The organism is Streptomyces sp. NPDC003042 (assembly GCF_053591315.1).
On the sequence record NZ_JBSFTP010000009.1, the window covers coordinates 1 to 56,219 of the forward strand.

The 56,219-nt window shown below is 70.7% G+C and carries 49 protein-coding genes and 2 pseudogenes (1 of these 51 running past the window's edge); 23 read left to right on the forward strand and 28 right to left on the reverse strand.

All coding sequences use genetic code 11. The features are described 5' to 3' along the window. Together ACWDYJ_RS07395 and ACWDYJ_RS07400 are read left to right on the forward strand one after the other, a co-directional pair. Window positions 1–1,527 (forward strand): annotated as a pseudogene (locus tag ACWDYJ_RS07395) (hypothetical protein); the annotation flags it as partial. A 14-nt stretch (window positions 1,528–1,541) separates the two neighbouring features. Then, window positions 1,542–2,186, forward strand: coding sequence for a hypothetical protein (locus ACWDYJ_RS07400; protein ID WP_451564639.1), 645 nt, complete (start codon window positions 1,542–1,544; stop codon window positions 2,184–2,186). Between the two features lie 802 nt (window positions 2,187–2,988). Here the strand turns inward: ACWDYJ_RS07400 and ACWDYJ_RS07405 are convergent. Together ACWDYJ_RS07405 and ACWDYJ_RS07410 are read right to left on the reverse strand one after the other, a co-directional pair. Then, on the reverse strand, window positions 2,989–3,192 hold the full coding sequence (locus ACWDYJ_RS07405; protein WP_451564517.1) for a DUF397 domain-containing protein: 204 nt from the start codon (window positions 3,190–3,192) through the stop codon (window positions 2,989–2,991). Beyond that, window positions 3,189–4,031: a helix-turn-helix domain-containing protein gene (locus ACWDYJ_RS07410; RefSeq protein WP_451564518.1), complete on the reverse strand. Its 843-nt coding sequence runs from the start codon at window positions 4,029–4,031 to the stop codon at window positions 3,189–3,191. The genes ACWDYJ_RS07405 and ACWDYJ_RS07410 overlap by 4 nt, the downstream gene beginning before the upstream one ends. 387 nt (window positions 4,032–4,418) lie before the next feature. Between ACWDYJ_RS07410 and ACWDYJ_RS07415 the strand changes: the two genes are divergently transcribed. Further along, on the forward strand, window positions 4,419–4,760 hold the full coding sequence (locus ACWDYJ_RS07415) for an ATP-binding protein (RefSeq protein ID WP_451564640.1): 342 nt from the start codon (window positions 4,419–4,421) through the stop codon (window positions 4,758–4,760). Further along, a complete protein-coding gene (locus ACWDYJ_RS07420; protein ID WP_451564519.1) occupies window positions 4,757–4,957 on the forward strand; it encodes a DUF7848 domain-containing protein in 201 nt (66 codons plus the stop codon). The genes ACWDYJ_RS07415 and ACWDYJ_RS07420 overlap by 4 nt, the downstream gene beginning before the upstream one ends. A gap of 101 nt (window positions 4,958–5,058) precedes the next feature. Here ACWDYJ_RS07420 and ACWDYJ_RS07425 read toward each other — a convergent pair whose 3' ends face one another. The 10 genes from ACWDYJ_RS07425 to ACWDYJ_RS07470 all read right to left on the reverse strand — a co-directional run bounded on the left by ACWDYJ_RS07425 (window position 5,059) and on the right by ACWDYJ_RS07470 (window position 18,337). After that, window positions 5,059–6,855, reverse strand: a complete 1,797-nt coding sequence (locus ACWDYJ_RS07425; protein WP_451564520.1) for an IucA/IucC family protein — start codon at window positions 6,853–6,855, stop codon at window positions 5,059–5,061. Then, window positions 6,852–7,442 (reverse strand): GNAT family N-acetyltransferase, encoded by a 591-nt coding sequence (locus tag ACWDYJ_RS07430; RefSeq protein ID WP_451564521.1) that lies wholly within the window; start codon window positions 7,440–7,442, stop codon window positions 6,852–6,854. The genes ACWDYJ_RS07425 and ACWDYJ_RS07430 overlap by 4 nt, the downstream gene beginning before the upstream one ends. After that, a complete protein-coding gene (locus ACWDYJ_RS07435; protein ID WP_451564522.1) occupies window positions 7,439–8,767 on the reverse strand; it encodes a lysine N(6)-hydroxylase/L-ornithine N(5)-oxygenase family protein in 1,329 nt (442 codons plus the stop codon). The genes ACWDYJ_RS07430 and ACWDYJ_RS07435 overlap by 4 nt, the downstream gene beginning before the upstream one ends. Continuing rightward, window positions 8,724–10,214 (reverse strand): pyridoxal phosphate-dependent decarboxylase family protein, encoded by a 1,491-nt coding sequence (locus tag ACWDYJ_RS07440; RefSeq protein WP_451564523.1) that lies wholly within the window; start codon window positions 10,212–10,214, stop codon window positions 8,724–8,726. Before ACWDYJ_RS07440 ends, ACWDYJ_RS07435 begins: the two co-directional genes overlap by 44 nt. A gap of 158 nt (window positions 10,215–10,372) precedes the next feature. Beyond that, window positions 10,373–11,275: a siderophore-interacting protein gene (locus ACWDYJ_RS07445; RefSeq protein WP_451564524.1), complete on the reverse strand. Its 903-nt coding sequence runs from the start codon at window positions 11,273–11,275 to the stop codon at window positions 10,373–10,375. Window positions 11,276–11,321: 46 nt separating this feature from the next. Continuing rightward, complete coding sequence (locus ACWDYJ_RS07450) at window positions 11,322–12,356, reverse strand: ABC transporter substrate-binding protein (protein WP_451564525.1); 1,035 nt, start codon at window positions 12,354–12,356, stop codon at window positions 11,322–11,324. Between the two features lie 159 nt (window positions 12,357–12,515). Next, the gene (locus tag ACWDYJ_RS07455) at window positions 12,516–13,676 is read right to left on the reverse strand and encodes an acyl-CoA dehydrogenase family protein (RefSeq protein ID WP_451564526.1); all 1,161 of its coding nucleotides are present in this window, start codon (window positions 13,674–13,676) and stop codon (window positions 12,516–12,518) included. A 7-nt stretch (window positions 13,677–13,683) separates the two neighbouring features. Next, on the reverse strand, window positions 13,684–14,619 hold the full coding sequence (locus tag ACWDYJ_RS07460; protein WP_451564527.1) for a hydroxymethylglutaryl-CoA lyase: 936 nt from the start codon (window positions 14,617–14,619) through the stop codon (window positions 13,684–13,686). Then, window positions 14,616–16,703 (reverse strand): ATP-binding protein, encoded by a 2,088-nt coding sequence (locus tag ACWDYJ_RS07465; RefSeq protein WP_451564528.1) that lies wholly within the window; start codon window positions 16,701–16,703, stop codon window positions 14,616–14,618. The genes ACWDYJ_RS07460 and ACWDYJ_RS07465 overlap by 4 nt, the downstream gene beginning before the upstream one ends. A 17-nt stretch (window positions 16,704–16,720) precedes the next feature. Then, a complete protein-coding gene (locus ACWDYJ_RS07470; RefSeq protein WP_451564529.1) occupies window positions 16,721–18,337 on the reverse strand; it encodes a carboxyl transferase domain-containing protein in 1,617 nt (538 codons plus the stop codon). Between the two features lie 101 nt (window positions 18,338–18,438). Here ACWDYJ_RS07470 and ACWDYJ_RS07475 point away from each other — a divergent pair, with 101 nt between their 5' ends. Together ACWDYJ_RS07475 and ACWDYJ_RS07480 are read left to right on the forward strand one after the other, a co-directional pair. After that, the gene (locus ACWDYJ_RS07475; protein WP_451564530.1) at window positions 18,439–19,017 is read left to right on the forward strand and encodes an SACE_7040 family transcriptional regulator; all 579 of its coding nucleotides are present in this window, start codon (window positions 18,439–18,441) and stop codon (window positions 19,015–19,017) included. 56 nt (window positions 19,018–19,073) lie between these two features. Beyond that, window positions 19,074–19,898 carry a phosphatase gene (locus ACWDYJ_RS07480; RefSeq protein WP_451564531.1) on the forward strand — a complete coding sequence of 275 codons (825 nt, stop codon included), beginning with the start codon at window positions 19,074–19,076 and terminating at the stop codon, window positions 19,896–19,898. 130 nt (window positions 19,899–20,028) lie between these two features. Here the strand turns inward: ACWDYJ_RS07480 and tesB are convergent, their stop codons facing one another. The 3 genes from tesB to ACWDYJ_RS07495 are packed head-to-tail and all read right to left on the reverse strand — an operon-like array spanning window position 20,029 to window position 23,582. Further along, window positions 20,029–20,907, reverse strand: coding sequence for an acyl-CoA thioesterase II (gene tesB / locus ACWDYJ_RS07485; protein WP_451564532.1), 879 nt, complete (start codon window positions 20,905–20,907; stop codon window positions 20,029–20,031). A 26-nt stretch (window positions 20,908–20,933) separates the two neighbouring features. After that, entirely contained in the window at window positions 20,934–22,091 is a 1,158-nt protein-coding gene (locus ACWDYJ_RS07490; protein ID WP_451564533.1) for an acyl-CoA dehydrogenase family protein, read from the reverse strand. A gap of 57 nt (window positions 22,092–22,148) precedes the next feature. Beyond that, complete coding sequence (locus tag ACWDYJ_RS07495) at window positions 22,149–23,582, reverse strand: PucR family transcriptional regulator (RefSeq protein WP_451564641.1); 1,434 nt, start codon at window positions 23,580–23,582, stop codon at window positions 22,149–22,151. A 116-nt stretch (window positions 23,583–23,698) separates the two neighbouring features. Here ACWDYJ_RS07495 and speB point away from each other — a divergent pair, with 116 nt between their 5' ends. The 5 genes from speB (at window position 23,699) to ACWDYJ_RS07520 (ending at window position 29,649) form a co-directional block, all read left to right on the forward strand. Next, a complete protein-coding gene (speB, locus tag ACWDYJ_RS07500) occupies window positions 23,699–24,673 on the forward strand; it encodes an agmatinase (protein ID WP_451564534.1) in 975 nt (324 codons plus the stop codon). 4 nt (window positions 24,674–24,677) lie between these two features. Continuing rightward, entirely contained in the window at window positions 24,678–26,345 is a 1,668-nt protein-coding gene (locus ACWDYJ_RS07505; RefSeq protein WP_451564535.1) for a thiamine pyrophosphate-binding protein, read from the forward strand. Between the two features lie 64 nt (window positions 26,346–26,409). After that, window positions 26,410–26,832, forward strand: a complete 423-nt coding sequence (locus ACWDYJ_RS07510) for a hypothetical protein (protein WP_451564536.1) — start codon at window positions 26,410–26,412, stop codon at window positions 26,830–26,832. Between the two features lie 35 nt (window positions 26,833–26,867). Beyond that, entirely contained in the window at window positions 26,868–29,000 is a 2,133-nt protein-coding gene (locus ACWDYJ_RS07515; protein WP_451564537.1) for a hypothetical protein, read from the forward strand. Continuing rightward, on the forward strand, window positions 28,981–29,649 hold the full coding sequence (locus ACWDYJ_RS07520; protein WP_451564538.1) for a hypothetical protein: 669 nt from the start codon (window positions 28,981–28,983) through the stop codon (window positions 29,647–29,649). The genes ACWDYJ_RS07515 and ACWDYJ_RS07520 overlap by 20 nt, the downstream gene beginning before the upstream one ends. Here the strand turns inward: ACWDYJ_RS07520 and ACWDYJ_RS07525 are convergent. Continuing rightward, entirely contained in the window at window positions 29,639–29,977 is a 339-nt protein-coding gene (locus ACWDYJ_RS07525; RefSeq protein ID WP_451564642.1) for an ATP-binding protein, read from the reverse strand. The two genes, ACWDYJ_RS07520 and ACWDYJ_RS07525, sit on opposite strands and share 11 nt — an antisense overlap. Window positions 29,978–30,204: 227 nt before the next feature. Here ACWDYJ_RS07525 and ACWDYJ_RS07530 point away from each other — a divergent pair, with 227 nt between their 5' ends. Next, a complete protein-coding gene (locus ACWDYJ_RS07530) occupies window positions 30,205–30,969 on the forward strand; it encodes a GntR family transcriptional regulator (protein ID WP_451564539.1) in 765 nt (254 codons plus the stop codon). 10 nt (window positions 30,970–30,979) lie between these two features. Here ACWDYJ_RS07530 and ACWDYJ_RS07535 read toward each other — a convergent pair whose 3' ends face one another. Together ACWDYJ_RS07535 and ACWDYJ_RS07540 are read right to left on the reverse strand one after the other, a co-directional pair. Then, a complete protein-coding gene (locus ACWDYJ_RS07535) occupies window positions 30,980–31,324 on the reverse strand; it encodes a helix-turn-helix domain-containing protein (RefSeq protein WP_451564540.1) in 345 nt (114 codons plus the stop codon). Continuing rightward, on the reverse strand, window positions 31,324–31,707 hold the full coding sequence (locus tag ACWDYJ_RS07540; RefSeq protein WP_451564541.1) for a type II toxin-antitoxin system RelE/ParE family toxin: 384 nt from the start codon (window positions 31,705–31,707) through the stop codon (window positions 31,324–31,326). The genes ACWDYJ_RS07535 and ACWDYJ_RS07540 overlap by 1 nt, the downstream gene beginning before the upstream one ends. A gap of 111 nt (window positions 31,708–31,818) precedes the next feature. Between ACWDYJ_RS07540 and ACWDYJ_RS07545 the strand changes: the two genes are divergently transcribed. From ACWDYJ_RS07545 to ACWDYJ_RS07560, 4 genes are all read left to right on the forward strand, one after another. Further along, window positions 31,819–32,004 carry a UTRA domain-containing protein gene (locus ACWDYJ_RS07545; protein WP_451564542.1) on the forward strand — a complete coding sequence of 62 codons (186 nt, stop codon included), beginning with the start codon at window positions 31,819–31,821 and terminating at the stop codon, window positions 32,002–32,004. 62 nt (window positions 32,005–32,066) lie between these two features. Continuing rightward, window positions 32,067–32,276 carry a type II toxin-antitoxin system VapB family antitoxin gene (locus ACWDYJ_RS07550; RefSeq protein WP_451564543.1) on the forward strand — a complete coding sequence of 70 codons (210 nt, stop codon included), beginning with the start codon at window positions 32,067–32,069 and terminating at the stop codon, window positions 32,274–32,276. Beyond that, a complete protein-coding gene (locus tag ACWDYJ_RS07555) occupies window positions 32,273–32,695 on the forward strand; it encodes a PIN domain-containing protein (protein WP_451564544.1) in 423 nt (140 codons plus the stop codon). The genes ACWDYJ_RS07550 and ACWDYJ_RS07555 overlap by 4 nt, the downstream gene beginning before the upstream one ends. A gap of 86 nt (window positions 32,696–32,781) precedes the next feature. After that, entirely contained in the window at window positions 32,782–36,642 is a 3,861-nt protein-coding gene (locus ACWDYJ_RS07560; protein ID WP_451564545.1) for an ABC transporter ATP-binding protein, read from the forward strand. A gap of 27 nt (window positions 36,643–36,669) precedes the next feature. Here ACWDYJ_RS07560 and ACWDYJ_RS07565 read toward each other — a convergent pair whose 3' ends face one another. Continuing rightward, window positions 36,670–37,224 (reverse strand): EF-hand domain-containing protein, encoded by a 555-nt coding sequence (locus ACWDYJ_RS07565; RefSeq protein WP_451564546.1) that lies wholly within the window; start codon window positions 37,222–37,224, stop codon window positions 36,670–36,672. Between the two features lie 99 nt (window positions 37,225–37,323). Between ACWDYJ_RS07565 and ACWDYJ_RS07570 the strand changes: the two genes are divergently transcribed. The 3 genes from ACWDYJ_RS07570 (at window position 37,324) to ACWDYJ_RS07580 (ending at window position 40,920) form a co-directional block, all read left to right on the forward strand. Then, complete coding sequence (locus ACWDYJ_RS07570) at window positions 37,324–38,916, forward strand: aldehyde dehydrogenase family protein (protein ID WP_451564547.1); 1,593 nt, start codon at window positions 37,324–37,326, stop codon at window positions 38,914–38,916. Window positions 38,917–39,039: 123 nt separating this feature from the next. Next, window positions 39,040–39,402 carry a hypothetical protein gene (locus ACWDYJ_RS07575; RefSeq protein WP_451564548.1) on the forward strand — a complete coding sequence of 121 codons (363 nt, stop codon included), beginning with the start codon at window positions 39,040–39,042 and terminating at the stop codon, window positions 39,400–39,402. Between the two features lie 84 nt (window positions 39,403–39,486). Further along, on the forward strand, window positions 39,487–40,920 hold the full coding sequence (locus ACWDYJ_RS07580) for a S28 family serine protease (protein WP_451564549.1): 1,434 nt from the start codon (window positions 39,487–39,489) through the stop codon (window positions 40,918–40,920). A gap of 24 nt (window positions 40,921–40,944) precedes the next feature. Here the strand turns inward: ACWDYJ_RS07580 and ACWDYJ_RS07585 are convergent, their stop codons facing one another. Together ACWDYJ_RS07585 and ACWDYJ_RS07590 are read right to left on the reverse strand one after the other, a co-directional pair. After that, the gene (locus ACWDYJ_RS07585) at window positions 40,945–42,747 is read right to left on the reverse strand and encodes a glycoside hydrolase family 3 protein (protein WP_451564643.1); all 1,803 of its coding nucleotides are present in this window, start codon (window positions 42,745–42,747) and stop codon (window positions 40,945–40,947) included. A 372-nt stretch (window positions 42,748–43,119) separates the two neighbouring features. After that, on the reverse strand, window positions 43,120–44,028 hold the full coding sequence (locus ACWDYJ_RS07590) for a LysR family transcriptional regulator (protein ID WP_451564550.1): 909 nt from the start codon (window positions 44,026–44,028) through the stop codon (window positions 43,120–43,122). Between the two features lie 105 nt (window positions 44,029–44,133). Between ACWDYJ_RS07590 and ACWDYJ_RS07595 the strand changes: the two genes are divergently transcribed. After that, a complete protein-coding gene (locus ACWDYJ_RS07595) occupies window positions 44,134–45,060 on the forward strand; it encodes an EamA family transporter (protein WP_451564551.1) in 927 nt (308 codons plus the stop codon). Here ACWDYJ_RS07595 and ACWDYJ_RS07600 read toward each other — a convergent pair. After that, window positions 45,011–45,508: pseudogene (locus ACWDYJ_RS07600) on the reverse strand (GNAT family N-acetyltransferase); the annotation flags it as partial. The gene ACWDYJ_RS07595 and the pseudogene ACWDYJ_RS07600 sit on opposite strands and share 50 nt — an antisense overlap. A 293-nt stretch (window positions 45,509–45,801) precedes the next feature. Further along, the gene (locus ACWDYJ_RS07605; RefSeq protein ID WP_451564552.1) at window positions 45,802–46,110 is read right to left on the reverse strand and encodes a hypothetical protein; all 309 of its coding nucleotides are present in this window, start codon (window positions 46,108–46,110) and stop codon (window positions 45,802–45,804) included. Window positions 46,111–46,393: 283 nt separating this feature from the next. Between ACWDYJ_RS07605 and recD2 the strand changes: the two genes are divergently transcribed. Both recD2 and ACWDYJ_RS07615 read left to right on the forward strand, forming a co-directional pair. Further along, entirely contained in the window at window positions 46,394–48,637 is a 2,244-nt protein-coding gene (gene recD2, locus ACWDYJ_RS07610) for an SF1B family DNA helicase RecD2 (RefSeq protein ID WP_451564553.1), read from the forward strand. A 182-nt stretch (window positions 48,638–48,819) separates the two neighbouring features. Next, complete coding sequence (locus tag ACWDYJ_RS07615; protein WP_451564554.1) at window positions 48,820–50,109, forward strand: citrate synthase; 1,290 nt, start codon at window positions 48,820–48,822, stop codon at window positions 50,107–50,109. A 399-nt stretch (window positions 50,110–50,508) separates the two neighbouring features. On the opposite strand, the gene ACWDYJ_RS07620 is transcribed toward ACWDYJ_RS07615, so the two are convergent. From ACWDYJ_RS07620 to ACWDYJ_RS07640, 5 genes are all read right to left on the reverse strand, one after another. Continuing rightward, window positions 50,509–52,803, reverse strand: a complete 2,295-nt coding sequence (locus tag ACWDYJ_RS07620; RefSeq protein ID WP_451564555.1) for a heavy metal translocating P-type ATPase — start codon at window positions 52,801–52,803, stop codon at window positions 50,509–50,511. Between the two features lie 100 nt (window positions 52,804–52,903). After that, window positions 52,904–53,137 (reverse strand): heavy-metal-associated domain-containing protein, encoded by a 234-nt coding sequence (locus ACWDYJ_RS07625; protein ID WP_451564556.1) that lies wholly within the window; start codon window positions 53,135–53,137, stop codon window positions 52,904–52,906. A 133-nt stretch (window positions 53,138–53,270) separates the two neighbouring features. Beyond that, window positions 53,271–53,471 carry a helix-turn-helix transcriptional regulator gene (locus ACWDYJ_RS07630; RefSeq protein ID WP_451564557.1) on the reverse strand — a complete coding sequence of 67 codons (201 nt, stop codon included), beginning with the start codon at window positions 53,469–53,471 and terminating at the stop codon, window positions 53,271–53,273. Between the two features lie 230 nt (window positions 53,472–53,701). Further along, window positions 53,702–54,712, reverse strand: a complete 1,011-nt coding sequence (locus ACWDYJ_RS07635) for a Gfo/Idh/MocA family protein (protein WP_451564558.1) — start codon at window positions 54,710–54,712, stop codon at window positions 53,702–53,704. Between the two features lie 43 nt (window positions 54,713–54,755). Further along, window positions 54,756–55,670: a sugar phosphate isomerase/epimerase family protein gene (locus ACWDYJ_RS07640; protein WP_451564559.1), complete on the reverse strand. Its 915-nt coding sequence runs from the start codon at window positions 55,668–55,670 to the stop codon at window positions 54,756–54,758. Window positions 55,671–55,808: 138 nt separating this feature from the next. Here ACWDYJ_RS07640 and iolC point away from each other — a divergent pair, with 138 nt between their 5' ends. After that, window positions 55,809–56,219, forward strand: the 5' end (the start) of a protein-coding gene (gene iolC / locus ACWDYJ_RS07645) for a 5-dehydro-2-deoxygluconokinase (protein WP_451564644.1). Its footprint extends 522 nt past the window's final position; the window shows 411 of its 933 coding nt (coding positions 1–411); its start codon is at window positions 55,809–55,811; the stop codon falls past the right edge of the window.

A 56,219-nucleotide genomic window follows, 5' to 3' on the forward strand; every position in this document is an offset into this window, starting at 1 on the left:
GGCTTCTCGAAGATCGGCGACGTGATGGCCGGGCTGAAGGGCCTGGGCAAGGTCGAGGTCCCGAACATCAACGTGGACGGCGCGATCGCCCTGCCCGACGGCGCGAAGATGCTGCCCGACGGAACGATCAACCTCCCCTCCGGCACAGCGGTCCCGGACGGAGCGGTCAAGCTCCCGGACGGCAACATCAAACTCCCCGAGGGCACGACGACCTTCCCGCCGGGCACGGTCAAACTGCCGGAGGCCGGCCCGTCGCGGTTCATGGACCTCGAGGGCAACATCTACAAGGCCGACGGCTCACTCGACCAGAGCGGCAAGGCCGCCAAACAGGAACCCTCGCCGGACACGGGCGCGGACACCCCCCGCGCCGACGCCCCGAAGCCGGATACCCCGATCAAGGTCGAGGTCCCCGACCGCGTCCCGGCAGGGGTCGGCGGCCGCGGCGACGACTTCACCCGCGTCGGCAGCAACATCTCCGACCCGGTCCGTGCAGCCGACGACCTCCCGGGCACCCGCCCGGACACCACCCCGGGCGGCCACGTCCCCGACAACATGCCACGTAACAGCACGGACACCCACGGCCCGTCCGCCCCCGGCCCCCGCTCGGACACCCCGACCACGGGCGGCGGTCACACGGATAGGCCGTCCACGGCCGGAGGCGGGCCGGAGACCCCGTCCACGGGCGGCGGCCGCCCCGAGGCACCGGGCGGCGCGGGCCACACCGACGGCCCGTCCACGAACGGTGGAAACCCGGAAACCCCGGGCGGCACGGGGCCCGGGGCGTCCGCAGGTGACGGCCCGGAGACGCCGGGTGGCGGAGGTGGGACCGGCGACGGTCCCGGGAACGGCCCCGGGATGCCTGAGCAGCAGCCTGCGGTCATTCTGGAAGGCCCCCGGATCGGCCAGCAGCCCAGTGGGCCCATGGCCCCTGGGCGGGAGGCCGCCGTGACGGAGGCTCTCAAGAACGCAAAGGTTCCGCCGGTGGACCAGGGCCGCATGCTCGTGCAGCTGAGGAAGTCGGAATACGGGGCAGCCGTTGCGGAATACATCGCGAGCGGCCGATTTGCGGACACCCCCGGATTCAAGAACCCTGAGGGCCTTCTGTTCCAGGTCAAACAGAACGGCATGATTCCCGCTGTGCACCAGGCGCTGGAGTACGCTGCGGATCTCCAGTCCAAGGGAATCAAGAACATCGAGTTCGAGCTGAAGCTTCCCGCCCAGAAGCTCGACCTGGACGTGCTGGTCCGCACCCCCGACGGGCGCATCGAATTCGGCGCTCAGCTCAAGGACGTGGACAGCGTCGCGGGCATCAAGTCGGCAGTCAAGAAGATCGCGGAGAAGCAGCTCGGCGGGCCGGGAGTTGACGTAAAGCACGCACTTCTGGATATCAGGGGCCTCAGGGGCGAGCTCACGGAGCGTGAAATCCAAGCCGTCCAAAGGGCCGCTGACCGGAGCAACGCCTCCTTCGAGCTACGATTCGACGACGGGTCCGTCACCATATTTCCCACCAATGCCACCAAGCCGTAAGGAAGTCGATGTCGATGCTGATGCGCGCGCCGAAGGAGTGCGGCTCGTGGTTCTGGGACCTGGACGACGTGGCGGAGCCCGGTCTGGAGTCCGCGCTCAGGACCGCGGCGCGCATGGGCGCTGTACTTCAGAAGCACGCTTTGCTGGAGCCGGCCTCGCTTGAGTGGAACTGGTTCCAGGTCGGCAAGGGCGGCCTCGGCATCCACAGCCGCCTGGACCTCGGCGGGCGTTCGCTCGATGATCCGGCATTGCCCGGTGACCTCCGCGACTGTCAGCCGGGCGGCCATCCGCAGGCAGAGATGGGCGGAATCCTCGTGCTGGGATCCGGCGCCTGGTTCGACGCGGGTGGAACACGCCACAACGAGTACCGCCTGGTCGAACTCATGGTGTCACCCGACGAGATCGGCCCCTCGGCAGAACTGTCCGTGTACCACGACGTATGGGGTCCGTGTGATTTCCGGGGCGAGCCGCATCCGGCCATCCATGCCAACAACGCGCCGCGGCTCGCGTCAGCCCTTCAGGAGCTCGACCAGTTGCTCGGGGTTGAGGCGGAGCCCGGCGAGCCGACGTACTACGGTCGAGCCGAGGGCCACGGGCTCCAGGCTCCCGACATCATCGACGGGCGGGGGCCGGACCTCACCGATACCGTATTCGGGTAGGCGCGGCATCCGTTTCAACGGCAACCTGGCGGTGCTGGACAAGTCGGTGAAGGCGTCGGGATCCGGGACTGGAACTGGTTCGGAAGCCCCGCTCGGGGGCGTGGAGCACGGCGGCGGCCCGGCCGGCGGCGGCGCGGGCGGGGCCGGCGCCGAGTGACCTCAAGGGGCGGGCACAAAAACGACCCCAGGACGCGCTTTGATCACTACCGACCCTGTGGGCGAATGGCACTGGGACACGGCAATTGATGTCTCCGAGGGCCAGGGTGTGCGTCGCGCTCCGAAGCTTTTTGGTGAACTGCATTCCGTCGCTGCGCGGCTCGGAGTCATCGATGGGTGGGGCCGCTCAGGGGTGAAGGTCGCCACCGTGGATGCGCCGCGTCAAGAGCGGTACAGGTGGGAGGGCTCCGGCCCCGTCGACCGCGCGGTTGAGAGCGACGAAGTCGAGCTCGGGCCAAGGGCGATGCTGCACATCTGGAGCAAACTTCCTGGCGAATGGCTCGACGAGGTCGCCCATCGTGCGGAAAATCTGTTCGCCCTGCGGCTTGTCGTATGGGACCAGGGCGGTGCGATGGTCTCGCTCCGTGCGTACCTCGACGCTGCTGGCCTGCCGGGTCAGTACGGGTCCTGCCTCGCCCACGCGCTCGCAGGATCGGGCGAGGCCGAGCCGCGCTCGATACCGTGCTCGGCGGCCTGCTGGACGCTGCCGAGATCGCCGGCCCCACGCCTGGGGCGAACTCCACGAGGTCGCCGGCTCCGCGGAGGCGCCCCACAGGTCAGGGCCGCAGACTGAGGCGGCGCGTGGTCAGGCCTTCAGGTCGTGGAGGAAGGCGGCCCAGGCGGGGGCGGCGCAGCGGAAGCCGGGGCGGGCGGTGTCCTTGCTGTCGCGTACGGCCCGGCCGCCGTCGTTCGTCTCCGCCACCTCGACGCAGTTGCTGTTGGAGCCGCTATAGCTTGCCTTCAGCCAGTACAGGTCGGACGGGGTGGGGTTGGGCGTCTGTGTACTCATGAGTGAGCGTCCTTCTTGGCGGCGATGAGCGACATTGACTTATCGAAGGGCAGCGCCGACGCGGTCAGCCTTTCGAAGGCCTCGGCATACCGTGACACGCCGTGGGCCTCCTCGATATAGAGGCTGCTGTCCAGCTGTTCGAGCAGGACCACATCCAGTCCCGGTTGTCCGAACCCGAGCACGGTGAATCCGCCTGCCGCTCCAGGATGGAGCACGGCGTTGCTGGGCAGCACCTGAATTGTCACGTGCGGGTACTCCGCCACATCGAGCAGGCGCTGGAGTTGGTCCCGCATGATGCCGAAGCCCGGAGCTTCGGCCATCAGCGCAGCCTCGTGAATGATGGCCCGCAGCTTCAATGGCTTCGGTCGCGTCAGTACCGATTGCCGTGCCATCCGAACCTCGACGAGGGGCGCGATCTGGGTCGGCGTCGCCGTCATGCTGAGGGCGCTGATGACGGCGCGGGCGTAGCCGGCCGTCTGCAACAGGCCGGGAATCAACATGGGTTCGAACGTGCTGACGGCGGATGCGTCGTGTTCAAGGCTGATCAAGTCGGCGTAGACCGGGCTCAGGTCGTAGGTCTGCCACCACCCGCGCTTGGCTCCGTCTCTCGCCAGGGTGAGCAGGAAGGCGTGAACGTCGAGGTCGACCACGCCGTAGGTGGACATGAGGTGCTCGACGTCGGCGGGCTTTGCGCCACGGGTAGCACTCTCGATCCGCGAGACCTTGGAGACGCTGAAGCCCGAACGTGCTTCGACGTCCTCGAGGGTCAGCTCGGCTTCCTCCCGCAGGCGGCGTAGTTCGGAGCCAAGTCGCCGACGTCGCACGGTTGGTGCGGTCATGATCGCCTCCGCCCCCTCTCGATCACCTGCCGCCAAGTCTTCCGCGCTCGGCGTCGGGCGGCTACATGCTCGCACAGAGTCACCCACAGGGGTGGTCTACGGTTGGCAACTTTGCCAATGTTGGCGATCTGCTTGCCAGTCGTCTGGCGAGGTGGCCACCCTGTGATGGCAAGGCGCGTGCAGCGTGTCGCTGTATGTGATCTCGCAGTGAACGCAAATACCCCCGCGACCGCGCGAACGGTCCGGGGGCGTGGCCAACGCTGAACAGAGGAGCGTCAACGTGCTGCATTTTATCGGCCTGCTACGGCCCATTCAGGGGCGGGCGGTCGCCCGGTGAGCGGCGAGCAAGAACAAGTGGTGCGGAGGTGGCGGCGGGAGGCGCGGTGTGTGGGGCTGGCGCGGGGCGAGTTGAGGAAGGTGCTGGCTGAGTGGGGGCTCACCGAGCTGGAGGGGGACGCGTTGCTCGTCACGTCCGAGCTGGTGACCAACGCCGTGCGGCATGCCGTCGGGCCCAGGGATCGGGAGATCGAGACGCGGTTCGTGCGGCTGGTGCGCGGTGTGCGCGTGGAGGTGCACGACGCGTGCGAGGCGAGGCCCGTTGTGCGGGCGCCCGACGAGGGGGGCCGGGGGCTGTCGCTCGTGGACGCGCTCGCCGATCGGTGGGACGTGGGGGAGCGGAGTGGGCCCGGGAAGCGGGTTTGGGCCGAGTTGTCCGTGAAGGGTGCGTGAGCCCTTGGCTCCTGACCGTGGACCGGGCCGGGAGTGAGGCGATCTACGAGGTCGAGTGCACCTCGTGTCTCCACGGGTCCGGACCGGCCGATGACGACGACGGGCCGGCCGTGTGGGCCCTGCGGCACGCTCGGAGTACCGGGCACACCGGCTACCGGCGGATTGTGACGGATTTCCAGCGGGCGATGGAGGCCTGAGGGCTGACGGCGTGGCCGCGAAGAGGGCCAGTCTGGCTTCGCGGCCACGCTGTCAGGTCGTAGGGCGGGTACCGAGGGACCGTATCGATACCCGCCCCTGATTACCGCCGCGCGAAGGGTGCGACGGGGTTCTTGAGGGTGCCGATCAGCTGGAGGGCTGCCGACGGGTCCGCGAGGTCCACCATCTGCTTGTTGTTGCGCAGTTGGAGGCGGTTCAGGCAGGACAGCTGGAATTCGTCCGCGAAGAGGTCGTAGCGGGCGAAGCGGTCCGCGAGGGCGGGGATCGAGGCCTGGTACTCGTGGGCGCAGTCCGCCACCGCCCGCCAGAAGGTGTCCTCCTCGCAGATGCCTTCCGAGGCGAGCGTCGAGCCCAGGAAGCGGAAGAAGCAGTCGAACACGTCGGTGAAGATCGACAGCAGCTTCATGTCCTCCGGGATGTCCGCCCGGACCCGCTCGACCGCCGGCGGCAGGACCGCGTCCGCGTCCATGACGACGATCTCCTCGGCGATGTCCTTGAAGATCGCCCGCTTCACCACGCCGCCCTCGATGACGAGGATGGTGTTCTCGCCGTGCGGCATGTACGCGAGGTCGTACTGGTAGAAGCAGTGGAGGAGGGGGAGGAGGTACGCGCGGAGGTAGTGGCGCAGCCACTCCGACGGGGTCAGGCCCGATTCCTCGATCAGCGCGCCGACGAAGGACTTGCCCTCGGCGTCGATGTGGAGGAGCGAGGCCATCGTGGCCAGGCGCTCGTCGCCCTGGATGGAGTTCACCGGGGACTCGCGCCACAGCGCGGCCAGCATCTTGCGGTACGGCGAGTAGCGGTCCGTCGCGCGCTCGTACTGGCGGTGGTGGTAGCCGATCGCCGCGCGCTCGCGGATGATCGAGAAGTTTACTGACTGGAGGACCGGGTCCGACTGGATCAGCTGGTACAGCCAGTCGTTGATGGCCGGTGTGGCCTCCATGTAGGCGGCTGAGAGGCCTCGCATGAAGCCCATGTTGAGGACCGAGATCGCCGTTTTGACGTAGTGCTTCTGAGGAGCGCTCTGGTTGAAGAAGGTGCGGATCGACTGCTGGGCGAGGTAGGCGTCCGGGCCTTCGCCGAGCAGGACCAGGCGGCGGTTGGCGATCTCCGCCGCGAAGGTGACCGTCGTCTTGTTCCACCACTGCCAGGGGTGGACCGGGAGGAGGTGGTAGTCCGACAGGTCCAGGCCGAGGGCCGAGAGCTGCGCCTCGAAGCTCGCGATCGTCTCCTCGCCCAGTTCCGCGCGGATGAACGAGTCGTGGTCCAGGCCCGCGCCCGCCGTGAAGGTCGAGACGTCCTTGCGGGCCGCGACCCACACCAGGTGGACCGGGCTGGCGGTCTCCGGGGCGTACGAGAGGTACTCGTGCACGCCGAAGCCCAGGCGGCCGTTGTTGGCCACGAAGCAGGGGTGGCCCTCGGTCATGCCCGTCTCGATGTCCTGGAACGAGGACTTCGCGAGGACGGCGGACGAGATCTGCGGCTTCGTGTACTTGAAGCCCGTGCCGGCCAGGGTGGAGGAGATCTCCTCCAGGTAGACGGGGAGGACTTCGGTGCTCAGGCCCAGGGCCTGCTGGAACTCGATGTGGAAGTCGAGGGCGTCCAGCGGGAGCTCGGCGCCGTGCTCGTCGTGGCGGGTGATCGAGGACTCGTCCACCGCCCAGTGGTCCAGGGCGTGGCGGACGGCCTTGAAGCGGTACTCGACGGCGGAGTCGTCGCTCAGGACGGAGTAGAGGTCGGAGACGAGGTCGGAGTCCAGCGGCTCCGGAGTCAGCAGGCGCTCGTGGGAGAACTCGGCGAGGGCCTTGCGGACCAGGGCGCGGTTCGCGCGGGCCCACAGCTCCGGGGAGAGGTGGGAGATGGCGTCGGTGAGGCTCATATCGAGGTTCCCGTCGTGATGCCGGTGGCGGCCTCGAACTGGGCGCGGGTGCAGAAGCTGAGGAGGGCTTCCTTCTCCGGCTTCTGGACCGGGCCGTCCGGCACGAAGCCGACCGCCTCGTTCAGGGCGTGGACGGCGGTGTTGCGTACGTCCGGTTCCACCACGACGCGCCGTGTCGCCGGGTCGGCGAAGAGGGAGGCCATCACCGTGGTGATCACGGCGCGGGTGAAGCCGCTGAGCGGCCGGTCGCTGGGCGCGACGAGGAAATGCATGCCGACGTCGCCCGGCTGGGCGTCGTACAGCCCGACCAGTTCCAGTTCGCTCGGGTCGTACGTCTCCATGAGGAAGGCGGGGCGGCCCTCGTGGAGGCCGATGTACCCGTCGTGGTGCTCGGCCGCGGCGATCTTCATGTACTCCCGCTCCACGTCCGGCAGCGAGGCGTCCTGCATCATCCAGAACGCGGCCTTGGGGTGCGTGACCCAGCCGTGCAGGAGCTCCGCGTCGGCGAAGGGGTCCAGCGGGCGGATGGCGAAGGACCCGAGCGCCGTGTCGGTGCGGGTGTACAGGATCTCGGTGGTGGTGCTCATACGTGCGTGCCTTCCGGGACTGCGAACTGCTGGAACGCGATGGACTTCTCGACCTTGTAGTACTCGCGGCCGAGGAGCTCACCGATGATGTACGCGTTGCGGTACGCGGCCATGCCCAGGTCGGGCGAGGTGAGGGAGTGGTTGTGCGTCGTGCCGTTCTGGAGGAAGACCCCGCGCCCGGTGGTGTCGACGCTGTAGTTGCGGGCGGCGTCGAGCCGGCCGTGCCCGTCGAAGTTCAGCCGCCCGCGCACGGGGGCGAGGAACTCCGGGACCGTGTACTTGTAGCCGGTGGCCAGGATCAGGCCCTCGGAGGCGAGGGAGAAGTCCCGCTCCTGCTCCTCCTGGCGCAGCCCCAGCGTGTAGACGCCGGTGGTGGTGTCGTACGCCGTGCTGTTGAGGGAGGTGTTGGTGAGCAGGGTGGTCGGGACGGCGCCCGGCATGGTGATCTTCTTCTGGTAGAGCAGGTCGAAGATGGCGTTGATCAGATCGCCGTCGATGCCCTTGAAGAGGTTCTTCTGCTGGGTTTCCAGCCGGTAGCGGGTCTCCTCGGGGAGCGCGTGGAAGTAGTCCACGTACTCGGGTGAGGTCATCTCCAGGGTCAGCTTCGTGTATTCCAACGGGAAGAACCGCGGGGAGCGGGTGACCCAGTTGAGCTGGTAGCCGTACACGTCGATCTCGGCGAGGAGGTCGTAGTAGATCTCGGCCGCGCTCTGGCCGGAGCCGACCAGGGTGATCGACTTCTTCTTCTGGAGCTCCGCCTTGTTCGGCATGTACGCGGAGTTGTGGACGAAGTCGCCGCCCAGCTTCGCGCAGGCCTCCGGGGCGAAGGCCGGGGTGCCCGTGCCGAGGACCAGGCGGCGGGCGCGGTGGGTCTCGCCGCGGTCGGTGTGGACCTCGTACAGCCCGGCCCGCTCGTCGTAGGTGACCTCGGTGACGGAGGTGGACCACTGGACGTTGTCGAGCCGGTCGGCGGCCCAGCGGCAGTAGTCGTTGTACTCGACCCGCAGCGGGTAGAAGTTCTCCCGGATGTAGAAGGAGTACAGCCGGTCCTTGTCCTTCAGGTAGTTCAGGAAGGAGAAGGGCGAGGTCGGGTCGGCGAGGGTGACCAGGTCCGACATGAACGGCGTCTGGAGGTGTGCGCCGTCCAGGAACATCCCGGCGTGCCACTCGAAGTGCGGCTTCGACTCGATGAAGAGGCCGTCGAGCTCGTCGATCGGGGCGGTCAGGCAGGCGAGTCCCAGGTTGAAGGGACCGAGGCCGATTCCGATGAAGTCACGGGGTTCACGAGTGGACGGCAAGGGATTCTCCCAGGAACTGCGCGGCATGTGCGGCGAGAAGGTCGAGGACGGCCGAGATGTCGGCGGTCGTGGTCTGCGGGTTGAGGAGGGTGAACTTCAGGTACTGCTTCCCGTCCACCTTGGTGCCGGCCACGACGGCCTCGCCTGAGGCGAACAGGGCCTTGCGGGCGTGCAGGTTGGCCTCGTCGACCAGGTCGGTCCGCATGTCGCCCTCCGGGACGTAGCGGAAGACCAGGGTGGAGATCTGGGGCTTGACGACGACCTCGAAGCGGGGGTCGGCGTCGATGATGTCCCAGCCCGCGGCGGCCAGGTCGACGACCTCGTCGAAGAGCGAGCCGACGCCGTCGGCGCCCATGACGCGCAGGGTCATCCAGAGCTTGAGCGCGTCGAAGCGGCGCGTGGTCTGGATGGACTTGTCGACCTGGTTCGGGATCCGCTCCTCCGCCATCCGGCGAGGGTTGAGGTAGTCCGCGTGGTACGTGGCGTGCTTGAGGGTGTCGCGGTCCCGGACCAGCATCGCGCTGGAACTCACGGGCTGGAAGAAGGACTTGTGGTAGTCGACCGTGACCGAGTCGGCCAGTTCGATGCCGTCGAGCAGGTGCCGGCGGGTGGGGGAGACCAGCAGTCCGCAGCCGTACGCGGCGTCCACGTGCATCCACGCGGAGTGCTCGGAGGCCAGGCGGGCGATCTCGGGGAGCGGGTCGATGGACCCGAAGTCGGTGGTGCCGGAGGTGGCGACGACGGCCATCGGGAAGAGGCCCTCGCCGGCGCAGCTCTCCAGCTCCAGGGCGAGCACCGAGGTGTCCATGCGGCGGTTGCGGTCGACCGGGACGGCGATGACGGCCTCGTAGCCGAGGCCGAGCATGGCGGCCGACTTCTTCACGCTGAAGTGGCTGGCCTCGGAGGTGAAGATGCGCAGCTTGGGGAGGAGTTCGGCCTTGGTGAGCTCCCGTCCCTCGTGCAGCGCCTGCTTCATCACGATCCGGCAGGCCTCGTCGCGGGCGAGGAGCAGCGCGTGGAAGTTGGACTGGCTGCCGCCGGAGGTGAAGATGCCGTCCGCGCCGGGGCCGAGGCCGATGCGCTGAGCGGTCCAGTCGATCAGGCGGCGCTCGATGAGCGTGCCGCCGATGGACTGGTCCCAGGTGTCGAGGGAGGAGTTGACGGCCGCCATGACCGCCTCGCCGACCACCGCGGGGATGACGACCGGGCAGTTGAGGTGGCCCAGGTAGCGCGGGTGGTGGAAGTACACGGCGTCGCGGAGGTAGACCTCTTCGAGCTCGTCGAGGGCGGCGGCCGCGTCGGCGAGCGGCTTGTCGAGGTCGATCGCATCGATGACCGGGGCGAGTTCGTCGACGGATATGCCGGTGTGGGGCCGCTCCGTGGTCGCGAGTTTGGCGGCGACACGGTTGACGCCCTCGGTGACGGAGCGCCGGTAGAGGTCCGCGGTCGTCTCGTTCAGCAGATGCGAGCGCATCAACTTTCCTCCGGGCAGGGGAATGAGGGGGTGGTGGGGTACGCACTTAAGCAACCTACAGACTTAGGTTAGCCTAACCTAACCTTGAGGCCAAACGCAGAGGGGCCCCGGCGTCGGCCGGGGCCCCTCTGAAATTCCCTGCGGGAAGCGGTGGTTCGCTACAGCTCGGCGGTCGGGTCCTCGCTGGCCGCCTGGCCCGCGTACGCCTCGGCGAGGAGCTGCTCCTCGCTGGCGCCCAGGCGCCAGTAGCCCGTGAAGCGCACCGCACGGCGGTCGATGGAACGTTCCCGCACGAAGTGGCGGCGTACCGCGCGGATCGTGCCGGCCTCGCCCGCGAGCCAGACGTACGGGCTCTGGGCGGCGGGCAGTCGCGCGGACCGCAGGGCGGCCAGCACCTGCTCGGACCGCTCCCGGCCCGCGCCCTTCTCGCGCACGATCCAGGTGATGTCGGCGTCCGCGAGGGTGTGCGGGTCGATCCGGTCGTCCGCGTGCGGCACCTCGAACCAGGCCCGCACCGCGGTGCCGGCGGCGAGCCGGTCCAGGATCGCGGCGGCGGCGGGCAGGGCCGTCTCGTCCGCGTACATCAGGATCGCGTCGGTGGCGGCGGGCGGCTGGAACCGTACGGACTTGTTCTCGGCGACCGTCGGGCCGATCGCCATGATGCGGCGGCCGGTGACGGCCCGTCCGGCCCAGGCCGAGGCCGGTGATGAATCGCCGTGCAGGACGAAGTCGATGTCGACCTCGTCCACGCCCTCGGGCGTACGGCGCTGCTCGCGCACGGTGTAGGAGCGCATCACCGGACGGTCCTCGTCCGGCATCGCGCGCCAGGCACCGAACCAGGTGTCCTCGTCGGTCGAGGGAAGCTCGGTGTGCTCGTGGTGGGACGGCGGCAGGAAGAGCGAGAGGCTCTGGTCGAAGCCGCCCGAGCGGAAGTCCGCGAGGGACTCACCGCCGAACGTGACCCGCAGGAACGAGTGGCCGAGACGCCGTGTGCGCAGGACTTCGAGCGCGAAGAACCTGAAGTGCACGGCGGCCGGGGTGTCGGATGCGGTGACGGTCATGCGGTGAGTCCCCCCAGGGAGTCAGGTCGGCGCCGGGCGCCGAAAGTCAGCTGACCTTCTTGGCGTTCTGGATGGACTTGGCGAGGTCCTCCAGCAGCTGGGCGCAGCGGTCGTACGAGTAGATCGGCTCGGTCACGCGGGGCGTGATCTGACCGGCCTTGACGGCGGGCAGCTCGGCCCAGGTCGGCTTGGCCTTCAGGTCCTGCGGCTGCAGGGTGCCGGTGCGGTTGTCGAGCAGGACGACGTCGGCCTTGTACTTGCCGGCGTTCTCCCAGCTGAGGCTCTCGAAGAAGCCGCCCTCGTCCAGCTTCTCCGGGACGACGAACTCGACGCCGAGCTGTTCGAAGTACTTCAGGTCGGCGGAGGTCTTCGGGGTGGAGACGTAGAAGAGGTCGGCGGCGCCGGAGCCGACGAGCACCTTGATGCCCGGGTTGGCCTTGGTGGCCTCGCGGAGCTTGGTGGAGGCGGCCTCGAAGCGGGCCTTCGCGTCGACCGTGGTCTTGCTGTTCATGTCGGCGCCGAGGGACTTGGCGAGCTCCGCCGTGCGCGCCAGGGACTTGTCGAGGGTGGCGTCGCCGCCCACGGAGATCGCGGCGGCCGGGGCCAGCTTCAGGATGTTGTCCTTGGAGGCCTCCGGGACGTACCAGTACGTGCCGTCCCAGGTGTTGGTGACGAGCAGGTCGGGCTGGAGGGCCGCGTACTTCTCGACGTTGAACTCGTCGTAGACGTTGCCGAGGATCTCGACCTTCGAGATGTCCAGCGAACCGGCCTGGACGTCGGGCTTGCCGTCGGCGGTCTTGGTGGGGCCGAAGACACCCTTGACCTTGATGCCGTAGTCGTTCAGCGCGGCGGCGGTGCCGGTGAAGGCGACGATGTTCTTCGGCGCGGACTTGGTGGCGACGTCCTTGCCCAGGTCGTCCTTGAAGGTCCAGGGGCCGGAGGCCGCCGCGCCCTTGTCGCCCGCACCGTCCTTCGCCGCGTCCGTGCCGCCGCACGCGGCGAGGACCGCGACGAGGCCGAGGGCGCCGCCGGCGGCGATGAGACCGCGGCGGGAGAGGGAGGAGGTGCGGGGCTTGGGCATGTCGATGTCCGCTTTCGTGCGTGCAGGGTGGCCACTGGGCCGTTCGCTGGGAAGGTTAGCCTAACCTTGGCTGGAATTGGTAAGGGGGCCCTAAGTTGTCGAACCTGTGACCTGTGACCCGGGCCCCCTGGCCCGTCCCGCACCCGCACGCCCCTCCCGCTATGCGGAGAAGCCCAGCTCACGGGCGATCAGCATGCGCTGGACCTCGCTCGTGCCCTCGCCGATCTCCAGGATCTTCGAATCCCGCCACATGCGCGCCACCGGGTACTCGTTCATGAAGCCGTACCCGCCGTGGATCTGGGTGGCCTCGCGGGCGTTGTCCACGGCGACCGTCGAGGAGTAGAGCTTGGCGATGGCCGCCTCCTTCTTGAACGACTCCCCGCGCACCAGGCGCGAGGCCGCGTCACGCCAGCCGATCCGCGCCATGTGCGCGCGCATCTCCATGTCCGCCAGCTTGAACTGGATGGCCTGGTTGTCGCCGATCGGCCGGCCGAAGGCCCTGCGCTCCTTCGCGTACTTCACCGACTCGTCCACACAGCCCTGCGCGAGACCGGTGGCGAGCGCGGAGATGGCGATCCGGCCCTCGTCGAGGATCCGCAGGAACTGCGCGTAGCCGCGGCCCTCCTCGCCGACCAGATTCGCCAGGGGGACCCGTACGTCCTGGAAGGACAGCTCGCGGGTGTCCGAGGCGTTCCAGCCGACCTTGGAGTAGGGCGCGGCGACGGTGAAGCCCGGGGTGCCGGACGGGACGATGATCGAGGAGATCTCGGGGCGGCCGTCGGCCTTGCGGCCCGTCACGGCGGTGACTGTGACCAGCGCGGTGATGTCCGTACCGGAGTTGGTGATGAAGCACTTCGAGCCGTTGATCACCCACTCGTCGCCGTCGCGGACGGCGGTGGTGAGGGTGCCGCCGGCGTCGGAACCCGCACCGGGCTCCGTCAGGCCGAAGGCGCCGAGGATCTCGCCGGAACACATCTTCGGCAGCCACTGCCGCTTCTGCTCCTCCGTGCCGAACAGGTAGAGGGGCATGGCGCCCAGCGAGACGCCGGCCTCCAGGGTGATCGCGACCGAGGAGTCGACGCGGGCCAGCTCCTCCAGGGCGATGCCGAGGGCGAGGTAGTCGCCGCCCATGCCGCCGTACTCCTCGGGGAAGGGCAGGCCGAAGAGGCCCATGCGGCCCATCTCGCGGACGATCTCGTACGGGAACTCGTGCCGCTCGTACAGGTCGCCGATCTTGGGCGCGACGACATCGTGCGCGAACGCCTCGACGGTGCGGCGGAGTTCTTCGTGCTCGGGGGAGAGCCGGTGGTCGAGGGACATCTCGGTACTACTCCTTGTGGGAGAGGGCGCGGACGGTACGGGAAGGGCTGGGTCGGCCCAGTTGTTCGGCCATCCACACGCTGGTGGCGGTGAGGGCGGCCAGATCGACCCCGGTGTCGATGCCGAGCCCGTCGAGCATCCACACGAGGTCTTCGGTGGCGAGGTTGCCGGTGGCGCTCTTCGCGTACGGGCATCCGCCGAGGCCGCCGGCGGAGGCGTCGACGGTGGTCACGCCGTGCTGGAGCGCGGCGAGGGTGTTGGAGAGCGCCTGGCCGTAGGTGTCGTGGAAGTGCACGCCGATCCGGTCGGTGCCCACGCCCCGCGCGTTGAGCGCGGCGAGCAGGGCCTCGACATGGCCCGGGGTGGCGACGCCGATGGTGTCGCCGAGGCTCAGCTCGTCACAGCCGAGGTCCAGGAGTGCCTTGGCAACGTCGACGACCTGGGGGACCGGGACGGGGCCCTCCCAGGGGTCGCCGAAGCACATGGAGAGATAGCCGCGGACGTGGGCCCCCTCCTGCTTGGCGCGGGCCACGACGGGCTCGAACATCGCGAGGGACTCGGCGACGGTGCGGTTGAGGTTGCGGGCGGCGAAGGTCTCGGTGGCCGAGCCGAAGACGGCGATCCGGGTGGCCCCGAGAGCGAGCGCGCGGTCGAGGCCGCGCTCGTTGGGGACCAGTACGGGGAGCTCCGCCGCCCCGATGTCACCGAGCAGCGGGAAGAGCTGCTCGGCATCCGCCAGTTGGGGGACCCACTTGGGGTGGACGAAGCTGGTGGCCTCGATCGTGGTCAGCCCGGCGGCGGCCAGCCGGTGGATGAACTCGGCCTTGACGGCGGTGGGTACGGCCGTCTTCTCGTTCTGGAGCCCGTCGCGGGCGCCGACCTCGTGGATCCGGACCCGGGCGGGGAGGCCGGGGCCGGGGACGGTCATGGGCAGGCCGTTCATTCGCCGCTCCCCTCGGCCGGGGTGACCACGGCCAGGACCTGGTCCATGGCGACGGTGGTGCCGGGGGTGACGTCGAGTTCGGTCACGGTGCCGGCGTGCGGGGCGGAGATGACGTGCTCCATCTTCATGGCCTCCACCACGAGGAGGCTCTGCCCGGCGACGACCTCGTCGCCGACGGCCACCTTGACGACGGTGACGGTGCCGGGCATGGGGGCGGCCAGGGTGTCCGCGCCACCGCGTCCGGCGCCGCTGAGGTTCGCCTGGACCGGGTCGTGGTCCTGGACGTGCCAGCTGTCGGCGTCGCGGCCGAGCCAGGTCCCCTCCGGGGAGGTGGCGTGGGCGAAGCGGTGCGTGACGCCGTCGAGTTCGACGGTGACGGTGTCGGGGGTGCGGCTGACGATCCGGGCGCGCGCCGGTGCGCTGGGGCTCTGCCCCAGACCCCGCGCCTCAAACGCCGGCGGGGCTGAGGGGGCGTCGGCGGTGCCGATCAGCAGCTCGGTGACGGGGCCGGACGGCCGGGTGCGGACCTCCAGGGGGTCCTGGCCCGGGAGGCGGAAGTGGTGGACCGTCCAGGCGGGGGTGCCGCCCAGGCGCCAGCCGTTCGCGGCGTCGAACGGGTCGACCCAGCCGGCACCGTTCAGCCTCGCCGGCGTATGAGGCGCGGGGCCCCGGTCCGGTTCGCGCGCCAGCAGGGCTGCCGTGAGGTACACCTCGGCCGGGACGCCCTCCGGCAGCAGCGACGGCAGGTCCCGTTCCACCAGACCCGTGTCCAGGTCACCGGAGACCACGTCCGGGTGGGCCAGCAGCCTCCGCAGGAAGCCGGCGTTGGTCTGGACACCCAGGATCACGGTGTCGGCAAGCGCCCCCCGCAGCACCCGCAGGGCACTGGCCCGGTCCGGGCCGTACGCGATGACCTTCGACAGCATCGGGTCGTACGTCGAGCCCACCGGTACGCCCGCCGTCAGGCCGGAGTCCGTACGGACCGCCCCGCCCGACGGCTCCGACAGCGCGAGGACGGTACCGCCGGACGGCAGGAACCCCCGCGCAGGGTCCTCGGCGCAGATCCGGGCCTCGATCGCGTGCCCGGTCAGGGTGACCCCCGACTGGTCGAAGCCCAGCGGTTCGCCCGCCGCCACCCGCAGCTGCTGCTCCACCAAATCGAGACCCGTGACCAGCTCGGTCACCGGGTGTTCCACCTGGAGCCGGGTGTTCATCTCCATGAAGAAGTACGAGGAGGGGTCCCCGCCCGGCACGATGAACTCCACCGTCCCCGCGCCCACGTACCCGCACGAGCGCGCCGCCTCCACCGCCGCCGCGCCCATCGCGGCCCGCAGCTCCGGCGTCAGCAGGACGCTCGGCGCCTCCTCGATCACCTTCTGGTGCCGTCGCTGGAGCGAGCACTCGCGCTCGCCCAGGTGCACCACGTTCCCGTACGAGTCCGCCAGCACCTGGATCTCGATGTGCCGGGGCCGGTCCACCCACCGCTCCACGAGCAGTGTGTCGTCGCCGAAGGAGGACCGGGCCTCGCGGCGGGCGGCCGCGATCTCCTCGGCCAGCACCGCCTCGTCGCGCACGAGCCGCATGCCCTTGCCGCCGCCGCCCGCGGAGGGCTTGAGCAGCACCGGCATGCCGATCTTCCCGGCTGCCGCGACCAGTTCGGCGTCGGTCAGGCCGCTGCCGGACGAGCCCGGGACCACCGGGACCCCGGCCGCCTTCACCGTCTCCTTGGCCCGGATCTTGTCCCCCATGAGGGAGATGGCCGAGGCCGGCGGTCCGATGAAGGCCAGCCCGGCGTCCGAGCACGCCTGCGCGAAGGCGGCGTTCTCCGCGAGGAAGCCGTAGCCCGGGTGCACGGCTTCGGCCCCCGTGCGGCGGGCGGCATCGAGCAGCCGCTCCACCGAGAGGTAGCTCTCGGCGGCGGCTGCCGGGCCGATCCGGACGGCCGTGTCGGCCTCCCGTACGTGCCGGGCGTCGGCGTCGGCGTCGCTGAAGACGGCCACCGACCGCACCCCGAGCTGCCGCAGGGTGCGGATGACCCGTACCGCGATCTCGCCCCGGTTGGCGACCAGAACAGTGCTGAACATCGAAGAGGTCCTCACGTCTACATGCGGAAGATGCCGAAAGCGGGGTCGCCCAGCGGGGCGTTCGCGCACGCGGTCAGGGCCAGTCCCAGCACCTGCCGGGTCTCCATCGGGTCGATGACCCCGTCGTCCCACAGCCGCGCGGTGGCGTAGTAGGCGTTGCCCTGTTCCTCGTACTGCGCGCGGACCGGGGCCTTGAAGGCCTCCTCGTCCTCGGCGGGCCACTCCTGGCCCGCGCCCTCGATCTGGTCGCGCTTGACCGTCGCCAGTACGGACGCTGCCTGTTCGCCGCCCATGACCGAGATCTTGGCGTTGGGCCACATCCACAGGAAGCGCGGCGAGTACGCCCGCCCGCACATCGAGTAGTTGCCCGCCCCGTACGAGCCGCCGACCACCACGGTCAGCTTCGGGACCCGGGTGCAGGCGACGGCCGTCACCATCTTGGCGCCGTGCTTGGCGATGCCGCCCGCCTCGTAGTCCCGGCCGACCATGAAGCCGGAGATGTTCTGGAGGAAGAGGAGCGGGATGCCGCGCTGGTCGCACAGCTCGATGAAGTGGGCGCCCTTCTGGGCGGATTCGGAGAAGAGGATGCCGTTGTTGGCGATGATCCCGACGGGGTGCCCGTGGATCCGGGCGAAGCCGGTGACCAGGGTCTGCCCGTACTCCGCCTTGAACTCCTGGAAGCGGGACCCGTCCACGATCCGCGCGATGATCTCGCGCGCGTCGTAGGGGGTGCGGGAGTCGACGGGGACCGCGCCGTACAGGCCGTACGGGTCCACCTTGGGCTCCTCGGGCGCCTCGACCGACCAGGGCAGGGCCCCACGGTCGGGCAGGGTCGCCACGATGTTCCGTACGATCCGCAGCGCGTGCGCGTCGTCCTCCGCGAGGTGGTCGGTCACGCCGGAGACCCGGGAGTGGACCTCGCCGCCGCCCAGTTCCTCGGCCGTGACGACCTCGCCGGTGGCGGCCTTCACCAGGGGCGGGCCGCCGAGGAAGATCGTGCCCTGGCCGCGCACGATGACGGCCTCGTCGCTCATCGCCGGTACGTACGCCCCGCCCGCCGTGCAGGAGCCGAGGACGGCGGCGATCTGCGGGATGCCGGCCCCCGACATGCGCGCCTGGTTGTAGAAGATCCGGCCGAAGTGCTCCCGGTCGGGGAAGACCTCGTCCTGCATGGGCAGGAAGGCGCCGCCCGAGTCGACCAGGTAGAGGCAGGGGAGACGATTCTCCAGCGCCACCTCCTGGGCGCGCAGGTGCTTCTTGACGGTCATCGGGTAGTACGTGCCGCCCTTGACGGTGGCGTCGTTCGCGACGATCACGCATTCGCGGCCGCTGACCCGGCCGATGCCCGCGATGACGCCGGCGGCGGGCGCCGCGCCCCCGTACATCCCCTCGGCGGCCAGCGGGGCCAGCTCCAGGAAGGGCGATCCGGGGTCGAGGAGGGCGTCCACGCGGTCGCGGGGAAGGAGCTTCCCGCGGGCGGTGTGGCGGGCGCGGGCCTTCTCCCCGCCGCCGAGCCGGGCCGCGTCGAGCCGGGCCCGCAGACCCTCGGTGAGCTCGCGGTGGGCGGCCTCATTGGTCCGCCAGGCCTCGGACGCCGGGTCCGCGGCGCTCGTCAGCACTGGTGCCTGCTGCATCGGTCGAGCTCCCTTGCTCGGGGCATGCTGTGTTAGTGAGCGTTAACGCATGTGGGACTTAGGTTAACGAGCGCTAACGGCCCTGTCTAGAATGGATTCCCATGAGCACCAGAGCCGCCGCACCCACCCGTCGCGAGCAGATCCTCAGTGAGGCCGCCCGGCTCTTCGCGGCGCGCGGATTCCACGGCGTGGGCGTGGACGAGATAGGGGCCGCGGTCGGCATCAGCGGCCCCGGCCTGTACCGGCATTTCGCGGGCAAGGACGCCATGCTCGCCGAACTGCTGGTCGGCATCAGCGAGCGGCTGCTGACGGGTGGGCGCCGGCGTGTCGAGGAAGCGGCCGGGGGTCCGGCGGACGTGCTGGGATCCCTCGTCGAGGGACACATCGACTTCGCGCTGAACGACCGGGCGCTGATCACCCTCCACGACCGGGAGCTGGACCGCCTGCGGGACGCCGACCGCAAGCTCGTACGGCAGCTCCAGCGGCAGTACGTGGAACTGTGGGTGGGCGTCGTACGGGAACTGCACCCCCAGGTGGGCGAGGCGGAGGTACGGGTCTGCGTCCACGCCGTCTTCGGCCTGCTGAACTCCACCCCGCACCTCGCGGCGCTGGGCAGGGACGCGACGGAGTCGCTGCTGCGGCGGCTGGCGGACGGGGCTTTCGGGGCGCTGTCGGGGTGAGGTGGGGCGTCCGCCGGTCGGGACGGACGGGACGGCTCCGGCCGGGCGGCGGCAGAATGGGCCGCATGCCGATAGAGACGTCCGTACCGCTCGTACCGTCCGTACCCAGCCGCGCCGAACTCGTCGAACATCTGGTCCGTACGCGGATCGCGGGGGAGGTGGCGACCCCGCGCGAGAACAACCTGAGCCACTACCGCAAGCTCGCCAACGGTGACCGCCACTACTGGCTCGGCCTGGAACTGGGCGACCGCTGGACGGACGAGCAGGACGTACTGGCCGTCATGGCCGAGCGCTGCGGTGTCGTGGACGACCCGGCGTACCGCTTCGGGCAGGACACCATCGACCCGGAGCTGACCGTCTCCGGCCTGGACCGGATGGCGGCGCGCCTACGGAAGGCGGCGCTGGACCGGCAGAGCGTGCTGTTCGCCACCGGCCACCCGGGGGGACTGCTGGACGTCCACCGCGCCACGGCCGCCGCGCTGCGGGCGGCGGGCTGCGAGATCGTGGTGATCCCCCAGGGCCTGATCGCGGACGAGGGCTCGGTGTGGCAGTTCGCGGACGTCGCCGTGCAGGAACGCGGGGCGACGCTGTGGCACACCCACTCCCCGGCGCCGATGGCCGCGATCCTGGACGGGCTCGCGCTCACGCGCCGCCCGCAGCCGGACCTGGTCGTCGCCGACCACGGCTGGGCGGGTTGCGCGGCGCAGCGCGGCCTGGACGCGGTGGGCTACGCCGACTGCAACGACCCGGCGCTGTTCCTGGCCGAGGCCGAGGGCACCCTCCAGGTGGCGGTCCCCCTGGACGACCACGTCCGCGACCCCCGCCACTACGACCCGCTGGTGGCGTACCTGCTGGACGCGGCGGGGCTGGGGAACGCGTAGCCCTGCGGCGCCGTAGCCGGGGCGCTGCCCCGGGCCCCGCGCCTCAAACCCCCCCAGACTCCGTCCGGGGATACCCCCTGGCGGGGCTGGATTTGCCGACGTTTGAGGCGCGGGTCCGGGCAGGGCCCGGCTACGCGCGGGGGACGCGGACCACGCCCTCCTGGATGACGGTCACGGCGAGCCGCCCGTCCTGGGTCCAGATCCTCGCCTGGCCGAGGCCCCGGCCGGCCGCCGCCGAGGGGGACTCCTGGTCGTACAGGAGCCACTCGTCGGCGCGGAAGGGGCGGTGGAACCACATCGCGTGGTCCAGCGAGGCGCCGACCACGTCGCCGACCGCCCAGCCGCCCCGGCCGTGCGCGAGCAGTACCGAGTCGAGCAGGGTCATGTCCGAGACGTACGTGGCCAGGCAGGTGTGCAGCAGTGGATCGGCGCTGTCGAGCTTGCCGGCCGTACGGAACCACACCTGCGAGCGCGGCTCCACCGGCTCGCCGACGCTGCCCCACGGCGGGGTCGTCGCGTACCGCAGGTCCACCGCGGCGCGCGCGTCGATCAGCCGCTCCACCGTGTCCGGGTCGCGGAAGATCTCCCGGTAGGCGGGCAGTGACTCGGCGGCCGTCGGCAGGGTCTCCGGGTCCGGCGCCTCGGGCATGGTGACCTGGTGGTCGAGGCCTTCCTCGTACGTCTGGAAGGACGCCGAGAGGTGGAAGATCGGCTGCCCGTGCTGGACGGCGACGACGCGGCGCGTGGTGAAGGAGCGCCCGTCGCGGATCCGGTCGACCGAGTAGACGATGGGCGCGCCCGCGTCGCCGGCGCGCAGGAAGTACGAGTGCAGCGAGTGCGCGACGCGGTCCTCGGGCACGGTACGCCCGGCCGCGACCAGCGCCTGGGCCGCGACCTGACCGCCGAAGACGCGCGGTACCAGCGCCGAGCGGCTGGTACCGCGGAAGATGTTCTCCTCGATCTGCTCGAGGTCGAGCAGATCGAGGAGCGTCGTCAGTGCCTCGTTCATGGGGGAAGGCCAGATGCCCGAAGTCCTTACAGACCCATGGACTTGGCGATGATGGACTTCATGACCTCGCTCGTGCCGCCGTAGATGCGGTTGACGCGGTTGTCGGCGTACAGGCGGGCGATCGGGTACTCGTTCATGTAGCCGTAACCGCCGTGCAGCTGGAGGCACTTGTCGATGACGCGGTGCGCGACCTCGGTGCAGAACAGCTTCGCGGACGCGGCCTCGGCCGCCGTCAGCTCACCGGCGTCCAAGGCTTCCAGCGCGCGGTCGGCGACGGCCTCGGCGGCGTCCACCTCGGCCTGGCAGGAGGCCAGTTCGAACTTGGTGTTCTGGAAGTGCGCGACCGGCTTGCCGAAGACGGTGCGGTCCGTCACGTACTGCTGGGCGAACCGGACGGCGGCCTTGGCCTGCGCGTACGCGCCGAAGGCGATGCCCCAGCGCTCGGAGGGCAGGTTCGCGCCGAGGTAGTAGAAGCCCTTGTTCTCCTCGCCGAGCAGGTCCTCGACCGGCACCTTCACGTCGACGAACGCCAGCTCGGCGGTGTCGGAGGTGCGCAGGCCCAGCTTGTCCAGCTTGCGGCCGATGGAGTAGCCCTCGGACTTGGTGTCCACCGCGAAGAGGGAGATGCCGAAGCGGCGGTCGTCCTCGCGGGGGGAGGAGGTGCGGGCGCAGACGATCACGCGGTCGGCGTGGACGCCACCGGTGATGAAGGTCTTGGAGCCGTTGAGGACGTAGTGCGTGCCGTCCTCGGAGAGTTTGGCGGTGGTCTTCATGCCCGCGACGTCGGAGCCGGTGCCCGGCTCGGTCATCGCCAGGGCCCACATCTCCTCACCGGAGACGAACTTCGGCAGGTAGCGCTTCTTCTGCTCGTCGGTGCCGAGCATCTTGAGGTACGGCAGGGCCAGCAGCACGTGCACGCCGGAGCCGCCGAAGTTCACACCCGCGCGCGAGGTCTCTTCGTAGAGCACGGCTTCGAACTTGTGCGTGTCCAGGCCCGCGCCGCCGAACTCCTCGGGCACGTTGATCCCGAAGACGCCCAGCTCGCCGAGCTTGTAGTAGAAGTCGCGAGGCGCCTGTCCGGCCTGGAACCACTCGTCGTAGACGGGGACGACCTCGGCCTCGATGAAGGCGCGGATGGTCTCGCGGAACGCCTCGTGGTCCTCGTCAAAAACGGTACGGCGCACTGGGCCGACTCCCTTCCGTCGCGGCAGTACGCCGCACTTGGCTAAGCGCTTGCTCAATTAAGTTACCGGCGGGTTGTCTCTCCTGTCCAGGGTTCGTAGTGCGAACCACATCTCCATCCGGACGTCCGGGTCGTCGAGGTCGGCGGACAGCAGGGCGGCGCAGCGGGCGATGCGCTGGCGGACCGTGTTGCGGTGGACGGCGAGGGCGGTGGCCGTGCGGTCCCAGCTGCCGTGGTGGGCCAGCCAGGCGCGCAGGGTGTGCGCCTGCGTCTCGGTCAGCGGGGCGAGCAGGGATGCGGCATGGGCGCGGGCCCGCGCCGGGTCGACGAGGGTGTCCAGGCCTCCGTCGGTGTGCCGGACCAGCGGGGTGCGGGCCGCCTCCGCCCGGTGCAGCGCGCGGGCCGCCTCGGCGTCGGCCGTACGCAGCTCCGCGGGCGCGGCCGGGGAACTGACCCCGAGGTGCCATCCGGGCTGCGGGGCGGGATCCCGGTCGGTCACCAGGCGTACGTCGTTCCCGCGCCGGTCCAGCAGTACGGTGCCCAGCGCGGCCGCCAGGGCCTGCGGGTCGCCGGCACCGCGGGCGTGGACCACGTGCCAGGGGCCCCGGGCGAGGGCGTCGGCGGGGGAGCCGCCGAGGAGCAGCCGGGTCAGGGCGGCGGCCTCGTCCCCGGCGGGGCGGGACGCGGTGAGCAGGGTCAGCAGGACGGCGGCGACCGAGGCGATCGTGTGGTCGCCCGGGGCGCGGGACGGGGTGGCGAGGGCGAGGGCCTGGCCGCCGCCCATGGCGTAGGCGGCCAGGTGCGTGCCGTCCAGGGTGTCGGTGGCGGTCGCCGCGCCACCGGGAGCGACCCGCCGGGCCAGTCCGGCGACCGCGGCGAGGACGGATTCGGCGGGCGCGGGTCCGGCGGCTTGCGCGGTGGTGGAGCCGACCTGGTCGTCGGCCGCGGCTTCGGCCGGTGCGAGCAGCGCCGCCCAGCCGCCCAGGCTCGCCGCGAGGCGGCGCAGCACCGCCGGGACCGGATCGGGGCGGGCGGCCGCGGCGGCGAGGGACTGCTGGGCCTCGGTGACCCGGCGCAGCTCGCGCGTACGGGCCTGCGCCATCAGCCGCCAGACGGCCCGGGCCACCGCTGTGAACGGGGTGTGCGGCGGGACCTCCAGCAGCGGCAGCCCGTACCGCGCGCACGCGGCAGCCAGCGCGGGCGGCACCTCCTCGTGCACCGGCGCCACGCCGAACCCGAGCGCCGCCGCACCCGCCTCGACGAGCCGGGCCACGTATGTATCCGGAGCCGCCAGCTCCGGGTCGGCCCCGAGCTCCGCGCCGGCGGTCAGCAGCAGCTCCCCGCCGAGCAGGTAAGGGGAGGGGTCCGCCATCTCGGAGGCGTGCACCCCGTGCACATCGGCCTCGGCGGGCCCCGCGAGGAGCCGCAGCCCGAGGTCCCGGTCGGCGAGCAGTGCGCCGAGGGGGACCGGTGCGGTGGGCGGGGCCTCCATGGATACTCCGTACACATCGAGGATGCTGGATGGATAGAACGTACACTTCGCGGCCGTGGAGTGTCGCCTTACGCTCGAAGCACCGCACCCGCAGGACCTCCGGAAGGGCACCCCTCATGAGCACGCAGCCGCGCGGACCCGTCGACTCCTCCCGCATCCCGCGCTACGCGGGCCCCGCGACCTTCGCCCGGCTGCCGCGCCTCGACGAGGTCGGCTCCGCCGACGTCGCCGTCGTCGGCGTCCCCTTCGACTCCGGCGTCTCGTACCGCCCCGGCGCCCGCTTCGGCGGCAACGCCATCCGCGAGGCCTCGCGCCTGCTGCGCCCGTACAACCCGGCCCAGGACGCCTCCCCCTTCGCCCTCGCGCAGGTCGCGGACGCCGGCGACATCGCCGTGAACCCCTTCAACATCAACGAGGCCGTCGAGACGGTCGAGGCCGCGGCGGACGAGCTGCTCGGTGCCGGGTCCCGCCTGATGACCCTCGGCGGCGACCACACCATCGCCCTGCCGCTGCTGCGCTCGGTGGCGAAGAAGCACGGCCCGGTCGCGCTGCTCCACTTCGACGCGCACCTGGACACCTGGGACACCTACTTCGGCGCCGAGTACACGCACGGCACTCCCTTCCGCCGTGCCGTCGAGGAGGGCATCCTCGACACCGAGGCGCTGTCGCACGTCGGTACGCGCGGCCCGCTGTACGGCAAGCAGGACCTGGACGACGACGCCAAGATGGGCTTCGGCATCGTCACCTCGGCGGACGTCTACCGCCGTGGCGCCGACGAGGTGGCCGACCAGCTGCGCCAGCGCATCGGTGACCGTCCCCTCTACATCTCGATCGACATCGACGTACTGGACCCGGCGCACGCGCCCGGCACCGGCACGCCGGAGGCGGGCGGCATGACCTCCCGCGAGCTGCTGGAGATCATCCGGGGGCTGTCGTCCTGCAACCTCGTTTCCGCCGACGTGGTGGAGGTGGCCCCGGCGTACGATCACGCGGAGATCACCTCGGTCGCGGCGTCGCACACCGCGTACGAGCTGACCACGATCATGAGCCGCCAGATCTCGGCGGCGAGGGCGAACCCGAAGGGCAACTGAGCGCGTGACGCACGACCACGACCTGGTACTCCGTCCCACCGAGGCCCAGACGGCCGCTGCCCTGGCGCCGCCGCCGGGCCGGACGGGCGGGGACCTGGTCGTGGAGACGCTGCGTTCGCTCGGCGCGACCACCGTCTTCGGGCTGCCGGGCCAGCACGCACTGGGGCTGTTCGACGCGGTGGGCCGCTCGGACCTGCGGTTCGTGGGCCTGCGTACGGAGAACAACGCGGGCTTCGCGGCGGACGCGTACGGCCGGATCACGGGCGAGGCGGTCCCGCTGCTCCTGTCCACCGGGCCGGGCGCGCTGATGGCGCTGCCGGCCCTGGCGGAAGCGGCGGCGGCCTCGGCGCCGGTCCTGGCCATCTCCTCCCAGGTGCCGGTCGCGGGCCTGGGCGGGGGACGGCGCGGGTACCTGCACGAGCTGCGGGACCAGTCGGCGTCCTTCCGGGACGTGGTGAAGTCGGTCCACGTGGCCCGTACGCCCTCCCAGATCCCGTCGGTCGTGGCCGAGGCCTGGGAGTCGGCCCTCACGGCACCGCACGGCCCGGTGTGGGTGGAGATCCCGGAGGACGTCCTGCGGGCCGAAACCCTGATCCCCCAGGTCACGGGTGTGGACGCGACCCCGCACGAACTCGCGCCGCGCCCGGAACTGACCGCCCTCGCCGCCCACTGGCTGGAGAACGCCGCCCGCCCGGTGGTCATCGCGGGCGGCGGGGTCATCCGCTCGGACGCGGCGGGCAAGCTGAAGCAGCTGGCGGAGCGCCTCAACGCCCCGGTGGTCACCACCTTCGGGGGCAAGGGTGCCTTCCCCTGGACGCACCCGCTGTCCCTCCAGTCCTGGCTGGAGGACCGTCACATGACGGACTTCCTGGAGGACGCCGACGTCGTGCTGGTCGTCGGCTCCGGCCTGGGCGAGCTGTCCTCGAATTACCACACCTTCTTCCCCGAGGGCCGGGTCATCCAGATCGAGGCCGACCTCGGCAAGCTGGAGTCGAACCACGCGGGACTGGGCATCCACGCGGACGCCCGCCTCGCCCTCCAGGCCCTCCTCGAAACGGTGTCCGCGCGCGAGGACGCGAACGCGGCGGAGCGGGTCCGGATGGTCCTGTCGGAGATCGCGGGCCGCCTGTCGTCCCAGGACGTTTCCCTGGAGCAGCAGCTCCTGACCTCGATCCGCCAGGCCCTGCCGCCCCGCTCGCCGTCCTTCTGGGACATGACGATCCTCGGCTACTGGGCCTGGTCCGCCTTCGACGCGAAGCACCCGAACACCATGCACTCGGCCCAGGGCGCGGGCGGCCTCGGCTACGCCTTCCCGGCGGCGCTGGGCGCCTGCGTCGCGGAGCCGGGCACCCCGGTGCTGGCCGTCTCCGGCGACGGCGGCGCGATGTACTCGATCGCCGAGCTGGCCACCGCGAAGCAGCACGACCTCGACGTCACCTGGCTGATCGTGGACGACGGGGGCTACGGCATCCTGCGCGAGTACGGCTGCGCGACGGGTACGGACCTCACCGGCCCGGACTTCGTCGCCCTGGCGGAATCCTTCGCGGTCCCGGCGACCCGCACGACCCCGGCCACCCTCCGCGAGGACCTCGCCAAGTCCCTGGCCGAGCCGGGCCCCTCCGTGCTGGTACTCGCGGCCAACCTTCACATGTTCGCCCCAACGCACGTTTAGGGACAGGAACGTGGCTCGTTAGGGTGGCTGTGATCAGGTCCGGGGTGGAGTCCGAGGGGGAGCAGTGTCGTTCGAGCAGGAATGGGCCCAGCAGAAGCAGGCCACGGCCGGAACCCCGTCGCCGCAGATGCGACTGAACCAGTTGCCCGCCGATCAGGGAGGCGGGCAGGGAGTTCTGGCGACGGCCCCGCCGGCGAAGAAGAAGGCGGCCAACACCATCGAGAACGTCCTGCAGCCCGGCACGACGAAGGCCGCGGACGCGGCCGACGAACCCACCAAGAACGCCGTCAAGGCCTTCAGCGGCTGGGAGACGGCGGCCGGTCTGACGAAGGCGCACACGCACTGGGACGACCAGGTGAAACGCCTGATGGGACGGCTGAACTCGGAGAAGACGGCCCTGCGCGGGGCCTCGAACCTGTTCACCGGAAACGACCAGCTGACGGGCCAGAGCTTCCAGCCGGTGCAGTCCAGGGTCGCGGGACTTTAGGGGAGCGGGGAGACGTGCCGAATTACCACGAGGTCATGACCACGGACCTGTCCGCGCTCACCACGGCCGCCGAGGGCTGGAAGTCCATGGCGACGCAGTTCAAGACGCTTGAGGACGTGTACGAGAAGGAAGTCCAGAGCGTCTCCACGGGCAACGGCTGGCTGGGCAGCAGCGCGAACGTGTCCGCCACCAACTCCACCATCACCCGCAACGAGTTCGACGCGGCCCAGACGGAGGCGCTGGCCATGGAGTCGCTGCTCCGTGACGCCTTCGCCCGGTTCACGGAGCTGAAGGGCCGGGTCACGTCCGCCGTCGCTGACGCCGTCAAGGCCGGTATGAAGGTCTCGGACGCCGGCATCGCGAGCTACGACTTCAGCAAGGCCGACGCGGCCACGGCGAACGCGGCGCGGCACGATCCCGACCTCCCGGAGGTCGAGCGCTCCTGGACGCAGCGGATCGCGGACACGGTGAAGGCCGTCACGGAGTTCGACGCGGACGTCAAAACGGCCCTGTTGAACGCCTCGGGGGCGGACGGCACCTCGATGTTCGGCTTCAACTCCAAGCCGGTCAACGATGTCGAGGCCGTGGAGGCGCTGGCCCTCACCCACAAGATCCGTTCGGGCAAGGCCTCCCCGGAGGAGCTGGCGCACTACAACGACCTCCTCAAGCAGAACTCCACGGACAAGCACTTCAGCGAGGCGTACCTGAACTCGCTGGGCGCGAAGGACACCCTGCTGCTGGCGGACCAGATGAACCTCGCGTCCAACGACCGCGGTGTGTCGGCCGCCGACAAGAAGCTCTACGAGTCGATCAACTCCGGCCTCGCGGGGACGATCGCCTCGGGCACCAAGGACCCGGACAGCTACGCCTACAAGCCCTTCGTCAACGGGCTCAAGGAACAGGGACCGGAGCTCGTCGCCAAGGGCCTGCGGCCGACGCACGGCTACCAGGCGCTGGTCACCCTCATGTCTAACGGTGACGGCTACGGCAAGCAGTTCCTCAACGACATCGGCGACGGCATGATCGCGGCCGAGAAGTCGAAGCCGCACATGTACGACCACGCCTGGGACTCCCAGCGCCCGAACCTGGTCTCCGATCCGCTGGACGGCCTGCTGGGCATCATGGCCAAGGACCCGGACTCGGCGACGTACTTCCTCGACCCCGAGGCGCCCGGCAACAAGAACGAGCACCTGAAGTACATGCTCGACGACCGGGATATGCCCGACCCCTACTTCTCGGCGGGCGTCGGCCAGCCGATCGACGTAAAGGGCGACAAGACGGCAGGCCTGGGCGCGGCCATCCAGGCGGCGGCCACGGGCCTCGTGGACGGCGAGAAGCTGGGCCCGCCGGGACCCCACACCGAGGGCCAGGCGCGCGTGATGCACGAGGCGATCCAGCTGCTCGACGGCGACATGAAGGGCGACAAGTTCAAGGAGGACCTGGAGGGCCTGCGCGAGCCGATGGCGAGGGCCCTGGTGGACTACGTGGCCGACACCCACGAGATCCTCGGCGGTAAGAACACCGATCTGGGCGGTCACGCTGGCAGCGACTCCATCTACGGTTCGGGTGACAAGGCCCAGATCGCGGTCGGACAGGGCAGTCTGATCCGTGTGATGCGCGGCATCGCGGACGACGGCCCGTCCTACGGCCTGATGGTCCAGGCGGAGCGGGCCTATTCGGCGGAACAGCTCGCGACTGCCGTGCCGTACAAGGCCGGATCTCCGCACGAGGCCAGTATCGACTGGGACAACCGTGCGCACGACATCGGAGCGGCATCCGGGGCCCTCAACGGAATCGGCGCCGACGTCTACAAGGACAAGGAAGACGACAAGGTCAAGTGGGCCGAGGGTACGGCCGAGTACACGGCCGCGAGCGTGAACGGGCTCATCGGCGAGATCCCGGTGGTGGGCACGGTAGGTGGCTCGCTGATGGACGCGGCCAAGTACGACTGGGTCGAGGGTGTCAAGGACGCGGCCGAGGAACTGAGCAAGAAGGAGTCCAGCGATAACTACTCGGCGGGCATGGACGGGACCAACAAGCTGTTCGACGCATGGAGGGACCAGCGGCAGTCGGACGGCGGCGACCCGGAGGCCGAACACGCTCAGAACGCAGCGGGCGTGGCCTACACGAGCGGGCGGGAGGCTGCCCGTGCGCACCTTCGGCCCTGACGTGCGGAAGGCTTTTGCAGGGTCGGCGCTCGCGCTCCTCTGCGTAGTGACCCTGGCATCGTGCACCTCGGACGATTCCGCGTCGAAGTCCGCGGACCCCTGCGGGATCAGTCCGTCCTCGGAGGAGGAATCGCTGGTGCGCGAGGTCCTCGGGAAAGAGGACTTCGCGACGAAGGCCTACGGCAGCACGAGCGTCTTGGTGGACAAGATGGAGCGCGCGCTGCCGAACATGCCCAAGAGGGACATGTTCTACACGAACGCATGCGGATACAGCGTGGGTGGAGAGCAGGGTGACTCCGGTGTGACCTTCCTGGCCGGGTGGTTTCTTCGGACCTCCGAACTGCCCTCTTTCCCCAACGACGTGTCCTACGAATTGAACGGTGCGCGCGGTGTAGCGCGAAGCAGCAGCTCGACGCTGCTCGTCCCGTGCGACCTGCCCGGTGAGCTCGGGGCGCAGTCGCAGAAGGTGTGGCTCACAGCGGACACCACGTACAGGTTCAGCCCGTCCCGGCCGGACGTGGACCAGGCGACCAAAGCCCGGCGTATGACCCTCACCTACCTCATGGCCCGTCGCGTCACGGAGGCCCTCGGCTGCGAGAACAAGCCGCTGGAGAAGCCCCCCGTGGTGAAGCCGCGCCCTACCCCCTGACGGGTACTTCGGCCCAGACCGCCTTGCCGATGCCGTGCCGGCGAGGGCAGCAGCCCCACCGCTCGGCCAAGGCCGCCACGATCGCGAGCCCCCGGCCCCGCTCGTCCCACTCCGCCACGACCAGTGGCGTGAGCTTGACGGCGGGGCCGGCGTCGGCGACCTCCACCCGCAGTACCTCGTCGTAACGGGCGATCCGGATCCCGATGTCCCGCCCCTGCGGGGCGCGTGCGTGCCGGACGGCGTTGGTGACCAACTCGGAGAGCAGCAGCTCGGCTGTGTCGGCCTGGTCTTCGTTCACCTCCCACTCGGCGAGCTGCTCGCGCAGCAGTGCACGGGCCCGTCCCGGGGCGTGGAGGCTGCGGGGAGCAGCAAGAAGATCTCATCGGCAGAGGGCATGGTCATGGGGCCTCACCTATCTAGATACCTCCCGTAAGTGAAGCGCGACTCTGAGTGACCGTCAAGAGGTATCTAGATATGTTCGATGTCGGCATGCGTTGGTCGGACATGGCCCCGCCGAGACCCCTAGGCTGGTCGGTGATGATCGGGGAGGACCGGATGTCGAAGAACGTTGCGCGACGGCAGCCCAAGTACCAGCGGATGGCTGCCGAGCTGAAGGACGCCATCGCGGCGGGTGAGTACGGGCCCGGCGACCGGCTGCCGGGCGAGAGCGACCTCATGCGCACCTACGAGGTCGCGCGGATGACCGCCCGGCAGGCGCTGGGCGTGCTCCAGTCCGAAGGGCTGGCCGAAGCCCGAAAGGGCGCCGGGGTCTTCGTACGGGAGTTCCGGGTCGGTATCCGGCGGCGCGGGATCCAGAGGCTGTCCGTCGAGGTGTGGGGAAGCGGTGGGTCCATCTGGGGCGCGGACGGGAAGGGGCACGACCCCGAGGTCGAGTTCCTCGGCGTCGCGGAGGAGGCCGCGCCCGGCCCCGTCTCCACGCTGCTGGGGCTGGCGGCAGACGCACCCGCCTGCGTGCGCCGCCGGAGGTTCCTGCTCGACGGGGAGCCGGTCATGGTGGCCACCTCGTACCTCGACGCCGCGCTCGTGGCCGGCACGCCCATCGCGGAGCCCGACAGCGGCCCGGGCGGGATCTACGCCCGGCTCGCCGAGCTGGGCGTCGGGCCCGTCCGGTTCCGGGAGGAGGTCCGCTCGCGGATGCCGACTCCCGACGAGGCCGCGCGGCTCGGGTTGGCCGCCGGGACTCCCGTCGTGCTGATCGTCCGTACCGCCTTCGCGGCCGAGGGCAGGGTGGTCGAGGTCAACGAGATGGTCCTCGACGCCTCCGCGTACGTCCTGGAGTACGAGTTCGACGCCTCCTAGCCAAGGGCGGTCAGGCAGCTTCGTGTTCCTGTGCGGTAAAGACGACGAGGGACGTCTCACCGACGAGCTTGAGGTTCAGCTCGGACTCCATGGCCCGCGCGAGCCGCGCCAGCAGTGGCACGGTCGGTACGGTCCCGCCCAGCTCCAGCTTGGACACCTGCGGCTGCGTCATCCCGGCCCGCCGCGCGAGTTCGGTCTGCGAGATCCCGAGCTGGCTCCGCCGGTCGTACACGGCCTGCCCCAGCTCGAACGCGAGCCGGATCTCCTCGCGACGCCTGACGGTCTCCGGGCTCTCGGAGAACCCCTCGGCGATTGCCTTGTCCCGGGTGAGCTTCCATCGTGCGTGGCTGACCATTACGAGACTCCGTCCTTCATGTCACGCATGTAGATATCCGTTGCCGGCCCGTGCTCGGCCTTGCAGTGTTGCTTGGCGAGTACGGCTCGGGCCACCTCGCGATCCTCGCGCTGTCTCGTCTTCCGGAAGACGGTCAGCAACACAATTCGTCGGCAGGGGGCGAGCCAGTACGAGATGCGTACGGCGGTGTGATCGCGGCCGAGGTTGAATCGGAGCTCCCGCACCCCGTCGCCAAGGTGCCTTGAATACGGTTCACCAAGCGTCGTCGGGCTGCCCAGGAGCAGCCCCACCACGTGCTCGGCGACCAGGTAGTCAGCGTCGGAGAGGTTCATCAGCCAAAGCCGGACCTCCGGCTCGATCTCGATGTCGAATGGCTCGTCCATGCATCGGAACGTATAGATGCTTCAGTGTATGGCGGCCGGGAACTAGAAGGAATCCCTCGTGTGAGTGAAGACCTGACTGCCGGCACCGAGGACCGGTAACCCCTCGTCGAATTGCTGGGCGTCGCCGAAGAGGCCGCGCCCGAGGCCGTCGGCGGTGTGCTCGGGCTGGCTGCCGGGACACCGGTCGTGCCGATCGTCCGTACCGCCTTCGCGGCCGAGGGCAGGGTGGTCGAGGTCAACGAGATGGTCCTCGACGCCTCCGCGTACGTCCTGGAGTACGAGTTCGACGCCCCGTAACGCTGTGGTCCTCCCCCTTCGGCAATATGCTTCATATGAAGTCAGCCTAGGAGATATATGTGATGTCCAACCTCTACGTGGAAGTCGACGACGACGCCCTGGCCGAAGCGGCGTCAATACTGGGCACGAAGTCGAAGAAGGACACCGTCAACGCCGCCCTGCGTGAGGTCGCGCGCCGTCGGCGGAGGCTTGAGGCTCTCGAAGAGCTCATGGAAATGGGTAAGCGCGGCGACTTCGGCATTCTCCTGGACAAGGCCAACTACCGCCGATGAGCCCGCTGACCTATTTGATCGACACGTCCGCAGTGGCCCGCATCATGACGAACGCGGATGTCGGCAAGTCCTGGAGTGACCACTTGGCCGAGGGCGTCGTCGGCATCTGCGAGGTGACGGAACTGGAGATCCTCTTCTCCGCCCGCTCTCTCGCTGATCGTCTGAAGAAGGAAGAGCTCCTGGAGAGGCTCTTCAACCGGACCCCCATGCCGGACAGCGTCTATGTCCGGGCCCGCTCCGTGCAGCGGTTGCTCACTGACCGTGGAGAGCACCGCAGCGCAGGTCCGGTCGATCTCCTCGTCGCGGCGACCGCCGAGCTCTCGGGGCTGACCCTGCTCCACTACGACACCGACTTCGAGACCATCGCCCGTACCACCGGTCAGCCGACGAAGTGGGTGGCAGCGCCAGGTACCGCGTAAGGCTGTTCGATTGTGGCGGCGGGATGAAATCCGCCGGTCGGCGCGTTGGGGGAGGCGGCAGGGCAGGACCAACGGGGAGGCATCACGTGACGGCGGCAGAGACGGCGGCTGGGGAGAAACAGGGCTGGGGCAGGCGGCTCGCCGCCTATACCTGGCGGTACAGGCGCAACGTGCTGCTCGCGCTCGGGTCCTCTCTGGCCGGCATGGCCGTGATGGCGGTCGTGCCGCTGGTCACCAAGGTGATCATCGACGACGTCATCGGGGAGAAGTCCAAGGACATGGCTCCCTGGGCGGGGATGCTCATAGCCGCCGCCCTGCTCGTGTACGTACTGACGTACATACGCAGGTACTACGGCGGCCGGCTCGCCCTCGACGTCCAGCACGACCTGCGCACCGACATGTTCGCGAGCATCGCCCGCCTCGACGGGCGCCGGCAGGACGAGCTGTCCACCGGTCAGGTGGTCGGGCGGGCCACCAGTGACCTCCAGTTGATCCAGGGCCTGCTCTTCATGCTCCCGATGACCATCGGGAACTTCCTGCTCTTCGGGATATCCCTCGGGATCATGCTGTGGCTGTCGCCGCTGCTGACGCTCGTCGCGCTGCTGATGGCCCCCGCCCTGTGGTTCATCGCCAAGCGCAGCCGCAAGAAGCTCTTCCCCGCCACCTGGTACGCGCAGAGCCAGGCCGGCGCCGTCGCGGGCGTCGTCGACGGGGCCGTGACCGGCGTCCGCGTCGTCAAGGGCTTCGGGCAGGAGGAGCAGGAGACCGGCAAGCTGCGCGCCGCCGGGCGCCGGCTGTTCGCCGGGCGGATGCGGAGCATCCGGCTCAACTCCCGCTACACCCCCGCCCTCCAGGCGGTCCCGGCCCTCGGGCAGGTCGCCATGCTGGCCCTCGGCGGCTGGATGGCGACCAAGGGGCAGGTCACCCTCGGTACCTTCGTCGCCTTCTCCACCTACCTCGCCCAGCTCGTCGGCCCCGTCCGCATGCTGGCGATGGTGCTCACCGTCGGCCAGCAGGCCCGCGCCGGCGTCGAGCGGGTCTTCGAGCTGATCGACACCGAGCCGGTGATCCAGGAGGGCACGCACGAACTGCCCGCCGACGCGCCCGCCACCATCGGGTTCGAGGACGTCCGCTTCGGCTACGACCCCGAGCGGCCCGTCCTCGACGGGTTCTCCCTCTCCATCGCCGAGGGCGAGACCATCGCCCTCGTCGGCTCCTCCGGCAGCGGCAAGTCCACGGTCTCCCTCCTCGTCCCGCGCTTCTACGACGCCGACCACGGCACCGTCCGCGTCGGCGGGTACGACGTGCGCGAGCTGACGTACGACTCCCTGCGCGACGCCATCGGGCTCGTGCCCGAGGACTCCTTCCTCTTCTCCGACACCATCCGCGCGAACATCGCCTACGGGCGCCCCGACGCCGGCGAGGAGGAGATCCGCGCCGCCGCCCGCGCCGCCCAGGCCGAGGGGTTCATCGCAGCCCTCCCCGCCGGGTACGACACCAAGGTCGGCGAACAGGGGCTCACCCTCTCCGGCGGCCAGCGCCAGCGCATCGCCCTCGCCCGCGCCATCCTCACCGACCCCCGGCTGCTGCTCCTCGACGACGCCACCTCCGCCGTGGACGCACGCGTCGAGCACGAGATCCACGAGGCGCTGCGGGCCGTCATGGCCGGCCGCACCACCCTCCTCATCGCCCACCGCCGCTCCACCCTCGCGCTCGCCGACCGGATCGCCGTACTCGATCGGGGCCGGCTCGCCGACATCGGAACGCACGAGGAGCTCGAGCGCCGCTCCGCCCTGTACCGCAGGCTGCTGACGGACCCCGACGCCCTCGGGGCCGCCTCGCCGCGTACGCCCGACGCACCGGCGATGGCCGAGTTCGAGCGGGACGTCGAGCGGGACATCGAGCGCGACCTGGAGCTGGAAGCAGAGATCGACTCCGAGCAGGTGAGCGCCAAGCGCCGGGTCAGCGACGGGGTCACTCCCGAGCTCTGGCGGCGCCAGGAGGACGGCAAGGGCTCCGCCTCCGCCCCCGCCGTGGCCGGCGCCGCCGCCTCGGGCGCGCCCGGCCCCGGGCACTCCATGGCCGGGGCCGTCGCCGGGACGCCCGCCACCCCCGAACTGCTCGCGCAGGTGGCCGCGCTGCCGCCCGCCGACGACGAACCCGACGTGGACGAGACCCGTGCCGCGTCCGCCGAGGAGAGCTACGGCCTGCGCCGGCTGCTCAGCGGTTTCTGGGCGCCACTGGCCATCAGCCTCGCCCTCGTCGCCCTCGACGCGGGCTCCGGGCTGCTCCTGCCCATCCTGATCCGGCACGGCATCGACCAGGGTGTCGAACAGGCCGCCCTCGGCGCCGTCTGGGCGGCCTCGGGCCTTGCGCTGATGGTGGTCCTCGCTCAGTGGGCCGCCCAGTTCGCCGAGATCCGGATGACCGGACGCACCGGCGAGCGCGTGCTGTACGCGCTGCGCGTCAAGATCTTCGCCCAGCTCCAGCGCCTCGGTCTCGACTACTACGAGCGCGAGCTGACCGGGAAGATCATGACCCGGATGACCACGGACGTGGACTCCCTCTCCAGCTTCCTGCAGACCGGACTGGTCACCGCCGTCGTCTCCGTCTTCACCTTCTTCGGGATCCTGATCGCCCTGCTCGTGCTGGACCTCCAGCTCGCGCTGATCGTCTTCGCCACCCTCCCGGTGCTGGTGATCGGCACGATCGTCTTCCGCCGCAAGTCGGTCGCCGCCTACGAGCTCGCCCGCGACCGGGTCAGCCTGGTCAACGCCGACCTCCAGGAGTCCGTCTCCGGACTCCGCATCGTCCAGGCCTTCCGCCGTGAGCACACCGGCGCCGCCCGGTTCGCCGAGCGCAGCGCCTCGTACCGCGAGGCCCGGGTGCGCGGCCAGTGGCTGATATCCGTCTACTTCCCCTTCGTCCAGCTGCTGGCCTCGGGCGCGGCGGCGGCCGTGCTGATCGTCGGCGCGGGCCGGGTGGGGGCCGGCACCCTCACCACCGGCGCGCTGGTGGCGTACCTGCTCTACATCGACCTGTTCTTCGCGCCGGTCCAGCAGCTCTCCCAGGTCTTCGACGGCTACCAGCAGGCCACCGTCTCCCTCGGCCGGATCCAGGACCTGCTGCGCGAGCCCACCACCACCCCGAGGCCGGAGCGGCCCCGCGAGGTGGAGCAGCTGCGCGGCGAGATCGCCTTCGAGGACGTGCGGTTCCAGTACGGAACCGCCGAGGAGCGCGGCGAGAAGGGTGAGGCGCTGGCCGGAATCAGCCTGCGGATCCCCGCCGGCCAGACCGTCGCCTTCGTCGGCGAGACCGGGGCCGGAAAGTCCACGCTGGTCAAGATGGTGGCCCGGTTCTACGATCCGACCTCCGGCCGGGTCACCGCCGACGGCGCCGACCTGCGGGAGCTCGACCTGGCGGCGTACCGCCACCGGCTGGGAGTCGTCCCCCAGGAGCCGTACCTCTTCCAGGGGACGGTCCGCGACGCCATCGCCTACGGGCGGCCCGAGGCGAGCGACGCCGAGGTGGAGGCGGCGGCCCGCGCGGTCGGCGCCCACGACATGATCGCCACCCTCGACGGCGGCTACCTGGCCGGCGTCGCGGAGCGCGGCCGCAACCTCTCGGCCGGGCAGCGCCAGCTGATCGCGCTGGCCCGCGCCGAGCTGGTCGATCCGGACGTGCTGCTGCTCGACGAGGCCACCGCCGCACTCGACCTGGCCACCGAGGCGCAGGTCAACCACGCCACCGACCGGCTCGCGGGCAAGCGCACCACGCTGGTCGTGGCGCACCGGCTGACCACCGCCGCCCGCGCCGACCGCGTCGTGGTCATGGACCGCGGCCAGGTCGTGGAGGACGGCACGCACGCCGAACTCCTGGCGCGCGGCGGACGGTACGCCGAGCTGTGGCGGACCTTCGTCGGGGAGGACGAGCGGGCCGTGGCCTAGGCGGGTCCCAGGCCACGGCCCTGCGGGTCAGAGTTCGCCGAAGAGCAGGTTGCCGGGGGCGTCCTCGTCGTCACCGGTGTAGTACTCGCGTACGGCGTCGAGGAGTTCGTCCAGCGACAGGTACCCGTCGTGGTTCTTGTCGACCCGCGCGAAGAGCGCCTCCGCAGCGGCCGGCTCCAGCTTGGTGTCGAAGGCGAGCTGCGCCTTGTGGAACTCCTCGGGGCTGACGCGCCCGTCGCCGTTGGTGTCGACGACCGTCAGGATCGCCTTCGCCATCGGCCGGAACGACCGGTCGTAGGCGGGCCCGCCCTGCGAGTACAGCCGCGTCATGCCCTGCTTGTACTCCTCGGGGGTGACCTTGCCGTCCCGGTCGATGTCCAGCTCGGTGAACAGGTCCTGCCAGAAGTCGACGAGCCCCGCCATCACCTGGGTCGCCTTGGGAGACGTGGCGGGCTCGGAGAGCGCCGACAGGAGCCGGGCTCCGAGCGCGATGATGTCGTCCGCGTCGATGACACCGCTGCCGTCCGCGTCGAGGTGGGTGAAGGCGCGCTCAAGCTTGCGGTCGAGCAGGTCGTTCGTCATTTCAAGTGCCTTTCGCGACTACCCTGTGAAGACGTGTGATGACCTACCGTAATCTCCTGGCTGACTTGGAACTCCCGTTCTCCCGCTAGGAAGTTGTGGATGCACTCTTACGAGGTATGGGTGGCCGGCGCCGAAGAGTCCGGCACCCGTTGGGTCTACTGGCCCCGGGTGGGTCAACTCCTCCGTGAGCCGTACGAGGTCCTCGCCCTCAAGGCGCGACTGGAGCGCGGCGAGGACCTTCCGTACGACGACCGCCTCCTCGCCGGCCGCGTCGCCATGTCCACCCCGGAGCAGGGGCTGCGCGCCCTGGCCGCCGCCCGCGCGGCCCAGCCCGGCTGGGCCCGGGTACCCCTCGCCGACCGCCTGGACCTGCTGCACGGCATTTACCGGGCCGTCACCGAGCGGCGCGAGGAGCTGACCGGCCTGCTGGTGGCGGAGGGTCATCCCCTGCGGCTGGCCGCCTGGGAGCTGGCTTCCGTGGCCAGTACCTTCCACCCGGATTCCGTCGCCGATTTCGCCGCTCAGCTGCGGCAGCCGGAGCGGACGTCGGCCGGCCGGCGGATCCGGCTGGTGCGCAAGGCGGACGGGGTGGTCTGCCTGAGTCCGCCGCGCAACGCTCCGACCTCCAACTCGTTCTACGGCGCTCTGACGCTGGCGGCGGGCAACAGCCTGATCGTCAACGCGCCGCCCTCCGCCCCCCTGGGCGTCAGCTTCGTCTACCGGGAGATCGTGGCTCCGCTCCTGGACGGTCTCGGTGCCCCGCCCGGCACCCTGAACGTCATCTCGACGCACGCCCGCGCCGTGATGCGCCAGTGGCTGGACAGCCCCGACTGCGACGACATCGTCTTCTTCGGCGGCTCCGAGCAGGGCCTCAAGCTGGAGCGGGAGTGCGTGAACGCGGGCAAGAAGCCCGTCCTCGAACTGTCCGGAAACGACGGCGTGGTGGTCTGGCACGACGCCGAGACCGAGCAGGCGGCGCGGGCCCTGTGCGAGCGGTTCTACGGATCCGGGCAGATCTGCATGACCCCGAAGTACGCGATCGTCCACCCGGACGTGGCCGAGCGGCTGCTGAAGGAACTGGCGGAGCAGGTGTGCGGCATCCGGCCCGGGCCGCCGGAGGACCCGGCCACCGTGCTGAGCCCCGTGGTGAAGCGGGCGGAGTTCGGTGAGTTCCTTGGTGAGGTGCTGGCGGCCGGCGGCGAACTGCTGTGCGGCGGAGAGCTGGTGGACGTGGACGACGTACCGGACGGCGCCGGGCCGTTCATCCGTCCGGCCGTCGTCCGGGTGGACGGGCTGGCCGCGGCTGCCCGGTTGCGCGCGTTCCGTGAGGAGACCTTCTTCCCCCTGCTGTGCGTGGTGGTCCCCGAGGCGCCGGTCTCGTTCGGTGAGGTCGTCGGCTTCCTGAACGCCAACCGCTACGGGCTGCGGAACTCCCTGTGGGCCCAGGACCGGCAGATCATCGACCGCTTCTGCGACGAGGTCGTCAACGGAGGCATGCTGAAGGTCAACGACTCCCACATCGGCTGTCTGCCGGTCCTGCCGTACAACGGCGGTACGGGCGCCACCGGCGGAATCTTCGGAGAGGCCAACCAGCCCGCCGTACGCACCACCCACCTCCAATCGGTGGCCGACGCCACCGCTTTGCGGCCGAGGGAGGCGGTCTTCGACCACGCCGCGTCGGCGGCCCTCTGACCCCGATGGGCGGCGTGCAACCATCCGGGCGGCCCGCGCGTCGTACGGGCGTACGTGTTACGTACGACCGATCGGGGGGTCAGGGTGTTGCAGGGGTGGAAGGGGAGCGGCCGGCGGTGGGCCGTGTCGCTGGGGGTGTTCGGGGCGGCGCTCTCGCTGGGGGTCGGGGGACTGCTGGCGGCGCCCGCCCAGGCCGCGACCGGCGGCTGCGCGGGCGCGCTGGTCAGGACGCTGCCGTTCGCGGAGGGGGAGGTGCGCGTCTACAAGGGGCGCACCCAGGTCTGTGCGGTGACGGTCGCCCGGGAGCCGGGGGAGCGCCGCCGGATGGCGCTGAGCGTCCAGGCGCGTGGCGGAGTTCCCGTACGCGATGCGGGGCAATTCACCCGCTATACGGGCCCCGTCGTCGTCGGTGTGATCAGTCGATGTGTGTATGTAAGGGGCGAAGTGGCGGCCGGATCGGTCGATTCCGGCTGGATCCTGTGCTGACGGTGCGTCCCAACTAGGTCTGTTCAGACGTGTGTTCACCCAGCTAGGTTCACGGCGACCACAGTGAACTCAAGGGGAGGGTGAATGCGCAAGACGCTCGGATGGCTGCTGTCGCTCGTGGTGCTGATCGGCACCATGGGCGCGGCCGGCGCCACGGCACAAGCGGCCACCGCCGCGGGGCCGACCGCCGCCACGGACATCAAGGACCAGATCCTCGGCATTCCGGGGATGAGCCTGATCGAGGAGAAGCCGTACCCGGGGTACCGCTTCTTCGTACTGAACTACGAGCAGCCGGTCGACCACCGGCAGCCGTGGAAGGGCACCTTCAAGCAGCGCATGACCCTGCTGCACAAGGACGTCTCCCGGCCCACGGTGTTCTTCACCTCGGGCTACAACGTCAACACCAACCCGCGCCGCAGCGAGCCGACGACCATAGTCGACGGCAACCAGGTGTCGATGGAGTACCGCTTCTTCACGCCCTCCCGGCCCGACCCGGCCAACTGGGCGAAGCTCGACATCTGGCAGGCCGCCAGCGACCAGCACCGCATCTTCACCGCCCTCAAGAAGATCTACAGCAAGAACTGGATCTCCACGGGCGGCAGCAAGGGCGGGATGACGGCGACGTACTACGAGCGCTTCTACCCGCGTGACATGGACGGTGTCGTCGCCTACGTGGCGCCCAACGACGTCGTCAACAAGGAGGACTCGGCCTACGACCGGTTCTTCGCCAAGGTCGGCACCAAGGAGTGCCGCGACAAGCTGAACGCCGTGCAGCGCGAGGCGCTGGTGCGCCGTGAGCCGCTGGAGGCCAAGTACGCGGCGGCCGCCGCCGAGAACGGCTGGACCTTCACCACCGTCGGCAACCTCGACAAGGCCTTCGAGGCCGTCGTGCTCGACTACGTGTGGGCCTTCTGGCAGTACAGCCTGCTCGCCGACTGCGCCGCCATCCCGACGGCCGCGACCGCGAGCGACCAGGAGATCTGGGACACGATCGACGCGATCTCCGGCTTCTCGGCCTACTCCGACCAGGGTCTTCAGACGTACACGCCGTACTACTACCAGGCGGGTACGCAGCTCGGTTCGCCCGACATCAAGCAGCCGCACCTGGGCAACCTGAGCCGCTACGGCTACCAGCCGCCGCGCGACTTCGTGCCGCGCGACATCCCCATGACCTTCCAGCCGGGGGCCATGGCGGACGTGGACAACTGGGTGCGCAACAACGCGAACCAGATGCTGTTCGTGAACGGGCAGAACGACCCGTGGGGCGCTGAACCGTTCCGCCTCGGGTACGGGGCGCGCGACAGCTACGTGATGATCGCGCCGGGCGCCAACCACGGGGCCAACGTCGCCAAGCTCCAGGAGGGCGAGAAGGCCCTGGCCACCGCGAAGATCCTGCAGTGGGCCGGGGTGGCACCCGCCGACGCGCTCGCCGACGCGGGCCGGGCGACGCCGCTGGCCTCCCCGGACGCGCAGCTCGACCAGCAGGACCTGGAGCGCGAGCCGCAGCTGCGACCGTAGCCGCAGCCGTTCCTTCCAGGAGTTCTACGGGGCCACGGGCTGGTACGACAGCCCGTGGCCCCGCAGGTAGCGGCCCGGGACCGGGACCGGGAGGCGGCCGACAGGCCGCCGGGCGCCGGTGATCACCCGGGCCGCCGCCCGCATCTCGACATCCGTCCAGGAGTACGTCGCCAGCTCCGCCGCGCAGGTCGGCAGCCGCGCCGGGTCGTACGGGTTGCGGATCGCGACCAGGACCACCGGCACCCCCGTCGCGATCAGCTCCGCCACCAGCGTGCGCTGCGGACTCTCCCCTTCCGGGACGTTGTACGTGCACACGAGCACCGCCGCGTGCCCCGGAGCGCCCGCCACGGCTCTCCCCGGCGGCAGGGCCGACGCCCGGCAGCCCAGAGCGCTCAGCTCCCGCGCCAGGACCGTCGTAGGGGGTCCCGTGGTACCCGTGGGGGACACCGGGTCGGTCCCGGTGACCAGCAGCCGGGGCCCGGCCGTGGCGTCCAGCGGCAGCAGCCCGCCGGGGTTGGCCAGCAGGGTCGTCGTGGCGGCCGCGATCTCGTCGGCGGCGGCCAGGTGTTCCGGGATGCCGACCGTCGTGTCGACCCGTTCGGCGGAGGTGCCCGCCTCGGCGAACAGGCCCCGGCGGGACTTGAGTTCCAGGATGCGCAGCACAGACTCCTCGATCCGCTGCTCCGTCAGCTCGCCCGCCTCGACGGCCGCCAGCACGCTGCGGTGCGCGAGTCTCAGGTCCGGCGGGTTCAGCAGCTGGTCGCAACCTGCCTTGAGCGCCAGGACCGGGACCCGGTCGTCCCCGTACTTCTGGCGGACCCCGGCCATGTCGAGCGCGTCGGTGACCACCACCCCCCGGAAGCCGAGGCGTTCGCGCAGGATGCCGGTGACGATCGGCCGGGAGAGGGTCGCCGGATCCCCCGAAGGATCGAGCGCGGGGAAGACGATGTGCGCCGTCATGACGGCGTCCACGCCGGCCTCCACCGCCGCCCGGAAGGGTGGCTCGTCCAGTTCCTCCCAGACGGCGCGGGTGTGCCGCATCACCGGCAGCCCGACGTGGCTGTCGGTCTCGGTGTCCCCGTGTCCGGGGAAGTGCTTGGCGGCGGCGGCCACCCCGGCGCCCTGGTAGCCGCGGACCTGGGCGGCGACCAGGGCCGCCACCGCGCGAGGGTCGGAGCCGAAGGAGCGTACGCCGATCACCGGATTGGCGGGATTCACGTTGACGTCGGCCACCGGCGCGTAGTCCTGCCGGATGCCCAGGGCGGCCAGTTCGGCCCCCGCGATGCGCGCGGCCCGGCGGGCGTCGGCGGTGGAGCCGGTCGCGGCGTGCTGCGCACCGAGCGCCATCGCCCCGGGGAGCAGGGTCGCGGGCTTGCCGATGCGGGCGACGGCGCCGTGCTCCTGGTCGGTGGAGAGCAGCAGCGGGATGCGGGGTCCGGAGGTCAGGGCGGCCCGCTGGAGACCGCCCGAGAGGTCGGCGATCTGGTGCGGGGTGCGGGTGTTGTGCGCCCATGCGAAGTAGATGATCCCGCCGAGGTGGTAGCGGGAGACCAGCTCGGCGGCGGTGCGCACCCCGAACAGCGCCAGGTTCTTCTCGGCGTCCGCCGGATCGGGGTCGGTCGCCGAATGCCCGTAGGCCCGGGAGACGAAGAGCTGCCCGACCTTCTCGGCCAGGCTCATCCCGGCCACCAGGGCGCGCAGCCGCGCCCGGTCCGGGTGGCGACCGGGGCCCTGGCGGGGCGGTCGGTCGCCGGAGCGCGAGCCGTCGGGCGCCGGGTCGGGGCCCATGGCGGAGGTGAAGGCTCCGGCGGCCGTGGCGGCGGCCATGGCGACCGCGGCGAGCAGGGTCCGACGGGAGGCTTGCCGCTTCAACTGGCGATCCGTAGCGATGTCGTGACACAGTGTGTGTGCACGCCCGGCGCCCAGGCGACGTCGGGCACCCTCCTCGGCCTTATAGCCGTGCAGGCTGGGCCAGCCAGCGTCCGGAGGGACGTGCTCACACGGGCCACCGGTAAATTGGTCGGCACCAGGGCACGAAGACGATTGGCGCATGTCCGGCATTTTGCCGTGCGTGAATCCTGCGGGATCGCTACGCCAGTCAGAGACGCTTGGTACGGCACGCGCCGACCCTACTGCCGGGATACGGCCTCAGAGTGACGGACACTCGGGAGGCCCCCGGAAGTGGAGCCATTTGGGGGGCTACCCAGGGGCTGCGCAGGCCCAGTGCTCCTGGAGTGTCCGGACGGCCTCGGTGATCGCGGGCCGGCGGGCCGCTCCCGTCCGCCACAGGGCGTACAACCGGCGTACGGGGCCTGGTTCGAGGGGGACGGCCACCGCACCCGGCGGCAGCGCACCCGTGCCCAGCCGGGGCACCACGGCGACCCCGAGCCCGGCGGCGACCAGGGCGACGATGGTGTGGTTCTCCTCGGCCACGTGCGCGATGTCGGGCTCGAACCCGGCCATGCGCAGGGTTCGCACCAGCCAGTCGTGGCAGACCCGGCCCGGCGGCTGGCACACCCACCGCTGGCCCCCGAGATCCGCGCGCCGCACCAGGCGCCGGGTCGTGAAGGGATGCCCGGCCGGGACGACCAGATCGCACCGGTCGTCCCCGATCACCGCCTGTTCCACGCCCTCGGGGGCGGGCAGCGGGGCGATGTCCCAGTCGTGGGCCACCGCCAGATCGGTGACGCCCCGGGCCACCAGGTCCACCGAGAGATGGGGGTCCACCTCTGTCAGGCGTACGTCCAGCGCCGGATGACGGTGAGCCAGATCGGCGAGCACCCCCGGCAGGAGCCCCCGCGCCGCCGAGGCGAAGGCGGCCACCGTCAGCAGCCCGCTCGGCTGCCCGCGCCGCTCCTCCAGCGTCGTCTCGGCGCGCTCCACGATCGCCAGCAACTCCTGTGCGGTGTCGGCCAGATGGAGCGCCTCCTCGGTGAGCGCCACCCCGCGCCCGCGCCGCTCCAGCAGCGTGGTGCGGGTCTCCCGCTCCAGCTTGGCGATCTGCTGCGAGACGGCGGAAGGGGTGTAGCCGAGGGCAGCCGCGGCGCCCGCCACCGAGCCGTGGACGGAGACGGCGTGCAGGGCGCGCAGCCGGGACAGGTCGAGCATGCGCCCATCGTAGGCGCACCGCCGACCCATTCGTAAGCAATGCTTCATCCAACCAGGAAGAGATTCGCGCTGGTGCTACATGGTCCGGGCGTCGATGCTCACACCATGCGTCCCGTACACACCGCACTCGCCGTCCTGGTCGCCGCCGTCTGGGGCTTCAACTTCGTCGTCATCGAGATCGGCCTCGACCACTTCCCGCCGCTGCTCCTGTCCGCCCTGCGCTTCCTCGTCGCGGCCCTGCCCGCCGTGTTCTTCGTCGGCCGCCCCAAGGTGGCCTGGAAGTGGATCCTCGGCGTCGGAATCGCCCTAGGCATCGCCAAGTTCGGCCTGCTCTTCACCGGCATGGCCGCCGGGATGCCGGCCGGGCTGTCCTCCCTCGTGCTCCAGATCCAGGCCGTCTTCACCGCCGTCCTCGCCACCGTCGTGCTGCGCGAACGGCCCGGCCCGGTGCGGCTGCTGGGCATGGGCGTGGCGCTCGCCGGGATCGCGGTCGCGGCCGTGGACCAGGGCGTCTCCGGGCCGGTGACGGGCTTCGTCCTGGTCGTCGCGGCCGCCGCCTGCTGGGGCGTGTCCAACGTGCTGACCCGCAGGGCGTCCCCGCCCGACGCCCTGAACTTCATGGTCTGGGTGTGCACGGTCCCCGTACTGCCGCTGTTCGCGCTCTCGCTGCTGCTGGAGGGGCCCGAGCGGGACCTGGCCGCGCTGCGCGCCCTGGACTGGTCCGCCGTGGGCGTCATCGCGTACGTCGCCTGGGTGTCCACCGTCTTCGGCTTCGGCGCCTGGGGGTACCTGCTGCGCCGCTACCCGGCCTCGTCGGTGGCGCCGTTCTCGCTGCTGGTGCCGGTCTTCGGGATGTCCTCGGCCGCGCTGCTGCTCGGCGAGGGGATCTCCGCACTGCGCTGGCTGGCGGCGCTCCTGCTGGTGGGCGGGGTGGGGCTGACCTCGCTGGCCCCCGCGCGCCCGCGCAGTTGGAGCGAACGGGTCAGCGCGGGGAATGCTCCCGCAGCGGCAGCCGCCAGTCCTGCCCCGTGAGCGTGACGCCGTACGAGCGGTGCGACTGCTCGGCGACCAGGGTGAATCCGGCGCGCTGGTAGAGGGACCGGGCCGAGGTCAGTACGTCGTTGGTCCACAGCACCAGTTCGCGGTAGCCCACCGAGCGGGCGAAGGCGACGACGGTGTCCACCAGCAGCTCGCCGACGCCGTGGCCGCGCGCCTCGGGCTCCACCAGGAGCAGTCTCAGCCGCGCGGTACCCGGCGCGCCGTCCTCGCGTACGCACATCACCGACCCGACCGGGCGGCCGGCGGACTCGGCGATCCAGACCCGCTCCAGGTGGGGATCGTGATCCTCGGCGAAGTCCGCGACGACCCGGGCCACCAGGCCCTCGAACTCCTGGTTCCAGCCGTACTCGGCCGCGTAGAGCGCGCCGTGCCGCTGAACGATCCAGCCCAGCTCACCGGGCTCCGGATCCCGCAGCCGCACCTGTCCGCCCGAGGTCTTCATGGCGCCCGAGGATAGCGCGCGCGGCGGCGCCGGGGCACGGCTCGTACCTCCCGGCTCCGCCCTGCGCCGTACCGGTTGGTAACCGTTCGTTGCGCCGTTGGGCACTGTTGGCCAAGTGGGGCCTCCGTCGCAACCGCAGCAAGCGGAGAAGACGCGATACGCCGAGCTCGATACCGGCCCCTGTGCCCCCGAAGACCGTTCGCGGGGCAACCAGGCGGAAACGTCTGGTTTTCGGCGATGCGGCCAACCATGGCCAACTCCCACAGGAACGGTTACTTCTTGCCGCCGCCGAGGATCTGGCCCAGCAGGTCCCCGAGGCCGCCGCCCTCCGGGCCGGTGCCCCTCGCCGGACCCGTCCCCGGGCCGGCCGTCGGCGTGCCCGCGCCGCCCTTGCCGGAGGCGGCGCGCTTGGCGAAGACGGCCAGCACCGCCGGGATGAGCAGCTCGACGACCCGGCTGACGGTCTGCGCGACGGTGTCGCGGGCGCCGTCGACGTCGGTGCCGAGCAGTCCGGCGATCTCGGTCAGCTTGTCGTCGCCGAGCTCGGCGAGCACGTCCGTCTCGAATGAAGATTCGCTCATGGCGGAAACGCTACTTGTGTGCCGATTTGACGGCACCTCGGGTCGGTCTCGGATAACAGGTAGGTAAAGCTCCGGATCCCGGTGCAACCCTGCGCGCCGATCGTGGGTCGTACGGTGCGTCGGCACTTCCGGGTGGGGATCCGGGGGGATCGGGAAGTCCGACGAGGGAGGGGTAACCGTGAGGGGGTCCGGCCGTGAGGCCGGACCCCCTTTCGTTCGTCCACGGGCCCCCTTTGTCCACAGGCGGCGGTGGGCTGTCGGCGGCGGGCGGTAGCGTCGTGGCATGACAACCAACGGGGCGGTGCAACTGGCGGTCCTCGAGGGCGTGCTGGAGCGCATCACCTACGCCAACGAGGAGAGCGGCTACACGGTCGCCCGGGTCGACACCGGCCGGGGCGGCGGCGACCTGCTGACCGTCGTCGGATCGCTCCTGGGCGCGCAGCCCGGTGAATCCCTGCGCATGGAGGGCCGTTGGGGCTCGCACCCCCAGTACGGCAAGCAGTTCAGCGTGGAGAACTACTCCACCATCCTCCCCGCCACCATCCAGGGCATCCGCCGCTACCTCGGCTCCGGGCTCATCAAGGGCATCGGCCCGAAGATCGCCGAGCGGATCGTGGACCACTTCGGCACCGACACCCTCGACGTCATCGAGACCGAGCCGAAACGGCTCGTCGAGGTCCCCGGCCTCGGCCCCAAGCGGACGAAGCTGATCGGCGCCGCCTGGGAGGAGCAGAAGGCCATCAAAGAGGTCATGGTCTTCCTCCAGGGCGTCGGCGTCTCCACCTCCATCGCCGTGCGCATCTACAAGAAGTACGGCGACGCGTCCATCTCGGTGGTGAGGAACCAGCCGTACCGGCTCGCCGCCGACGTGTGGGGCATCGGCTTCCTCACCGCCGACCGGATCGCCCAGGCCGTCGGGATCCCGCACGACAGTCCCGAGCGGGTCAAGGCCGGGCTCCAGTACGCCCTGTCCCAGTCCACCGACCAGGGCCACTGCTTCCTGCCCGAGGAGCGGCTCATCTCCGACGGGGTCAAGCTGCTCCAGGTGGACACCGGGCTGGTCATCGAATGCCTCGCCGAGCTCGCCGCCGATCCGGAGGGAGTCGTACGGGAGTCCGTGCCCGACCCGCAGGGCGGCCCGCCGCTCACCGCGGTCTTCCTGGTCCCCTTCCACCGGGCCGAACTGTCGCTGGTCGGCCAGGTCCGCCGGCTGCTGCACGCCGAGGAGGACCGGATGCCCGGCTTCCAGGACGTGGACTGGGAGAAGGCCCTCGGCTGGCTGGCCGGGCGCACCGGGGCCGCCCTCGCCCCCGAGCAGCGGGACGCGGTGCGCCTCGCCCTTACCCGGCGGGTCGCCGTCCTCACCGGCGGGCCCGGCTGCGGGAAGTCCTTCACCGTGCGCTCCATCGTGGAGCTGGCCCGTGCCAAGAAGGCCAAGGTGGTCCTCGCCGCCCCCACCGGCCGCGCGGCGAAACGGCTCTCCGAGCTGACCGGGGCCGAGGCCTCGACCGTGCACCGGCTGCTGGAGCTGAAGCCCGGCGGGGACGCGGCGTACGACCGGGACCGGCCGCTGGACGCGGACCTGGTCGTGGTCGACGAGGCCTCGATGCTCGACCTGCTGCTCGCCAACAAACTGGTCAAGGCCGTCGCCCCGGGGGCACACCTGCTGCTGGTCGGCGATGTGGACCAGCTTCCGTCGGTCGGCGCGGGGGAGGTGCTGCGGGACCTGCTGGCCGAGGACGGCCCGGTGCCCGCGGTCCGGCTGACCCGGATCTTCCGGCAGGCCCAGCAGTCGGGCGTCGTCACCAACGCCCACCGCATCAACACCGGTGTCCTGCCCATCACCGACGGCCTGCCGGACTTCTTCCTCTTCCCCGAGGAGGACACCGAAGCGGCCGGGCTCCTCGCCGTGGACGTGGCCGCCCGTCGCATTCCGGCCCGATTCGGACTGGACCCCCGCCGGGACATCCAGGTCCTCGCACCCATGCACCGCGGCCCGGCCGGCGCGGGCAACCTCAACGGGCTGCTCCAGCAGGCGATCACCCCGGCCCGGCCGGACCTCCCCGAGAAGCGGTTCGGCGGCCGGGTCTTCCGGGTGGGCGACAAGGTGACCCAGATCCGGAACAACTACGAGAAGGGGGCCAACGGTGTCTTCAACGGCACGGTCGGCGTGGTCACCGGTATCGATCCGGACGAACAGCGCCTGACCATCCGTACGGAGGAGGACGAGGAAGTGGCGTACGAGTTCTCCGAGCTGGACGAGCTCGCCCACGCCTACGCCGTCACCATCCACCGGTCCCAGGGGAGTGAATACCCGGCCGTGGTGATCCCGGTCACCACGGGGGCTTGGATGATGCTCCAGCGCAATCTGCTCTATACGGCGGTGACCAGGGCGAAGAAACTGGTCGTCCTCGTCGGGTCCCGCAAGGCCCTCGGCCAAGCGGTGCGTACGGTTTCCGCAGGCAGGAGGTACACGGCGGTCGCCGCGCGGCTGTCCGGACGCATACCGGTGGGAAACATCACCTAGATGATCGATCATTTGGGGTTCCGGCTCCGGTGCGGAGCGGGCAGGATGAGCAGCTTGACGGCACTCAGTGCCGTCAAATAGACCAAAGGCCGACCCCGAGTGCACTCTCCTGCGCCAAATGGGGGAAGGTAGAGGCAGTCAGGGCACCTCGAAGAAGAGGCACTACGTCGGTGAGGGATGACGTGAGCGACAACTCTGTAGTACTCCGGTACGCGGACGGTGAATACACCTACCCGGTGGTCGAAAGCACTGTCGGTGACCAGGGCTTCGACATCGCGAAGCTGAGGGCCCAGACCGGGCTCGTCACTCTGGACAGCGGCTACGGGAACACCGCCGCCTATAAGTCCGCCATTACGTACCTCGACGGCGAGCAGGGAATCCTGCGTTACCGCGGCTACCCGATCGAGCAGCTGGCGGAGCGCTCGACCTTCATCGAGGTCGCCTACCTGCTGATCAACGGGGAGCTGCCGACCGTCGACCAGCTCGCGTCGTTCCGCAACGAGATCACCCAGCACACGCTGCTGCACGAGGACGTCAAGCGGTTCTACGACGGCTTCCCGCGTGACGCGCACCCGATGGCGATGCTGTCCTCGGTGGTCAGCGCGCTGTCGACGTTCTACCAGGACAGCCACAACCCGTTCGACGAGAAGCAGCGGAACCTCTCGACGATCCGACTCCTGGCCAAGCTGCCGACGATCGCGGCCTACGCGTACAAGAAGTCGGTCGGCCACCCGGTGGTCTACCCGCGCAACGACCTCGGCTACGTCGAGAACTTCCTGCGCATGACCTTCTCCGTGCCGGCCCAGGAGTACGACCTGGACCCGGTCGTGGTCGCCGCGCTCGACAAGCTGCTGATCCTGCACGCGGACCACGAGCAGAACTGCTCGACCTCCACCGTGCGTCTGGTCGGCTCCTCGCAGGCGAACATGTTCGCCTCGATCTCCGCCGGGATCTCCGCCCTCTGGGGTCCGCTGCACGGTGGCGCCAACCAGTCCGTCCTCGAGATGCTGGAAGGCATCAAGAACGACGGCGGCGATGTCGACGCCTTCATCCGCAAGGTGAAGAACAAGGAAGACGGCGTCCGCCTCATGGGCTTCGGGCACCGCGTCTACAAGAGCTTCGACCCCCGGGCGAAGATCATCAAGGCGGCGGCCCACGACGTCCTCTCGGCGCTCGGCAAGAGCGACGAGCTGCTCGACATCGCGCTCAAGCTGGAAGAGCACGCGCTGGCCGACTCGTACTTCGTCGAGCGCAACCTCTACCCGAACGTGGACTTCTACACCGGTCTGATCTACCGGGCCATGGGCTTCCCGACCGAGATGTTCACCGTGCTCTTCGCGCTCGGCCGGCTTCCCGGCTGGATCGCCCAGTGGCACGAGATGATCAAGGAGCCCGGCTCCCGCATCGGCCGCCCGCGGCAGATCTACACCGGCGAGGTCCTGCGCGACTTCGTACCGGTAGAGGCCCGCTGACCCGAGGCCCTCAGCCGCGCCGAGCAGCCGCGCCGAGCAGCGGCGTCACGCATACGGCAAGCGGTGTACGAAAAGCGCCCCGCCGCCGATCCCCCCACGGGTCGACGGTCGGGGCGCTTTCCTTTCCCCGGAACGGATTCCCCCCACGGGACCCGAGCCGGGGCGTCGGTGTCTGCCGGTACCCGTTCGGGTCGGGAGGGCCGCTCAAGGCTCCCGCGGGCACGCGTCCCGGCCGGCCGATGCCTGTCGGATGTCCCCCAGGACCTCCGTGAAACGTCCCCCAAGACGTTTCTGGCATCGCCCTCATTAGACCCATGACGACCCCGGATGGTTACGTTGCCATCGCTGTGATCTGCGTCTCCTGTGAAGGACGTGTGGAGAGATGGCGGAGGAGACCCACTAGCGGAACGAGCGCAGCCGCAGGCTGTTGGTCACCACGAAGACCGAGGAGAAGGCCATCGCGGCTCCCGCGATCATCGGATTGAGCAGGCCGGCGGCCGCCAGCGGCAGGGCCGCCACGTTGTAGCCGAAGGCCCAGAACAGGTTTCCCTTGATGGTGGCGAGGGTCCGGCGTGAGAGCCGGATCGCGTCCGCCGCCACCCGCAGGTCGCCCCGTACGAGGGTCAGGTCGCCCGCCTCGATGGCCGCGTCGGTGCCGGTGCCCATGGCCAGGCCCAGGTCGGCCTGGGCGAGCGCCGCCGCGTCGTTGACCCCGTCGCCCACCATGGCGACCGTACGGCCCTGGGTCTGGAGGCGGCGTACGACGTCCACCTTGTCCTGCGGGAGCACCTCGGAGATCACCTCGTCGATGCCCACCGCGCGGGCCACCGTCTCGGCCACGGCCCGGTTGTCGCCGGTCAGCAGCACCGGGGTCAGGCCGAGCGCCCGCAGCCGTGAGACCGCCTCGGCGCTGGTCTCCTTGACGGCGTCGGCCACGGTCAGGACCCCCCGCGCCTCGCCGTCCCAGGCCACCAGGACGGCGGTGCTGCCCGCGGCCTCGGCGGCGGCCTTGGCCTCGGTGAGGGCCGGGGGCAGGGTGATCGCCCGGTCGGCCAGCAGCCGCTCGCGGCCCACGAGTACGGAGTGACCGTCGACCACGCCCTGGACGCCCAGCCCGGAGAGGTTGTGGAAGTCCTCCGCGGCCGGGAGGTCGCCCGCGCGCTCGGCGGCGCCGGTGGCGATCGCGCGGGCGATCGGGTGCTCGGAGGCGTGCTCCAGCGAGCCCGCCAGCCGCAGCAGCTCCTTCTCGTCGACGCCCTCGGCGAGGTGCACGCCCGACAGGGTCATCCGCCCGGTGGTGACGGTTCCGGTCTTGTCCAGGACGACGGTGTCCACGCGGCGGGTGGACTCCAGCACCTCCGGACCTTTGATCAGGATGCCGAGCTGCGCGCCCCGGCCGGTGCCGACCATCAGCGCGGTCGGGGTGGCCAGGCCAAGGGCGCAGGGGCAGGCGATGATCAGGACGGCCACGGCGGCGGTGAAGGCGGCGGTCGGGTCGTCGGTGATCAGCAGCCAGGTGGTCCAGGTGCCGAGCGCCAGGACGAGGACGACGGGGACGAAGACGCCGGAGATCCGGTCGGCGAGGCGCTGCACCTCGGCCTTGCCGTTCTGCGCTTCCTCGACCAGCCGGGCCATGCGGGCGAGCTGGGTGTCGGCCCCGATCCGGGTGGCCTCCACGACGATGCGGCCGGAGGCGTTGACGGTGGCGCCGGTGACGCGGTCGCCGACGGCGACGTCGACCGGCAGCGATTCACCGGTCAGCATGGAGGCGTCCACGGCGGAGGCGCCCTCGACGACCGTGCCGTCGGTGGCGATCTTCTCACCGGGGCGGACGACGAACCGGTCGCCGACCGCGAGCGCGCTCACCGGGATCCGGACCTCGGCGCCGCCCCGCCGTACGGCGACGTCCTTGGCGCCCAGTTCCATCAGGGCCTTCAGGGCCGCGCCGGCCTTCCGCTTGGAGCGGGCCTCCAGGTACCGGCCGAGCAGGATGAAGCTGGTGACGCCCGCCGCCACCTCCAGGTAGATGGCGGAGGAGCCGTCCGTACGGGAGACCGTGCCCCCCTGAACCGTGAAGAGGTCGAAGCCGTGCCGCATGCCGGGCATGCCCGCGTGGCCGAAGAACAGTGCCCACAGGGACCAGGCGAAGGCGGCCAGGGTGCCGATGGAGACCAGGGTGTCCATGGTGGCGGCGCCGTGCCGGGCGTTCGTCCAGGCGGCCGTGTGGAAGGGCAGCGCGCCCCACACGACGACCGGGGCGGCGAGGGTGAGGGAGAGCCACTGCCAGTTGTCGAACTGGAGGGCGGGGACCATGGCGAGCAGGACGACGGGCAGCGCGAGGACCGCGGAGACGAGCAGCCGTCGGCCGAGCGCCGTCAGCTCCGCGTCGCCCACCGCCGGGGCGGCGGCCCCGGACGGCTCGGCCTGCGGCTCGGGCGCCGGCGGCGGGGGCTTCTGGGCGGTGTACCCGGTCTTCACCACGGTGGCGATCAGATCGGAGACCTGGATCCCACCGCCGTACGAGACCCGCGCCTTCTCGGTGGCGTAGTTCACCGTGGCGCTGACCCCGTCCATGCGGTTCAGCTTCTTCTCGATGCGGGCCGCGCAGGAGGCGCAGGTCATTCCGCCGATGGTCAGCTCGACCTCGGCCGTGTCAGCCTCCGCCATGGTTCCCTCGCGCACTGTGCCGCTCATGCCCGGCTCCAGGGGGGTGGCCGGGTCGTACGGAACCAGTATGAGCCGGGTGTGAGCCGGCCGGTACGACCCGGCGGGTGGTGCGGAAGAGAGGTGGCGCTTATGCCTGCGCCTGGCCCGCGAGCTCGTACCCGGCCTCGTCCACGGCGGCGCGTACGTCCGCCTCGGCCAGCGGGGCGGCGGAGACCACGGTGACCTCGCCGGTGGCGGCGACGGCCTTGACCGAGGTCACGCCCGGCAGGGCGGTGAGCTCGGCGGTCACGGCGCCCTCGCAGTGCCCGCAGGTCATGCCGGTGACCTTGTACACGGCGGTGACGGCGGTTTCGGCGGTCATGTCGTTCTCCTCTTTCAGGGGGCTCTGTTCACAGATTATACCCCTGGGGGGTATAAATGCGAACACCCGCGCCGGGCGTGGACGGGAGGGCGGAGTCGGGGGTGAGCCCCGCCCCTGGGCCGTCGGCGGCCGGTCAGTCCTCGCGGCGGCCCCGGTTGCCGGGGCGGCGCGCCACCCAGGTCCGGATGGTGTCGGCGAACCAGTACGGCTTGCCGCCCTCCACGTGGTCGGGCGCCGGCAGCAGCCCGTGCTTGCGGTAGGAGCGCACGGTGTCCGGCTGCACCCGGATATGGGCGGCGATCTCCTTGTACGACCACAGCTGACGGTCGCTCATCCACGACACCTCCTTGTCCACGCCGCGGGGGCGGCCGGGAGGCCGTCGGGGGAGCCGGTGCGCGGACAGTGACGATCACTCGGGTTGTGCCCGGAGAACGACGCTCGGTGAAGGGAGGGGAGGGCTTGTCGACCGCCTGTGACCCAAAACCCGCGTCATGCGGATATGTGTGACACGAAGGAGACTTCCGTGACAGCTGTGACACAGGAGCCGCCGGGTGGAGAGGCCGGTCAGCGGTACAGGTCCGGCCGCTCCACCAGGTGGACCTCGGTCCGTACGCCGCGGCGCGCGGCGGCGAGCCCCGCCTCGGACACGGCGGCTGCGGCGTAGCCGTCCCACGCGTCCGGTCCGTCCACCCGGCCCCGCGCGGCCGCCGCCACCCAGCGCCGCACCTGGCGGTCGTAGGCGTCGGCGAACCGCGTGGTGAAGTCCTGGGCGATCTCCCCGCCCCACCGGCCGCCCGACTGGACGACCATCGAGAGGCCGTCGCCGATGCGGGCGGTGCCGGATTCGCCGACCGCCTCGCACTGGACCTGGTAGCCGAAACCGCAGTTGACGAAGATCTCCACGTCGACGATCGCCCCGCCCGAGGTCTCCAGCAGCACCAGCCGCGGATCACGCAGTCCCTCGGGCGCGGCCGAGGAAGGCGTCGGGGACAGCACGGTTACGGCCGTGATCTCCTGGCCCAGCAGCCAGCGGGCGGCGTCGACCTCGTGCACCACGGAATCGCTGATCAGCATGTCGCTGGTGAAGAAGGACGGCGAGGAGGCGTTGCGGTGGCGGCAGTGCAGGAAGAGCGGCCGGCCGATCCCGCCCGCGTCGAGCAGCTCCTTGAGCCGCTCGTACTCGGCGTCGTGGCGCCGCATGAACCCGACCTGCACCAGGCGCCGGCCGAGGCGCCGCTCCGCCTCCAGCACCCGCAGGGCGCCCTGCGGATCCGGAGTCAGCGGCTTCTCGCAGAGCACCGGCAACTCCCGTTCCAGGGCGTGCAGAATCGCTTCCTCGTGGGCGGGCCCTGGTGAGGCGATCAGGACGGCGTCCACCCCGGGCGCGGCTATCGCGGCCGCCGGGTCGGTGTACCCGGCCACGCCGTCCAGCGCCGCGGCGATCTCCTTGACCCGGTCGCCGTCCGGGTCGGCCACGGCCACCACCCGCGCCCCGCCGACCGCGGCGCCGATGCGGCGGACGTGGTCGGCGCCCATCTTCCCGGTACCGATGACCGCGATGCCGAGCGTGCTCATGTGCTGTTGCCTCCGGGGAAGTCGGGTCGGGGAGCCGTACGGGTCAACGGGCGCCGCAGGAGCGCAGGAACGCGCGGGTGCGGCGGGCGATGGGCAGCGGCCGATCCGGCGGGCACGGGTACATGTCCTGCTCCACGATGGCGAACAGGTCCACCCCGAGCGCCTGCGCCGCGGCCAGTACGGGCTCCATGGCGGGCACGCCCGACGGCGGTTCGCACATCACCCCGCGCGCCACGGCCGGGCCGAAGGGCAGCTGCTCCGCCATCACTTCGGCCAGGATCCGCGGGTCCACCTGCTTGAGGTGCAGGTAGCCGATCCGCTCCCCGAAGGTCTCGATCGCCTCGACGCTGTCCCCGCCGCAGTACGCGTAGTGCCCGGTGTCCAGGCACAGGGAGACCAGCGCGGGGTCGGTGGCGTCCAGCATGCGGGCCACGTTGCGCGGGGTGTCGATGTGGGTGTCCGCGTGCGGATGGACGGCGATCCGCAGCCCGAACCGGTCCAGGACCTCCCTGCCCAGGCGGTCGGTCTGGGAGGCGAGTTCGTGCCATTGCGCGGGGGTCAGGACCGGGTCCTCCAGCACCACGCCGCTCTTGTCGTCGCGCCAGAAGGAGGGGATGACGACGAGCCGGTCCGCCCCCATCGCCTGCGTGAGCGCCGCGATCCGCGACACGTGCTCCCAGGTCTGCTCCCAGACGGCGGGCCCGTGATGGAGTCCGGTGAAGACCGTGCCGGCGGACACCCGCAGGCCGCGCTTGGCGGTCTCGTCGGCGAGGCGGGCCGGATCGGTGGGCAGATAGCCGTAGGGGCCGAGTTCGATCCACTCGTACCCGGCGTCGGACACCTCGTCGAGGAACCGCTCCCAGGGGGTCTGCCGGGGGTCCTCCGGGAACCAGACACCCCAGGAGTCCGGAGCCGAACCGATGCGGATACGGGTCAACGCGGGCGGGGAGGACGTCATGACGGCCACCTTAGGGTGCGAGGTTCGAGGGTACGGGGAGGACGAGTGGGAGGAGGGCCTGGTGTGACCGAGGCGGACGGGTTTGCGGAGGGCGGCGCCGCGTACGGCGGCGGCGCGAACGAGGGTGCCGCGTACGACCTGATCACGATGGGGCGGATCGGGGTGGATCTCTACCCGCTGAAGACCGGGGTACCACTCGCCGAGGCGGACACCTTCGGCAAGTTCCTCGGCGGTTCGCCGGCGAACGTGGCCGTCGCGGGCGCCCGGCTGGGGCGGCGGACCGCGGTGATCACCCGGACCGGGGCCGACCCCTTCGGGGCGTACCTGCGGGCCGAGCTGCGGGGATTCGGCGTCGACGACCGGTGGGTGGGCGAGGTGGCGCGGTACCCGACGCCCGTCACCTTCTGCGAGATCTTCCCGCCGGACGACTTCCCGCTGTACTTCTACCGGCTTCCCAAGGCCCCCGACCTGGAGATCGAGGCGGACGAGGTGGACCGGGAGGCCGTACGGGCGGCCCGCGTCTTCTGGATGACCGGTACGGGGCTGAGC

Bases quoted from the DNA above. Each gene is read 5' to 3' on its own strand.
- ACWDYJ_RS07400 (WP_451564639.1), top strand. From the start codon at position 1,542: ATGCTGATGCGCGCGCCGAAGGAGTGCGGCTCGTGGTTCTGGGACCTG.
- ACWDYJ_RS07405 (WP_451564517.1), bottom strand. From the start codon at position 3,192: ATGAGTACACAGACGCCCAACCCCACCCCGTCCGACCTGTACTGGCTG.
- ACWDYJ_RS07410 (WP_451564518.1), bottom strand. From the start codon at position 4,031: ATGACCGCACCAACCGTGCGACGTCGGCGACTTGGCTCCGAACTACGC.
- ACWDYJ_RS07425 (WP_451564520.1), bottom strand. From the start codon at position 6,855: ATGAGCCTCACCGACGCCATCTCCCACCTCTCCCCGGAGCTGTGGGCC.
- ACWDYJ_RS07430 (WP_451564521.1), bottom strand. From the start codon at position 7,442: ATGAGCACCACCACCGAGATCCTGTACACCCGCACCGACACGGCGCTC.
- ACWDYJ_RS07435 (WP_451564522.1), bottom strand. From the start codon at position 8,767: ATGCCGCGCAGTTCCTGGGAGAATCCCTTGCCGTCCACTCGTGAACCC.
- ACWDYJ_RS07440 (WP_451564523.1), bottom strand. From the start codon at position 10,214: ATGCGCTCGCATCTGCTGAACGAGACGACCGCGGACCTCTACCGGCGC.
- ACWDYJ_RS07445 (WP_451564524.1), bottom strand. From the start codon at position 11,275: ATGACCGTCACCGCATCCGACACCCCGGCCGCCGTGCACTTCAGGTTC.
- ACWDYJ_RS07450 (WP_451564525.1), bottom strand. From the start codon at position 12,356: ATGCCCAAGCCCCGCACCTCCTCCCTCTCCCGCCGCGGTCTCATCGCC.
- ACWDYJ_RS07455 (WP_451564526.1), bottom strand. From the start codon at position 13,676: ATGTCCCTCGACCACCGGCTCTCCCCCGAGCACGAAGAACTCCGCCGC.
- ACWDYJ_RS07460 (WP_451564527.1), bottom strand. From the start codon at position 14,619: ATGAACGGCCTGCCCATGACCGTCCCCGGCCCCGGCCTCCCCGCCCGG.
- ACWDYJ_RS07465 (WP_451564528.1), bottom strand. From the start codon at position 16,703: ATGTTCAGCACTGTTCTGGTCGCCAACCGGGGCGAGATCGCGGTACGG.
- ACWDYJ_RS07470 (WP_451564529.1), bottom strand. From the start codon at position 18,337: ATGCAGCAGGCACCAGTGCTGACGAGCGCCGCGGACCCGGCGTCCGAG.
- ACWDYJ_RS07475 (WP_451564530.1), top strand. From the start codon at position 18,439: ATGAGCACCAGAGCCGCCGCACCCACCCGTCGCGAGCAGATCCTCAGT.
- ACWDYJ_RS07480 (WP_451564531.1), top strand. From the start codon at position 19,074: ATGGGCCGCATGCCGATAGAGACGTCCGTACCGCTCGTACCGTCCGTA.
- tesB (WP_451564532.1), bottom strand. From the start codon at position 20,907: ATGAACGAGGCACTGACGACGCTCCTCGATCTGCTCGACCTCGAGCAG.
- ACWDYJ_RS07495 (WP_451564641.1), bottom strand. From the start codon at position 23,582: ATGGAGGCCCCGCCCACCGCACCGGTCCCCCTCGGCGCACTGCTCGCC.
- speB (WP_451564534.1), top strand. From the start codon at position 23,699: ATGAGCACGCAGCCGCGCGGACCCGTCGACTCCTCCCGCATCCCGCGC.
- ACWDYJ_RS07515 (WP_451564537.1), top strand. From the start codon at position 26,868: ATGACCACGGACCTGTCCGCGCTCACCACGGCCGCCGAGGGCTGGAAG.
- ACWDYJ_RS07530 (WP_451564539.1), top strand. From the start codon at position 30,205: ATGTCGAAGAACGTTGCGCGACGGCAGCCCAAGTACCAGCGGATGGCT.
- ACWDYJ_RS07535 (WP_451564540.1), bottom strand. From the start codon at position 31,324: ATGGTCAGCCACGCACGATGGAAGCTCACCCGGGACAAGGCAATCGCC.
- ACWDYJ_RS07540 (WP_451564541.1), bottom strand. From the start codon at position 31,707: ATGGACGAGCCATTCGACATCGAGATCGAGCCGGAGGTCCGGCTTTGG.
- ACWDYJ_RS07550 (WP_451564543.1), top strand. From the start codon at position 32,067: ATGTCCAACCTCTACGTGGAAGTCGACGACGACGCCCTGGCCGAAGCG.
- ACWDYJ_RS07555 (WP_451564544.1), top strand. From the start codon at position 32,273: ATGAGCCCGCTGACCTATTTGATCGACACGTCCGCAGTGGCCCGCATC.
- ACWDYJ_RS07565 (WP_451564546.1), bottom strand. From the start codon at position 37,224: ATGACGAACGACCTGCTCGACCGCAAGCTTGAGCGCGCCTTCACCCAC.
- ACWDYJ_RS07570 (WP_451564547.1), top strand. From the start codon at position 37,324: ATGCACTCTTACGAGGTATGGGTGGCCGGCGCCGAAGAGTCCGGCACC.
- ACWDYJ_RS07580 (WP_451564549.1), top strand. From the start codon at position 39,487: ATGCGCAAGACGCTCGGATGGCTGCTGTCGCTCGTGGTGCTGATCGGC.
- ACWDYJ_RS07585 (WP_451564643.1), bottom strand. From the start codon at position 42,747: ATGGCCGCCGCCACGGCCGCCGGAGCCTTCACCTCCGCCATGGGCCCC.
- ACWDYJ_RS07590 (WP_451564550.1), bottom strand. From the start codon at position 44,028: ATGCTCGACCTGTCCCGGCTGCGCGCCCTGCACGCCGTCTCCGTCCAC.
- ACWDYJ_RS07595 (WP_451564551.1), top strand. From the start codon at position 44,134: ATGCGTCCCGTACACACCGCACTCGCCGTCCTGGTCGCCGCCGTCTGG.
- ACWDYJ_RS07605 (WP_451564552.1), bottom strand. From the start codon at position 46,110: ATGAGCGAATCTTCATTCGAGACGGACGTGCTCGCCGAGCTCGGCGAC.
- recD2 (WP_451564553.1), top strand. From the start codon at position 46,394: ATGACAACCAACGGGGCGGTGCAACTGGCGGTCCTCGAGGGCGTGCTG.
- ACWDYJ_RS07620 (WP_451564555.1), bottom strand. From the start codon at position 52,803: ATGAGCGGCACAGTGCGCGAGGGAACCATGGCGGAGGCTGACACGGCC.
- ACWDYJ_RS07625 (WP_451564556.1), bottom strand. From the start codon at position 53,137: ATGACCGCCGAAACCGCCGTCACCGCCGTGTACAAGGTCACCGGCATG.
- ACWDYJ_RS07630 (WP_451564557.1), bottom strand. From the start codon at position 53,471: ATGAGCGACCGTCAGCTGTGGTCGTACAAGGAGATCGCCGCCCATATC.
- ACWDYJ_RS07635 (WP_451564558.1), bottom strand. From the start codon at position 54,712: ATGAGCACGCTCGGCATCGCGGTCATCGGTACCGGGAAGATGGGCGCC.
- ACWDYJ_RS07640 (WP_451564559.1), bottom strand. From the start codon at position 55,670: ATGACGTCCTCCCCGCCCGCGTTGACCCGTATCCGCATCGGTTCGGCT.